This window comes from Paenibacillus qinlingensis (assembly GCF_013204845.1).
Lineage (GTDB): Bacteria > Bacillota > Bacilli > Paenibacillales > NBRC-103111 > Paenibacillus_E > Paenibacillus_E qinlingensis.
This window is the reverse complement of sequence record NZ_JABMKY010000030.1, coordinates 1-57,671: the sequence shown is the minus strand read 5'-3', so window position 1 is coordinate 57,671 and position 57,671 is coordinate 1. Positions and strand designations below refer to the sequence as shown.

The window sequence follows — 57,671 nt, the reverse complement described above, 5'->3', positions numbered from 1 at the left end:
ATATCGGTATGATAGGCTATAAATTTATGGGAAAAGCACATAGTCATGCCTATAAAGATTTACCTATGTTCTTTCCACAAACGGCGATTCCAAAGATGAAACTCATCTGTGGTCGCGACGAGAGCGGTGTTCGTCAGGCAACCGAGCAATTCGGCTGGGATGGGTATGTAACGGATTGGCGCGAGCTGGTTACGCATCCGGATATCGACGTCGTCGATATCAATGCGCCGAGTGATGCGCACAAGGAGATTGCATTGGCGGCGGCGAAGGCCGGCAAGCATCTGTTCTGCGAGAAGCCGCTCGCGCTAACCCTTGCGGATGCAAGGGAGATGCTGGAAGCGGCCGAGGAAGCTGGCGTGAAGCACATGGTGGGCTTCAACTATCGTTTTGCTCCGGCGGTACTGCTGGCGAAGAAGCTCGTGGAGAGCGGCCGCCTCGGCCAAATCTACCACTTCCGTGCTTGGTTCTTGCAAGATTGGATCGTCGATCCGACGTTCCCGTTGGTCTGGCGTTTGCAGAAGGAGATTGCGGGATCAGGATCGCATGGCGATCTGGGCGCGCATCTTATCGATCTAGCGCACTTCCTCGTTGGCGAGATGACCGAAGTGATCGGGATGAGTGAAACATTCGTGAAGGAGCGTCCGCTTCCGACATCGATGACGGGGCTTAGTGCCAAAGGCAGCAAAGATGCACCGCATGGTCCTGTTACGGTTGATGATGCGACATTATTCATGGCTCGCTTCGCGAATGGCGCTTTGGGCAGCTTCGAGGCAACGAGATTTGCTCCCGGGCACCGGTGTACGAACTCTTTTGAAATTAACGGCAGTAAAGGCAGCGTGAAATTCGATTTCGAGCGATTGAATGAGTTGCAGGTGTATTTTACAAGTGATGATGAGGATGTTCAGGGCTTCAGACGTGTGCTTGCAACAGATGCCTCACATGCCTATATGGATGCTTGGTGGCCAGCTGGACATACGATCGGGTATGAGCATACGTTCGTACATGAAGTTGTGGAGCTGATGACAGCGCTTTCTGAAGATCGGCAGCCAGTTCCGAATTTTGTGGATGGCGTGAAGTGTCAAGAGGTACTGGAAGCCGTAGATCAATCGATCGAACAGCGTCGCTGGGTTCGTATAAGTGAAGTATAGAAGGGTCATGGAGAGAGGAGTCGGAATGGCATGAGTCAGAAACAAGCATTGATTGTATGGGGTGGCTGGGATGGTCATCAACCCGAGGAGGTTGCGGGGATTTTTGCAGGATTACTGCGTGAAGAGGGCTATGGGGTAGAGGTTTCAGACACGTTGGAGAGCTTCAGGGATGAGGAACGTTTGGCGAGTATAGATCTGATCGTTCCCGTATGGACCATGGGGAAAATTGAAAAAGAGCAGCTGACACCTCTCATTCATGCGGTGAAAGTTGGCGGAACAGGGATTGCAGGCTGTCATGGCGGGATGGGGGACTCTTTCCGTAATGAAGTAGAGTATCAGTACATGGTAGGTGGCCAATGGGTGGCGCATCCAGGAAATGATGGTGTTACCTATACGGTTCGTATGAAAGACAGCGAGCAGCCACTGACCACGGGCATCGGTGACTTTGTCGTCGTTTCAGAAAAATACTATATGCATGTGGACCCTGCGATCAAGCTGCATGCAGTTACTGACTTCGATGATGTGGAGATGCCGGTCGTATGGACCAAAACTTATGGTGCAGGCAAAGTCTATTATAATTCGCTTGGCCATCAGGCTAACATTGTACGTATGCCAGAAACATTAGAATTAATGCGACGCGGATTGCTTTGGGCAACACGCTAACTATAGGGGGACATGAAGCGATGAGCAAGATGAAGGTTGGTATCATTGGGTGTGGAAATATAAGCGCGGCTTATATGAAAAATATTCCTAACTACGCTCACTTGGAATTGCTTGCCTGTGCGGACATTGATGTGAGTAAAGCTGAAGCACGTGCCGAAGAGTTCGGAATTACTCATGCGTACACAGTAGAACAATTATTAGCTGATCCACAAGTGGATATCGTGATTAATTTGACGATTCCGGCTGTACATGCGGCAGTCTGTATTCAAATTCTAGAAGCAGGTAAACATGCTTATGTCGAAAAGCCGCTCGCTGTAACGCGGGAGGAAGGGCTGCAAATTTTGGAGGTTGCTAAGCGTAAAGGACTTCTGATTGGCAGTGCACCAGATACATTCCTGGGAGGCGGTATCCAAACCTGTGTGAAATTGATTCAGGATGGATGGATTGGTACACCGATTGCCGCTACGGCTTTCATGATGGGCAAAGGCCATGAGCATTGGCACCCAGATCCTGAGTTTTACTATGCCAAAGGTGGCGGCCCTATGTTCGACATGGGTCCCTACTACTTAACAGCTCTCGTGGCATTGCTCGGGCCCATTCGTCGTGTAACGGGTTCAACGGGTGTGAGTTTCCCAGAGCGTACAATTTCGAGTGAGAAGAAACGCGGACAGAAAATACAAGTAGAAACGCCAACGCATGTGGCGGGGGTATTAGATTTTCACAGTGGAGCGATTGCAACACTTGTGACGAGTTTCGATATCATGGCGGGTACTGGGTTGCCTAATATTGAAATCTATGGAAGTCATGGTTCGTTGCGAGTCCCCGATCCGAATACGTTCGGTGGCCAGGTGCTTATTCGCAAAGGCGGTTCGGAGTATGAGCCCATCCCACTTTCGCATGGCTACAAGGATAATAATCGCGGATTGGGCGTTGCAGCAATGGCGCAATCACTATTAACGAGCGATAACTCAGCGCATCGTGCGAACGGCGAGCTTGCCTATCACGTACTGGAAGCGATGCATGGTTTCCATGATGCGTCTGACTCTGGTCAGCATTATGTAATGAAGAGTAGCTGCGAGAAGCCGGCTGCGATGAATCCGTTGACAGTACTATAAGTAAATGAAATCGTAGCAGCTTGGCAATATCCTCCTCGTTGGTCAGTGACTGATGAGGGGGATTTTTTTTTTGTTGGAGCTAAGGAATGCCGAAGCATCCCCCAGCAAGTTTTAATTATTTTAACAATGTGATGGTCCATGTAGGGAAGAATTTACTGAAGATGCGCCTTAAGGGTTTCGACGAGTGTTTCTTGCGTACTTGCTTCGGAATGCTGCCATATAATTTCAAAAAGAACACCTAGCCCAGGTAAAACCTTCTCTTCCCCGCCAATAGAGTCTTCAATAACTTCTTTGAGTTCTTCTGGTGATTTGTTATTAACCCGCTGGTTGATGGCTTGTCTAAGGGTAATATTCATTCAAGGACCTCGCTTCCATTTCATTCTCGCTATTACTATGTGCAGATTAAGAAGGCTTCATCCTTCCCACTCTTCGCCAATGCAGACAGTGGTTCCATTGTTGTGAAGTGGCTCAGTGGGCTGAGTATGGTATAATAAATGGGATATATTCTTGGAATATGGAGGAACGTGAGCGGTGAGAAAACAATTCGCGGTTATTGGGATGGGGAGATTTGGTTCAGCTGTCGCTAAGACGTTATCACAACTAGGATTCGAGGTTCTTGCCATTGATCAAGACGAAGAGACGGTTCAAGACGTTTCCGCTTATGTGACTCATGCGGTTCAAGCCGATTCTACGGATGAGGAAGCGATGCGGGCGCTAGGCATTCGTAATTTTGACGTTGTGGTTGTGGCCATTGGGGAAGATATTCAAGCAAGTATTCTAACGACACTAATTCTCAAAGAAATGGGTGTAGCTACGACGATCGTAAAAGCTGTGAATGATCTCCATGGTAAGGTTCTTAAAAAAATTGGCGCAGATAAAATCGTCTATCCAGAACGGGATATGGGGCAACGTGTAGCCCATCATATGATTTCATCGAACATTATCGATTACATAGAGCTTTCCGCCGATTACAGTATTGTAGAAATGAGAGCATCGAAAGAGATGATTGGCAAAAGTCTGCGCGAACTTGATGTGCGAGCCAAATATGGCTGCAATGTGATTGCGGTCAAACATAACGAACAGATGATCATTCCTCCGAGTGCGGAAGCGCCAATTAAGCAAGAAGATATTTTGGTCATAGTAGGTAAAAATTCGAGTCTTCAAAACTTTGAAGTCACTTTTGCGGAGTAGGTAAATTCATGACACATGCATACATAGAAATCATGTCTGTTCAAAATACGAGAGTCAAAGACTGGGCTCAGCTCTTGGAGCGGCGCGGCAGAGATAAGCAGGGCAAGTATATCATTGAGGGATACCATTTGATTGAGGAAGCTTTGAAGGCGGGGGCTGAGGTGGAGGCTATTCTTTTTCTAGCGGAAAAAGGGAGCCCTCAGGAGCTTGTCGCCCTCGCAGGTGATCGCGCCGTCGAGTGGGTCGGCGTGAGTGCAGCGGTGTTGGCCAAGTGTTCGGACGCCCAGACGCCGCAGGGTGTAGTGGCTATCGTGACGCGGCCACAGGTTGGCATGGACGAGCTGCTTGCCGGCGAGCACGATCTGGTCGTGGTCCTGGACGGGGTTCAGGACCCGGGCAATCTTGGCACGATCATCCGCAGTGCAGATGCGGTCGGTGCCAAAGCGGTCGTGCTCGGCCGCGGCACGGTCGATCTGTTCAATCCCAAGACGATCCGCTCGACGATGGGATCTATGTACCATCTGCCGATCGTGGAGGCAGATTTGGGTGCGTTGTTGCCGCGCGCGCGTGAGCGCGGCGTGCGGCTCGTGACGACGAGCCTGCAGGCGCAGGGCTCGTGTTACGACACGGACCTGCGGCAGCCGACGTGGCTGATTTTCGGCAACGAGGCCAAGGGCGTGTCGCCGGAAGTTGCTGCGCAGTCCGACGTGCAGGTCATTATTCCGATGCAAGGCAAGGCGGAATCGTTGAACGTCGCGATGGCTGCGACGGTTTTGCTGTTTGAGACGGCTAGGCAGCGGATGGTGTGAGTGAACCCATTTTTGGAACGTGATGTGAGTTGTAATTCACTTTGTCACCGTTTGGAACGTAGATTTGTCACTACTTAGACTAGTCCCGATGTGCACAAAGCCTTGATACATCGGGATTTTTTAATATCTTTATAAGTTGAAATTTTTAATGATCATGCAATAAGATTAAAAAAATCTTTGAAAAATCACCTCGAAATTCTCTGTAATGACTCTTGTCATAATTCGTATCCATTTGGAGGGATTTCTTTGAAAGTGATTGGGGAAAATGTAAGAAGACTCAGGAAAATACATGACCTAAATCAAATTGAATTTGCAAAGTTAATAGGGGTATCACAGGGCAGTTTGAGTGATATAGAATCAGGAAAATGTAATCCTTCTGTAGAAACTGTGGTTTCTATATATTCTACATTTGAGTGTTCACTTGATTGGTTATTAAACACAGAGAGTCAAAAAAAATCAGAAAATAAAATATCAAATTCCGAGCTTAGTTACTTAGAACAAGAGTTAATTAGTGCTTTTAGAGAGTTGGACAGCGAAAATCAAATAGAAGCTTTTGAAATAGTAAAACTTAAAAAGAAGCGCAACATAACCTAATATTATTGATAAGTAAGAAGTGATCCATAAATAATTTTCTAATAATTTACATCCTAATATATAAAATTGTTTATAAATATTAAATATTAGTTTGAATGTGTTGGTATATAACGTTTACCCAAAAGCACTGGTGAACAACAAGCCCGAGGGAATCCCTTGGGCTTGTTTTTGGTATATTTTCGGATAGTAGTTATTTGTATTTGTCTAGTGTAAATACGTGTTAGATAAAAAAATAGAGTATTTGACTGGCAGTGGCGTTAAGCTAACTGGCAGTTTAGTGGAATATAGGTACCGAAACAAGTGAAATTATTGCATAACAAAAGAGGAGTATGGTATGTCACATAATTTGGGACTCAAGATTGAATCTGAAAAGCGTTTTGAAAAATTTGTTGAGCGGGTAAAGAAAACTCAGCTTGTTTGGGGTTTAAAATCGGCAGAAGGATGGTCTGTATCACCTTCAAACGATTTTGAAGATGCAACTGTAATGCCTTTCTGGTCGGAAAGTGCCTATGCAAAACAATGTGCTCGTGAAGAGTGGGCACATTACGCTTCCGAATCGATACCACTTGATGAGTTTGTCAATGCTTGGATTCCTGGGCTTGATGATGATAATTTATTAATTGGCACAGACTGGAACGTTCATCTTTTAGGTAAAGAAATTGAACCGTTAGAATTGTTGGCAAAATTGCTTGAAAAGTAACGCATCGTTAAGCTAACTGGGAACGTTTGTTCAATAAACACACCAATGGGAGGCTGCCGGCATAATCGGCAGCCTCCATTACGTTAACGGGCAGGATAATGGAACAAATTGTTTGTATTACTGGGTCGAAGGCGGAAGAACCGGCTGAAGGGAGGATCTCGTCTACCGCCTCGTGTCCGAGACCCCGAAGGCGAAGATTATTTTAATCCTTTGAATACACCCAAGTCGGATTTTGTTTAGTGTTGTCTTTCCGTTTTGACGGAAAAATGGCTTACCTTGATTGGCATGACGAATTAATGACTAAGGCCCAAAACAGAAACAACTTCCTCGTCTTTCGAGGAAGTTGTTTCTGTTTCTATGCCTAATTATACAAATAGATTACCATCTATTTAGATTAAACTACGCATTTACTGTTTCAGGCCTTTTTATTTGTAGTGGAGGAGGAACAAGCCAACCTTTTTCTTTACTCATCTCCAGTATTTTAAGGCCTAATGCTGTTTTAGTTATATGGTATTTTGCAAATAAAGCGCCAATATCAACTCTAATGGATTGGCCCATAGCTTGACTGCAGGCAACCAATCCCAATGAAACGTCAGCAGCAATTTTGGCTGCAATCTCGGGATCAGCGAATCTTGCACCGACTGGGATATCCTCGAGTTTAACTGCCGGTCTTTCAGGCATTGTTGGAACTGTGGCAATTCCGTTATCAATAAGTATTTTATCTAATTCTTTTATTTCAAGATTTGCTTGATCAATGAGACCGTCGAGTATCTTTTTAAGATCTTTGTCTCCTGAGTGATTTAAATAGGCTTGATAACAGGATACAGCTCCTTTAGCCACTGTGGACGCTGTCCATACACTAAAGATTTCCCCGTAGTGTAGAGGTTCATCTTTTGGATTACCGCTTAAAATTCCCATATGAGTTTAGCTCCTTTGTTCTAGTTTAATGACTTGTATATCATACCCATTTATTCTTTTAAAATTCATGTACCGTCGATTTACATAATTGAAAAAAAATTACTGAATAGTGAATGTTTGATTATTTCCTTTGGATACAATACCAACAGAGGTGATTACATGCGATGTTTACTTTGCGAAAATGAACAAATGTTAAGAGGAAAAAAAACGAAATGTTTTATATGTACCATAATCAAGCGTCGAAATTTTCCTAAAATTTAATAGTAGCAAGTCATTAGTGATTTATAGATGTATAAGGATGGAAAAAAATGTAATAATATAGTTATAAAAGGAATTCTCGGGATTGAATCATACAATAACCTCCGTTAGAAACGGAGGTTATTAGTAGAAATGTCTATATTTTAGGTGTGTTCACGATTCCGCTTTTTTAACCCAGCTAAACCGACTAACCCTAGAAGGCCAAGCCAACCCCAATTGTTATCATTGTCATCAGTAGCAGCATTAGTTCTATAAGTAGCTGTTGAATTTGTCCCGTAACTATTAGTAGTAGTCGTACCGTTAACTGAACCATATCCGTTATATGCCGATCCAGTCATACCTGTACTACCTGCGGCACTCGATACTCCTGTACACAACAGAAACATGAAACACATACTTAAAAAAAACGTAAATGCTTTCTTTTTCATTTTGGTTTTCTCTCCTTAATATAATTATTTGTATTGACATGCTTGTTTTCTCCTATATGTAAATCATTTATACGAATGAGTGAGTGCCAAAGAAGTCCACTAAATGAATGGTGTATATTGTCCCTAAAAGCATATAATATTAATGTTCCAATTATTAAGATGGGTGGGCTAATATCAGGACAAACCAAAAAAAGAGTATAGAATCAGCAATGCAAAAAAACCAAAAACCAAATCAAAACAGTAGTAAAAAAAGTAGCAGCAATAATGGTATTGATGATGCAAATATAAATTCAGGTGGTTAATGAATTTGTTTAAACAACTTAATAACCTCTTCAAACAACCTCACTTCAATAGAAGTGAGGTTGTTGTCGTCCAAATGATTGTTTCTCAAGTGTGGTCCGTCCAAAGAACACAAATCACTAACCAGGTAATGTTGATTTATTCTATGCAGGTTCATGTGGTGATGACAGATGAGGTCATTACGCTAACGAGGAACGATAGCTGAATAAAGACACCTCGGCAGCCGGCCATGATGATCGGCTGCCTTTTCCACGCTAACGGGCAGCATTCGTAATTTTAAATAATAACTACCTTGTAAAAGGAGTTTATTATTACGTGGACGAATATGAAAAATAAATATATTGCAGGAGGAAAAAATGAAAAATTCTGTAAATGCATTGACCATTGTATTTTTAGGTGTTTGTTTAATAATTGGATGCTGGCTCATATCAAATTCATTTATCAAAAATAACGTTGAGGTTCCATCTTCTAATCTTCAGAATCAGCTTTTAACCCGTTCTGAATTAGCCCAATACCTAGGTATTAGTGAAACTGCGGTAGACAAACTGGGTCCACAATCCATGGGGGCTACAACTACAAGTCAAATCCCATATGTGAAAATTGGGAATACAATATATTTCCCATTGAAAGCTATTGACAGTTGGCTTACAAAAACTGAAGCTGTTATTGTCCAATAACAAAATGTATGACAAGTCCTATCTCTTGGACTTGCCGTATTGAACTAAAACCAGCTAATAGTTTGTCAACATTTTTCTCTTAAATTTATTTTGAGATGTGAGTATACTTCAAATTAGGTGCACCAAATAACCTTCCCTGAGCATTCTGGAAGGTTTTTCTTCTAAATAATAAATTTGGTAACTAAATTATTTCCACAAAGCTTTCTTTCTTCACTAACAGGGCATAAATCCAGTGAAGGAGCTTGTTAACACAGGCGATGAGGGCAACGCGATAAGGCTTTCCCTCTTCACGTTTCTTGTCGTAAAACTCACGTAATTTTTTAGATCCGGTCTTCTTCAGACCGCACAGTACGGCGAGATATAAGGCGTGACGTAGTTTCTTAGATCCACGTTTGGTAATGCGATTGGTTGTCGCTGTGAACTTACCTGAAGAATAAACACTAGGATCAATTCCAGCGATAGCAACCAACTTTTTTGCACGGTTAAACCGATAGATTTCCCCGATCTCAGACAGAATCGTTGCAGCGATTTTGCTACCTATACCGGGAATCGATTGGATAATCTCATATTCTTCAACTTCTTTAGCAAGGGCATCAATCTGGCTTTGCAGGTGGGAAAGATGCTCTTGGTACTGAAGGAGTAGATCAATGTATAACGCTAGGCTTATAAGATGGCTGGTATAGTTTACTTTCTGAAAAGGATTGTTTGTTGCAGCGGCTACGATACGGTTTGCTTTGTCAGTAGCCCAGCGTTTAGAACGACTTGGGCAGAGGCAAGCAATTACATATGCAATACTAGATTCACCGGCTGCTTGAAAAGCTTCAGGGGTTGTAAACTGTTTTAGAAGCCGTAATGAAACTCTCGAATAGAGATCACCGAAAATACCTCTGTAATCTGGGAAGACCTGATCTAAGACTGCTTGGAACTGCAGTTTAACCTGTACATACATTTGCGTTAGAGAGTCAAACTGACGTGTTAGGTGCCTAAGATTCAATAACTGAACTCCGCGTTGTTTATGGTCTTCAAATTCCTCTTTGAAGTACAGTTCACATAGCCGTAAGGCATCGACAGCATCTGTTTTCACTTTACGTAGACTTGATTTCTTGGCTTGATGCGAAATGAGTGGGTTTACAACTAAATGCAGGATACCGTGTTCCTCTAGGAACTGAATAACGGCCTGATGATAGTGCCCCGTCGATTCCAGGATGACAGCTGGAGTTTTCCCAGACTTATCTTGTACGTTTGAAATGATGCCTAGAAGCTGGCTAAAACCTTCTTGGTTATGCTGAAAACAAAACGGATTTCCGAAGGGTTTGCCCTTGTCTAAGAAGACTTGTCCATCACTTTTTCCTTTTGAAATATCCAGGCCAATGACTGGATTCATAACGCACTCTCCCTTTATTAAATTGCCGGTACCCCTAAGCACTGCTCGTAGTTCCACAACATCGCTTGTTATGCGAGATCTATTCGTCTCAACCAGCTTAAACATGGTTTCTACAAGTAGGGGGCGATCAGTTTTAGCGACGGGTTACAGACCCAGGGGAACGACCGATCTGCCCCGGCTACCGAGAAATACACCACTAAAATAATAAATGGTCAACCAGTAAAAACTGGCTGACCTCATAATACGACGGGTAACGATAGTTGAATCAACTGTCTGCTTTTATTTGTGTCAGAAGTACTTCATAAATTGTTTGGGTGGATGGATTGGTATTTTAGGGTATAAGTTTGTAGTGTTAATAGTACGAGATAAGAAAAAAGTAAGTACCGTGATCACAATAATATCTGCTATAGGATTACCTGTTATCTTCTACTTATTATTCATGGTGACATTGAGACTTTGAATTTGCCCTAAGAAGGAACGTAACTTAAGTAGGGATCGTCGACTGCCGCGCAGTCTGACGGTCCTTATTTGGCGAGGGTTAGGGTTTAACTTGCCGTTACAGATAGCACGGAAAATTGTACTATCTGTAACGGCAAGTTATTCGAGAATTTTCCCATGAAGCAGGCAACTTTATTGCCTACTTTTGTCTTATTCTTAATCTAACTATTGCCTGTACCTTTACCCGTACCGCCTGTACCTTTGCCCGTACCTTTGCCCGTACCTTTGCCCGTACCTTTACCCGTACCTTTACCCGTACCTTTGCCCGTACCTTTACCCGTACCTTTACCCGTACCTTTGCCCGTACCTTTACCCGTACCTTTGCCCGTACCACCCGTACCTTTACCCGTACCACCCGTACCTTTGCCCGTACCACCTGTACCTTTGCCCGTACCACCCGTACCTTTGCCCGTACCACCTGTACTTTTGCCCGTACCGCCCGTACCTTTATTGGACACGGGATTTCGAACTAAGAACTCATCTAACCCGACATCTTGAGCTTGTTTTATTAAATCTAATATTTGTGATTCTCCCATATTGACTTGACCACCTTTCGTTAAATATCCTTGTAAATCAAGGTGTTGTATCTTATGTAAATCGATTTTTATTTGTTCTAGTGATATGTCCAGATGTATTATCAAAGCCACTTACTTCCTCATAAGATATAAAAAAGCAAGGGAATGATTGAATGGAACATACTGCTATTCCTACTTATGGTATAACGATTGAGCCGAAGGTTCTTAAGGTGCTAAATAACGATGTATGGAGAGATGACCCTGTTTCATCCAAATTAATTGTAGACAACATTCCATATGAGATTGGGATATCATATCGGGGCGATCATACCCGTAAATTTCGAAAAAAATCCTATAGCATCGACTTTAGGTTATATAAAGAAGAATTTGCTGGACGTGAGATACACTTAAATGCTGAATACCGAGATCCATCATTAATGCGCAACAAGCTTTCTTTTGATTTTTTCCAGAGCATTGGGAGTTTTGCTCCAAATAGTAAGCATGTCTTTCTTGAATTGAATGGGGAGACAAAGGGGATTTATCTAGAACTTGAATCGGTGGACGAATATTTTTTACAAAAAAGAAAACTTCCTCAAGGTCCTATTTTTTACGCCACGATCTATCATGCGAATTTTTCATTATTAACACCAAAGGAAAAGCCAAAACCGTCCCTCTTGTCTGGATATGTACAAAAAATGGGTATTGACAAGGATAAACTAAATTTAGAAAGGTTTATTGTAAACATAAATACAGTTAACCGAGACCAATTTGGTGAAGCGATGAAAAAGGAGATGGATATCAATAATTATTTATTGTGGTTATGCGGGGCAGTGTGTACCCAAAACTACGATGGGTTTATTCACAACTATTCTATATTTCGAAATGAAGAGACGAGATTATATCAGATGATCCCATGGGATTATGACGCTACTTGGGGACGAAATTGGAATGGCGAAATAATGGAATATTATGCTGTTCCGATTCAAGGTTATAATACACTCACTGCACGCCTTTTGGATGTAAAGGAAATACGGCAGCAATACCGTCGTATTATGGAAGAAGTTTTAGAAACGAAATTTACGGTTAACGCGATAGAACCTATGGTGACAAATCTCCACAAGCAATTAACCCCCTATATTTCTTTAGATCCATTCAAAAAAGAATCCATTTCGCTATTTAATAGTGAGCCTGAATTTATCTTTCGCTTCATTGAAAAGCGCAACGGATATCTTCGAAAGCATCTAAAGGATCTTGTATAAAGGAGGGAGTACGCTGAAAAAAATACAAATGAAAAATACGGGAAAATCTGGCAGAGGAATTTTTGCAACCGAAAGCTTTCAAAAAGGTGACTTAATTGAGTCAGCCCCGATTATCGTTATCTCCAAAAACGAATGGGAAGAAATGAGGGAAAGCATACTCAAAAACTATATTTTCCGATGGGGCGAGGATAAAGCTATCGTTCTAGGATACGGTGCTTTATATAATCACTCTTTTTCTCCTAATGCGAGATATTTATCGAATAAAAATAATTTAACTATCGACTTCTTTGCCTATAAAGAAATTAAAGCGGGTGAAGAGATTTTGATTAATTACAATGGAGATCCTAAGGACCAATCATCATTGTGGTTTAAGGTTATCGACTAACAAAAACTGAAACAGGTAGTCTAATCTTACAAGAAATAGCCATCCCGCAAAGGATGGCTATACTGTTTCATAGATGACAGGAAAGGTCATTAAGCTAACGGGCAGCATTCCTATTAAGAGGAATAACGAGGTTTGAGAAATAAAAAGACTCCTTGGTATGATGTTTATGGATCCCAGTTGCTGGCCAGCGACAGATCCAATAACAATATCAAGGAGACTACAACATGCATTCTACTCAAAATGATCGAATTAATCAAATCACTTTTTCTACCTTAATTATCGGTGTCGACATCGCAAAATTTAGACATGTGGCGAGAGCCCAAGACTTCCGCGGGGTCGAGTTCGGGAAGCCACTTACGTTTGAAAACAATCGAGAAGGCTTTGAATTATTTATGAGCTAGTTCAGGAAGATTGCGACGGAGCAAGGGTTCAAGGATATCATAGTTGGTATGGAGCCAACGGGTCACTACTGGCTAAACCTAGCCCATTTTCTTAAAGAAGAGCAAGTAAAATGCGGCGTAGTGAACCCACTACACGTAAAGAAAAGTAAAGAATTAGATGACAATTCCCCAACAAAGAATGACATTAAGGACGCAAAAGTTATTGCTCAGTTGGTCAAAGACGGGAGATACGCTGTACCGAGCCTTCCTCAAGGTGTTTATGCCGAGCTGAGGGAAGCCATGAAAATTCGCGAGCACCTGACAACTGACCTTTGTGTTGTGCAATTACGTGTCCATAATTGGCTAGATCGGTATTTTCCAGAGTTTCTGACGGTATTTAAGGACTGGGAGTGCAAGTCTGCCATCCAAATTTTAAGCCTTCATTTACTGCGACATGAGCTTGTTTCTGTGCCAGACGAGACGTTGCTGCAGCATTTAAGAGAAGCTGCAAAGCGTGGGCTTGGTCTAAGGTCGAATACAGAATCTGAAGACAGCAGCCGGCTGTTCTGTTGGCATCAGGCAAGGTTCTGAGTTGGCTAAAATGGAGCTAAAGTTGTTGCTGACACAGTACGAATGGCTTAAGAACAAGCTTGAGGAATTGGAAGCAAAGCTAGATGATTTACTAGCGCAGATCCCTCATGTAAAGCAAGTATTGGCCATGAAAGGAATTGGTCGGGATACGATCGCTGGCTTTTTAGCAGAGGTAGGAGACATTAACCAGTACCGACATCCAAAACAGATCACAAAGCTTGCTGGACTGAATTTGAAAACAAATTCATCCGGCACACATATAGGGCAAACTAGGATCACAAAAAGAGGTAGAAAACGCCTTCGTGCTCTGCTCTTCAGAGTGATGATGCCGTTAGTCGCTAAAAATTCAGCCTTTCGAACCCTACACGAGTATTACACCAAACGGTCTGTGAATCCATTAAAAAAGATGCAGTCTCTCATCGCGTTATGTAACAAGCTCATACGTATCCTTTTCGGTATCTTGCAGAAGGGCCATGAGTTTAGTGAAGAAAAAATGATCCAGGATATCCCTCGATTTGCGGAGATACCACAAGCAGCTTAATGATCGCTTTTTTATGTCGATGACCAAAGCAGAGCAAGATAACAAGAAGCACGGATGAGTCGGAAAGGCACTATCCTTACGGACGAAGATCCTGTCGGGCAGCATATCTGACCTCCACCTCATGGATAGGTTGAATGAAGGAATGTGGGAGCGTAGACTCTGCGAGATGTGGGAGGGTTGACCGCCATGAGCACATGTGGAGATCCAAAGGTGCAACCATACATTACCATACCATCCGTTTTTTACATCAGGTGGTTTAGGTAGAGAGTTTTTTGCCCCTCGGGATATCCATAAATTTCTTCCTCTACAACTTCATACCATTGAAATGTTATCTGCTAATAAGTATTTGATGGTCAAAAACTGAGAAAACGAGAGTATTTAAGAGTAAAGCGTTTCTCCATAGAGGGAGGATTACGTGGTGACTGTCTTGAATAAATTAAGTATAAAAAAACTAAATATTTTCAATAGGTGTAAGATTATGAAGAAAAAGAATAGGCTGGGTGAAATCTAATGAAATTCACATTTGAAAATTTTTCTTGTGATGTGGATATATTTTATAAAGACCAAGATATTGTAGCAAGATTTTATGATTCATCAAAAGAACAAAATGAAGATGAAATTGTGAATCTTGTTATTGTAGATCCAGGCTATGGCTATCTTCATTTAAAGTTAAAAGGTGATGATTCAGCATTATTGAGCGGTTTTTTGGATGATAGAGTTTTTTTAACTGATGACATGGTTGAAGCTGCAATTAATTATATAGAAGGTCTATCACCGCATGCACAAAATAGATATATACCAAATCACGTTGCTCGCATCAAACAAACGAGCTATGTAGAATACAATGGTGAGTATTAAAATATAGATAGCCACACACAAATTGTGTTTCTGAGGAATGGGATTAAACTAACGGTGTACTATAGTTGAGGAGCATGCTTCGTGGCTGCTCCTTTTTCGTTTGCTGAACTAACGGGCAGAATAATCAAATTACAGCTTTACAAAAGTTCAATTACTTGGTAATAATTTCTATATAAAGGCAATGAAGAGGGCAGTAGATAATGAAATTCTTTCATAGAGAGCTCCGGTTGGTGAGAAGGAGTAAAGCGTTCTTTATTGAAAAAAGCCTCAGAGCTTCACATTCAACCTAGAGGCAACTAATAAATAAAAGTGTTGGTCATTGCGCTAATGCTGAAAGATAGTTGAGGGCCAGCTCATCTAAATGACTTGTGTTTCACCATGTGATCGTCAATAATTCGGCGGCCATTTTGTGATCCGTAGATGAGGCTATGCGTTGCTACTCTGTAATGGTGATGGCTCGAAATAAGTCTATTTTTGACACGAGGGATTTGTGTACAAAAATAGAATAAATTGTATAGTGAAGATTTGCGAAGGAGGGGGACGGTTTGGCAGGCTGCAGCATTCAACTATTAGGCGGTTTTAAAATCACCTTTGACAATGAAGATTTTACGACGACTACATCCGGTGCAAAGGCCCGGCTGCTGGCATACGTGGTTCTAGCTTTTGACATGCCGCAAACCAGGAAACAAATTGCCTTTGATTTCTGGCCGGACTCCACAGAGAAACAAGCCCTATCCAATTTACGGAAACTTCTTCACGATCTGCGGGAATGTCTTCCACAAACCGATCGTTATCTCAAAATTACTCCAGCATACATACAGTGGAATCTTGAATTACCCGTTTATTTGGATGTGCGTGAGTTTGAACAGGGGGCAGTAGGAAGAACCCTATACGAGCTTCGCAAGGCGGAAGAATTGTACAGAGGAGATCTTCTACCCGGGCTTCAAGAGGAATGGCTTGGTGCGAAGCGGGAGCAATTGGCGCAAACGTATTCGTCTGTACTCGACAAGCTCATTTCTATTATGGAAAATCAACGGGAGTACACGTCGGCCCTACTTTTCGCGAATAAGATGCTTGTACTAAATCAATTAAGGGAGGAAACTTACCGTACGCTGATGCGGCTTCATGCCTTGAATAATGACATGGCAGGCGTAGTTCGAATTTATCAGCAATTGTACAACATACTGCAAGACGAGCTAGGGATAGGTCCAGCGGAGGAAACCTTACAGCTTGTAGAAAGGCTCACGAAAATTGGCAACGAACAATTGATCTCTAAACAAAGCAAAACTCCGCTGGTCGGCAGAATCGGCGAATGGGAAAACATGGTTAGCAAATGGAAGCAGGCAACGATTGGGAGAAATTCCCTCCTGCTATTGAAGGGTGAGACGGGAATCGGCAAAACTAGATTGACCTTGGAATTTAAAGCATGGGTAGAGAGACAAGGGTATCAAACGGCCTTTGCCGGATGCTACCCGTCAGTAAGATCGTTGTCCTATACACCAATCACTGCTTGGCTCAGGAGTGTTCCTTTACCGCAGATCGGTCCAGTCTGGCTGTCGGAATTGACTCGTTTACTGCCAGAGTTATTTGAAAGATACCCGGAATTGCCGAAGCCGGATCCCATTCAGGACAACTGGCAATTGAACCAATGGTATGAAGCGATAGAGCGGATGCTGCTGGGTCAGCAACCGCTCCTCCTGCTCATTGACGATATTCAATGGAGCGATGGAGAGACGCTGCAATTTCTCTCTTATCTACTCCGCAAAGATACCAAGTTAAAGCTGTTAGTTGTCGCGACAATGAGGACGGAGGATTTGCCGGGCGATGCCGTCGGACATTTTGTCTTCGTGCTTCGAAACGAACGGAAGTTGACGGAAATCGAGCTTGCACCGTTCGGTGAGGACGAAACGAAACAGCTGATGGCCGCTACTGTTGGCGATGAGTTGGCAGACTGCCATTCGTCCAATTTATACGCGGAAATCGGCGGTAATCCATTGTATATAATGGAAACGTTGAAAGAATGGAAAACGGGTAGCGACAAAATGGAATTCCGATTTTCGCCTTTGGTGAAATCCATCATTTTAAATCGATTAAAGAAGCTTTCGCCGGATAATCGACATCTTGTATCCATCTTCGCCGCTGTCGGCAGACCTGTATCATTATCGCTTTTGGCGATGTTGACAGGCTCATGTGAGGAAGAGATTTCTGAAAAAATGGAGCACTTAGTACAATCGAAAGTCATGCAAGAGACAGAGGACGAGAAGTACGACTTTACTCATGATATCCTAAGGGAATCTGCGTATACACTGAAAAATGAGAGCTTGCGCCGCCAATACCATCGAAAAATCGCAATTGGATTGATTGCTTTTCATCAAGAGCGGCTTGAAGCCGTTGCTGCGGAAATCGCTTTTCATTACGAACTTGCGCTTATGAAAAAAGAGGCCATTCTCTATTACGAAATGGCTGCATCTGTTGCCGAGAAAATATATGCCAATGAAACCAGGATAAAGTGTTATCGGAAGCTCATTTCCTTGCTGCCTCCCGAACAGATACTGCCAATACTAATGAAACTCGGCGATGTTTTGATCATTACGGGAAATTGGAACGAAGCGGAGAAGACTTACAGACAATGGCTTGAACAAGAAGGGAATTCAACTGAGCTGCAGGAACGATCTTTCTGCGACGTTGCGCTGGGCAATTGCCTGCGATTGCAGGGAAAATATGAGGAAGCAAGCTTTCATTTGGAACGGGCTCGACGCCATTTTGAGCTGATTGACGACCATTCCGGTCTTGGCTTTGCCTATGGAACGCTTGGTATGTTGCATTACTACAGGGGAAATAACGACAAGGCACTTCACTATTTGACAGTAAGAATGGAATTGCCTCCTTCCGGAGATCGAACGAGGGAGGATTGCCGTTTCTACGGCGTTATGGGGGGGCTGTTCTATCATCAATGTGAATTCGACCAAGCGATTCATGCATACAAGATGCAGCTCAAGCTAGCAACGGAAAATCGTGATAAGAACGCTGTTGCGAAAGCCTTGGGCGGATTGGCGCTTGTCTATCTCGACACCGATCAAACGAATCTGGCTTTTGACTGTATCGTTGATAAGATTGAAATCAGCCAAGTGATCGGTGACCGGATGGGTCTGACTATTGCAATGGGGATGCTCGGCAAATATTATGGATTTCTGGGATCACACACGATAGCGGCTGGGTGCATTGCCTTTTGTCTCGAAGAAGCAATAGCTGTCAAGGATTGGCGCTTTACTGCCAACTTGCTCGGATGGGAAGCCCATAACTTATTGTTGCAGTTTCGAGTTGAGGAAGCGATTCCGTTCATTGATCGCTCGCTTCGACTGAGCCGACAGCTTCGCTCTCCTTTTTTTGAATGTAATGCGCTCTATCTCATGAGTGTGAAGAGTTATCACCAGAATCAATACGATTATGCAGTGGAAATTGCGGAAGAAGCACTGAAGATCGCTAATAAGCTTAATCGTCGAGATATGCAACTCAAGCTTTTATTGCATTTAAATGTGGGGTTAAGACGAACAAACCCGATTGAGGCCTTGGAGCAACTTCATAAATTGCTGAAGCAGTATGTCGATCAGCAGGAACAGGCAGCCATTTATTATGCGATGTGGAAGTTGAATTCCGAATCCTCAGAATATCGGATCAATGCGCTATCTTTGAATGAAGAGCTTTACCGAAAGTCAGGTAAAGAAGAATATCGTGTACGTTGCAGCGAAATGAATGGTTTATGCGATGTCGCCGCTGTGGTGCGTCCAATGCCGCAGTTTGCTGCCGAAGTCACACAACACAAAAGCATCACCGAAACCATTTTGAAGGAAATAGATTGTTATTTGAAGTTAAAGTCATAATCGCGAAAGTTAACCAAGAAGCGCTTTTGAAGCGCTTCTTTCTTTATGATGTAACTAGGATATCTTCTATCCCATCTGCCTTGGCAAATGCCGAGAGTCTATTTATTATGCAGGAGGAAAAATGATAAAAGCAGTTATCTATACCGTTAATTTATTACTAGTGGCACTTGTGGTCGGGACTATGTTCGGGGTTTGGTTTGGTATAAATCCTAAGCAAATGCCATATCCCGCTTATCTGGAACATCATCAGAAGTTAATTCGATCTTTAAATGTTAAATTGCCGTTATTGGCAGCAGTGGGTATTGTAATCACTGTCATTTCAGCTGTTCTTTCCCGAGATGATCGTTATAGGATGCTGATGATGATTGCTTCGGCGATTTTTCTAATCATTGCCGGCATCATTACACGTTTCCTGAATCAACCTATTAATGCAAAGATAATGTCTTGGTTGCTTGATAATCCTCCCGCAGATTGGATGAGATTGCGTGATGATTGGTGGAAGTGGCATATTGTACGGATGATTGCTGGACTGATCGGGCTAAGCCTACTTATTATTGCACTGTTAATTCATTGATCTTTCAAATTTTCCCTATAAAAAGAGGTGCAATTGTGAAACGGCAAACAGTTGCTTTAGGACTAATCATAATGACTTTAGGAACCCTGATCACAGGCTGTGGAGGCAATGATATCCAGTCTGTATCGGAAGCTGTGGCGAGCCAAGTGCCAAAAACCGCAAACATTAGTTCATCTCATTCAAGTGAGGCAGGTAGATTAGACGACGCGGTACTTGGCGCGAAATTGAGCTATTTCGATTCCAAGTTCGGCACTGTTGTCAAAAAAGAGAACGAATCGACCATCGGTTATATGGATGGCAAGCTTCGGGTTCTTGAGAATTTTGGAATCGCTTATACGATTTACAATGCATACGTGGATCGCAAAGAAAAGGTGAGCGTAGAAGATGCGCTCACGTTTATCAAGCAATTCCTGCCCAAAGATGCCAAATTCATCAAAGACGAAGAAGACGCTACAACAAAGATGCATAAATACACCTATAAAAGCGAAGCTCTGAAAGCCCAAACGCAGTTGTCCGGACAATTAATAATCAACATCATTAAGGATCCGAATGACGAAGCCAACTGCAAGCAAGCGCAGATCAGCATTGATATTACGGCTATGTGAAATCGGTTGAGGGAGGAGAAACAATGGGTTCAGTAAAAAAGTCTCTTGCACTGGCCTTAGTCTATATGATGTCTATGTGCACGATAGGACCGATTCCGCATACGTTTGCAACAGCGAATATTTACCAGCTTACTATCAATAACTCGAGCTCCTATTTAATCGCAGGCCAACCGCATTATGTTTCCTTCACTACCGATAGAGCTATTTCGACAGACATGGACGTTCAAACAGACTATTCCACCGATAACGGTTTTACATGGCATTTCCTAAAAAGCAGTAATTATAATTTATATGAAATTACTTTTCCAATCGATCCACAGTTGACTTCGGCCATTTTCCGCGTAGGTGCTTCCTTCTCGCCGGTTATCGGCTCCGACAGCTATTCTGAGGTGAAGATCGGCCCATATCAAATTTTGCAGCCTGGTTCAATCACGGATTTAACTTCAATGGCGAATACGGATGGTACAATCTTACTGGATTGGACCGATAATACGAATATGGAATCGTATTACCAGATTACAAGGGATGGGCCTGATGGTTCAAAAATATTTTACGTAAAAGATACGATGGATCATAGGGGGCCTCTCAGATTTGTCGACAAAGATACAAGTAAGTATACAAGTACAATCTACGCTTACTCAGTGCTACCGGTCATTGATCAATTCAATATACTGGACAGCAATAGACCGGGAGTTGTCAGTGTGCTAGCAAAAACGATTGCGCAAAAAAAGCCTCTGGATACAATCGACGCCATAACCAATTTCCCTAGAATTATTGAACCTGACAATAATAAAGTGAAAATCGAGCTTGATTTTACCAAAAAATGGCGTATGTATATCTTGGATATTGATAAAGTGGCCGTCAGTAGCATCACGTTAAATAAAAAAGCAATCCATCTGAATCAGGGGGAGAGTGAAGCGCTAATCGCGGCTATTATACCTTCGAATGCAGCCAATAAGAAGATGACGTGGAGCAGCGAAAATGAGGGAGTCGCTACTGTCGATAATGCTGGTAAAGTGACGGGCATATCACCCGGTTCGGCAAAAATTACAGTGAAGGCAGAAAGTGGGGAATTTACTGCTGTTTGCATCGTAACTGTAGCGGATATTCAGAAACCTACCACGGCTACACCTACGATCCAATTTAATGACATTGATAAACATTGGGCGAGTTCGGATATCATGATCGCAGTGAAGCTAGGAGCCGTGAGCGGTTATCCGGACGGTACTTTCCGGCCGGATGCGAGTGTGACACGTGCGGAGTTCACGAGTATGCTAATGAGAGGGCTAAAGCCAATGGGAGAAGGTACACGAATTTCCTTCAAGGATAATAGTGATATTGAAGCTTGGGCGGTTCCATCGGTGGAACTAGCAGTGAAACTCGGAATCATCAGCGGATATGCGGACGGTACATTCCAACCGAACGCGAATATTACCCATGCCGAAATGATTTTGATGGTCGTTCGCGCCTCAGGTCTCCCCACTGATAATGCACAGATAACCGGCTACGCTGACGATGCCATTATCCCGGAGTGGGCAAAAGCCTCCGTTTCCACGGCCGAGAAGAACGGCATCATTATCGTGAGTGGTATTACAGGCAATAAATTTGCGCCGCAAGTACTGTCCAACCGCGGGGAAGCCGCTTCGGCGATCGTTCGTATGCTAAAAGTTAAGAAGTAGAAGCGGTTGAGGAGTATGATCTTAAATTGATAACATGCAGAGGACGTAACCCAGCGTAGGCGAAGGAGCGTCCTCTTTTTGAACGAATGGGCAGGATACAACCTTTCAAGTTGTGGAAGCGTAAAATAGATAAGGGGAAAATTGAGCTAATGGTTGGTTGGTTGGTTGGTTGGTTGAGGAGAGATATTATGAGTGGATACCCAGATAACCTGGCTTCTTTGGATTTATAAAAGAAATGCCTCTATTCTCCGATACATCCACGAATTCCCTCCCTCCGCGCTGGGTGCTGCTTTCCGTAAACGGTCCATCATAGGTGGCTTCAGCATGAAACAGAAAGAGTTTCGTTTCATAATTATATGTTGAACAAAGAGAGACAATTAATCTGATGAATATTAATCAGTTTTATTGTGTCTCTTTTATTTTTTGAGGTAATTTTGTAAATATTTATTTTTGAACATCTTATATTTTTCTTTAAGAAGGATGCTTTCGGAAATCACGTGGTGTTACACCCGTAAGCTTTTTGAACATGCGATTGAAATGGCTAATATGATTGTAGCCCACTCGTGAAGCAATCTCGGTTACATTCAGATCAGAGTCTCTTAAGAGTTCCATAGCTACTTGCATACGGATAGCAGATAAGAGCTCAATATAGGACTTCCCTTTTACAAGCCGCAACATGCTGCTGAAATATGAGGGAGACATATAGGCGATATTTGCAACATCTTCAAGATTAAGGTCTTCATGATATTGCGATTCCATATAGGCAATCGCCTTATGAAAAGCCTCACGATGAAACAAAACCTCTCTCTGTTCTTGTTGACCCTGAGTTTCTGAATAACGAGCATATTGTCGTCCAGTAATCACAAGTAGCTTTAAAAGTTCAGCTTTGATGGCCAGTTGGTATCCGTCTTCCATTTCATCCCACTCGTTCCTCATTACTTGGAGAACATTCTCAACCGATGATTGAATGTTCGGGGGAAGAGCCATTTTAGGAATAAGATCTTCCTGTGAGATTAGCGGTCTGATATAGGCGAAATCTACGAAGGTTTGCATACGGGTGAGATCTCGCAGACCTTCATTAATAGCATGGGGCATAAAATCAATCTGAAATAAGACAAAATCCATCGATTCGCGTAGTTCCAGACGATGTTCCTGATAAGGAGGTATGGAAAATATATCGCCTTTAGTCAAGACATAGGACCGGCCATTCGTGACGTGTAAACAGCTGCCCGACATCATATAGCAAAGCTGCAAATGTTCATGAGCATGCTTAGTTTTATTCATATAAGCAGGTGTTCGTACTTCAACTTTGAACGGAAACTCTTCATCCAGCATTTCTTTGTACGCATAGACGGGGAAGTCTGACATTATATGCACCACACATTCATATTTCATCCTACTTGTCATGTTACATGGGGTCGTGGAAATGTGCAATAAATCCGTGGAAAAGGGAAAGTTTCTTCGCTAATGTGGGGCTACAATGGAAGTAATCAAAGTTGAAGGACACGAACAGGAGGAATGAAGCTTGAGAAACCTAGCTTATAGTACTCTGCCTTGTGAAGGTTGGAGCTTGGCAAAAATGATTGCTTTTGCAAAGGAATGCGGATTTTCAGCGATGGAATTACGGGAGGGTAAAGCGTGGATGGTATCCACCGAGATGACCTCAAATGAGCGCTTAGAGGCACTTCATTTATTTGAAGAAGCTGACATAAAGGTCACGGATATTGGTTCGAATGTTTGCTTCAATGGAACGGATCGTGATCAGGCTATGTCGGAACATTTTGAAAAGGTTGCACAACTGGCACATGACTTGAAAGCACAAGGTATTCGAGTTTTCTTAGGATACTTCAACGGTCGCAGAGACAAGGAAGTACCTGTTATCCCATATGAAAATGTTGTCGCTCGTGTGAGGCAAGCCTGTGATTATGCCGCATCCTTGCAAGTGCAGGTATGGCTCGAAACGCATAATGAATTTTCGACGGGTAAAGTGCTTCGTAAGCTGCTGGATGATGTTGATCGGACGAATTGTGCTGTAATCTATGATATTATTCATCCGCTTGAAGAAGGTGAATCTCCAGCTGATACCATTGCACTTTTGGGAGCACAATGCGCTCATGTCCATATGAAAGACGGTTTGCCCTTTGAAGATGAAATGGAAATAAATTGGAAGTATACGAAGCTTGGTGAAGGTATCATTCCTATTACCGAGATTGTCAGCTTGCTGAAACAAGCAGGTTACCAGGGTTACTATTCCTTAGAATGGGAAACGAAATGGCGCAAGGAGCTGCAGATACCCGGTATGGAACCGGAACTGATTTTTCCCGCTTATGTAAGCTATATGAATCATTTGACTCAAACCATTAACGAAATGAGGACAATCTAGTGAAAACATTAGTTACGATTAGGAATCCTGAACTTCGAGAGTTACTTTGGCAGGAAGCGACACTTCACAAGCTTTTAAGCTTTACCGATGTTGATTTTATTGCATTTAATGAGAAATTTACAAGTGAGGACTTGGCTGAAAAAATCAGTGAGTATGATGCATGCATCACATCCTGGGGATCGCCAGTGTTTACCCCAGAGGTGCTGGCTCGAGCGACTAAATTGAAGTTTATTGGTCATGGTGCTGGGAGTGTTGCAGCTATTGTGAATGAAGATGTGTTCGAAACGAATATTGCCGTTGTTACCGCAAATAAAGTGCTGGCGCACTCGACTGCCGAATGTGCGTTCTCTATGATTTTCGCGGGTGCCTGGAATTTCTCCTCACTTAGTGCTGGCCTAAAACAAGGTAAATGGAGCAACAACAACCGTGATACAGTTCTCGGCGTAACCAGAAGAGTCATTGGTTTGGTGGGATATGGAGAAATATCCAAGCAAGTGATACGGATGCTGAAACCATTTCATGTAAAAATCTTGTTGTGTTCCAGTTATTGCTCGCAAGAGGAAGCGAACGCTCAAGGCGTCCAGCTTTGTGAACTGAACGACCTTTTCGAACAGAGCGATATTGTATCGGTTCACAATACACTGACGGACCAGACGCGTGGAATGATTGGGAGCGAACAGCTGAAAAGATTACGTGATGGAGCATTATTTGTGAATACGGCACGAGGACCTATCGTACAGGAGCAAGCGCTGCTTGAAGAGTTACGTACCGATCGTATAAAAGTAATGCTGGATGTATACGATTATGAGCCGCTTCCCATTGACCATGAACTCCTGAAACTGCCAAACGTCGTCTGTCTGCCGCATATTGGCGGATTCCAAGGAATTCTCAAGCGGGAGCTTTGCGATTTTATTGTCGATGAATTAAAGCGTTTCTCTGAAGGAGAAGCTCTTCAAGGAAAAGTAACGATTGATCAATACCGCAGATTAACGCGTAAATAAACATGATTAAAGGGAGTACAACATGAACAATTTATCAACTATCGTTTCATTTATTACTGACAAAACGAGACGTAACGCTGCGAAATACGGAGATCTTCTACCTACGCATACGAAAGATGGGGTATATGAGTTTTCTGAAAATGGGTTTTGGACAGGGTTGAATTGGTTGTCTTATGAATTGACTGGGGATGAAGGTTTTATTCGCACTGCTCGCGACTCGTATCCACGTCTCTTGAAACGCTTATATGATACACCAGAAACATTGGATCACGATATTGGTTTTCTTTATTCGCTGTCTTTCGTGGCAGATTACAAAATTACAGGGAATCCTGAAGCGCTCAAGGTGGCATTGGATGCAGCAGATCGTTTGGCTGAACGATTTAACGAAAAAGGTCAATTTCAGAGGCGCATGCGAATACGTGCATGAATACGATTATTAGATCAGATTTTACTGCGTACCATACATTTGTAATTGATCCTGTTACAGGTGAGCCAATGTTCGGTCAAACGCACCAAGGATATGCGGATGAATCCGTCTGGTCTCGCGGACAAACGTGGGCAATCGCTGGCTATACGCACGCTTATCGCTACACAGGCAATGAAGAGTATCTGAATGTTGCTCGTAATTGCGCGAAAGTATTTCTCGACTCTGTTGAAGCTGATCTGATTCCGATATGGGACTTCTCTGTTCCTGACCCAGAGACGGCTAAGCGTGATAGCTCTGCAGCTGCCATTGCTGCTGCAAGCTTATTGGAACTCGCTAAGTTTGTGGATGGCTCGGAACGAGCTGCTTACGAAACGTATGCCAATCAGGTTGTCCAGAATCTCTTTGAGATATATTCGACAAATCATGATGAAACACATGAGGGGTTGCTTATTCATGGCTGTGGGCATCATCCCGCAGGCAAGAACATAGATTGCTCACTCATTTACGGAGATTATTATTTTGTGGAAGCTGTAGCCAGGTTACTTGGCAAGACGAAAGTATACTGGTAAGCATTAATAGGATAACTCAACAAATAGAACCTGGCCGTCGGCTGGGTTCTATTTGTTTGATATCAGACAACTCGCATCTAAAAGTAAAGAATTTTACACAATTTTGAAGATTATCGAGCTAGTTTCATCTATCCTTGTCAACTACAATTCAAGTAAACAAGAAAAGGAGGGCAGTTATGATCTATAATTTATTTATTGAAAGCGCTTAAATGATTTCTATTTCTTTGCATAACACATTTGACGTGTATGTTTGTTAGAAAAATCTCCACCCATCTAAGGAGGATTGATTATTTTGAAGAAAGCTGGGTTTTTAGGTTTATTATTCCTATTTATTGCATGTTTGGCCGGACAGGGTAGAGCTGAAGCTGTCGTAACCACTGTTTCGTCAATTAGCGCATTACAGACGGCAGTGACGAATGCCTCGGCTGGCGAAGAGATCGTTCTGGCTAACGGAATCTATGATAATGATGGAAGCAACGCCATGATCATACTAAGCAATAACCAAGGAACTTCCACCCAACCTATCATTATTCGGGCCGCTACGCCGGGACAAAGTGTATTTACCGGCACAACTGCCATTAGATTGTCAGGTGCCTGGATGGAATTTAGAGATTTTAAATTTGATGTACAGTATGTGGCAGGCAATAGCAATCGGAATGTTATTTCGCTGATTGGAGCGAAAAATATGAAGGTGAAAAACAATTATTTTCTTAACAGTGGTGATACAACCGCTCCAGCCACCCATATTATTAAATTGTTAAACAGCTCCCACGACAATGTGATTGAGTCAAATACATTCGATGGCAACCGCTCAAGTGGTGTCGGTATCCAAATTGGAACGTCCACGCAAACGAATCACGATAATATAATCAGCACGAATTACTTCAGAAATATTCGTTATGTCGGGGATTTGTTTCCCGGCCAAACCAATGGTATGGAGCCTATCCAAATCGGGCAAGCCACCAATAATGATATAACTGGAACGATCGTTGAGCATAACCTGATGGAAAACGTGACTGCTGATGGAGGCGAGATCATCAGTGTCAAATCGAGCGGGAATACCGTCCGCTACAACACATTTCGCGATTCGCCATCTGGGGTCACCCTTCGGTTTGGCAACAGCAATACAGTGAATGGCAACTTTTTTATCCGCACCAAAGAAGGTATACGTGTTTATGGAAGCTCGCATTCCATATTCAATAATTACTTTAAAGATATTACCAATAACGCAATCAATCTGGATGGCGGCGATAATATAGCGAACGGGCATTATGCAGCCGACCAGGTGACAGTGAGTAACAATACGATCGTTAATGCAGGAACTGGAATCAATATTAACAATAGCATGTATCCGATCACGCCAACGGGGATTACCATCCAGAACAATCTGATTCAAACGGATAGAGGCAAAGCTTTTAATGAATATGGTTCTAAGTTAAATAATATTGCTATTCCGACGTATGCAAAAAATCTTTTTTTCTTAAGCGGGAGCGCTCTCCAAGGTGTTGGAAGAACAGGCATTAACTCTGCTAATCCGAGCCTTACTGGCACGGGTGAAGTGCGCCGGCCGCAATCCTATAGTGTTATAAGCAACTATGGGAATACAGTTACCGGACTGAGCACGGACATGGACGGGCAAACACGCAGCGGTAACCCGGATACAGGAGCAGATGAAATTTCGGGTAGCTCGGTTATATATGGGCCAAGAACCGCAGCAAATACGGGGGCATTATGGGCTAATGGGACGGATCTTCTGGCACCTACGGCTCCAGTAAATGTTACTACGTCCAGTGTGAGTGACACTAGTGCAGTCTTATCATGGACTGCTTCAACAGATAATACGAGTGTAACCGGCTATGATATCTACGTGAGTTCTGTACTCAAGGCAACATCAACAAGCCCCACATACACGATGACTGGTCTTGTGGCCAACAAAACCTACCAAATTACTGTGAAAGCTAAGGATGCTGCAGGCAACCGTTCCCCTGCATCCAATGTAGCGACGGTTGTCACTGCCGCATCGTCCATTGTGGACACGGTTGCTCCAAGTGCGCCTACCAATTTTAAAGCCTTTATGAGAGAGCCTGCCTATATCAGCTTTACATGGTCATCCTCGACTGACAATGTAGGGGTGAGCAGCTATGAAATGTACGATAACGGGGTGTTCGTCTCTTCAAGTGGCTCCTCCGCTAGTTCTATGCAATTAAGAAATGTGGATCCCGATACACACTACTATTCGATTAAAGCCAAGGATGCGGCAGGCAATTTGTCTGCAGAGAGCAACGTAGTATGGGTAACTTCATCCGGGCGTACCATCGCTCTGAATGGAAGCGCCGATCGCTATTTAGAGTCAGAATGGAATAGCTTTAAGACAGGTAACATTTCTTTAGTCAGCGATTCCGCTACTTCCAGCGGGAGCTACATGAAGATCAATAACGGAAACGGGGATGAGAATACAAACGTTCGGATGGAATATAGCCTCAATGTCAGCAATGGGGGCACTTTTTATTTATGGCTGTTGGGCAAAGGTGTCGACGCTAGCAGCAATAAGGTTTATGTCCAGGTTGATGGAGATACGAGAATTGAACATACACTAACGACCGCAGCATGGGGATGGACAAAGTCAGCCTCACCAATTACATTACCAGATGGTTGGCACTCGTTGAAAATCATTAATAAATTGGACGGCACTCAGATTGATAAGCTGATGCTGACCAAAAGCAGTGTGACTGTACCTAGCGGAATAGCGGATACGCCACTGGCTGTCGTTAATGATGGCGTCGCACCAACGGCACCTGCCAGCTTGGCTGCCACCTCGATTACAAGCAACTCGGCCCAGCTGAATTGGACCAGCTCTACAGACAATGTAGCCGTAAAACGTTATCTTATCTCTAACAATGGAACAGAACTATTGGCCTCTACGACAGTGAATTCCTTGGCTCTGACCGGGCTGACTGCCAATACAACTTACAGTCTGACTGTATTGGCGAATGATGCTGCGGGCTTCATCTCACCCAATAGCAATACCTTGACGTTTACTACGGCTGCAGATACAACGGCACCGACCGTTCCAACTAATTTGGTGTCGGATTCCCAAACCTCTACGAGTGTACACATTCATTGGACGTCATCCATCGATGATACGGGCGTCAAAGAATACGACATATACCGTAACGGAGTTAAGGTGAGCACGACCTCAACACCATTGGTTTACAGTTCTACGTTCTCTGGACTGACACCGAACACCAGCTATACCTTCAAGGTAGTCGCCAGAGATTTTGCCGGGAACGTGTCCGCTGCTAGCACGACCATGACTGTTTCAACGTTGCCTTGATCTAAGATTATTACACATTTTTGAAGAATGCATGGCTAGTTCCTCCTGTAGTCCCATCTTATAATTGAGATAGAAGATGACAAACAGGAGGGACGAAATGCTTAGTGAACGCACAAGTACGATGAAAATATCGAGTGTCACCAAAATAAAAAGAACCTACTCTCGAAGCTTTATACAGAACAAATGGCTATACCTGATGATGGTTCCTGGCGTTGCATTTTACATTATCTACAAGTACATCCCGATGATGGGATTATTGATTGCCTTCCAGGATTACAACATTATGAAGGGCATTATGGGCAGCCCTTGGGTAGGCTTTAAGCATTTTGAGACGATTTTTAACAGCCCGGATTTCTATGTTCTGCTTCGCAATACCATGGTGATCAGTCTTTATAAAATTGTGTTTGGCATGCTGCCAGATATTGCTATGGCACTTGCCTTGAACGAGATTCGCTCCCCTTGGTTCAAAAGAACGATTCAGACCATCACTTATGCACCGCATTTCTTATCCTGGGTAATTATATACGGCTTGGTGATGGCGTTTCTAGCTACAGATTCTGGTTTGGTCAATCAATGGATTCGCGGTTCTGGTGGGGAGTCCATCAATTTCTTGACCTCCAACAGCTGGTTCCGCCCCTTGCTGGTTTTAACGGAAATATGGAAGGATACTGGCTTTGGGGCTATCATCTATCTGGCTGCCTTGACGGGCATCGACCCGCAATTGTATGAAGCAGCGATTGTAGATGGAGCTGGGCGCTGGAAACAAATCTGGCATATTACGCTGCCGGGCATTCGCAATGTGATTGTCTTGCTGCTGCTGTTGAAAATCGGGCATATCCTCGATGCCGGCTTCGGCCAAATCTATATTTTCTTAAACACTCGAGTCTATGAGACAGGAGATATTATCGACACCTGGGTATTCCGCCGGGGACTGGAAAGTATGGAATTCAGCTTTGCCTCTGCAGTCGGTTTTTTCAAATCCTTCGTTGGTTTGGTGCTTGTACTTGGGGCTAATAAGCTAGCCAAAAAATATAGCGATTCGGGAATCTGGTAGGAGGAGTACGTATGTCATTAGTTGTCATTAAAACAAAAACGGATCGTGCTCTGGACATCCTGCTGTATACTGTCCTTACTTTAGCTAGTCTGGTAACGCTGTTTCCCTTTTATTATGTCATCATTATGTCCGTGACCCCGATTATTGAAGTGTTAAAAAATGGTGGTTTCGTGCTAATGCCTACAACGTTTACGCTGGTTGCTTACAAGGCCATATTTCAAAGTGCACTGGTTCCGCGAGCTTTACAAATAACGGCTATCATCACCATAGTCGGTACGGCCTGCAATTTGCTGGTGACCACACTGCTTGCGTATCCCTTGTCAAAGAAGTGGCTGCCGGGAAGAAATATCGTGCTAATGATGATTGTATTTACCCTAATATTCACCGGTGGCATGATTCCTACTTACCTGGTTGTCAAGCAAACGGGCTTGCTCAACAGCATTTGGGCCTTAATCATCCCATCGGTCGTTTCTACCTTCAACCTGTTGATCATGAAGTCTTTCTTCGAAAGTTTATCTGAAGAAATTCAGGATGCAGCCAAAATTGATGGCTGTAACGATATGCAAGCGCTCTATCACATCGTGCTGCCACTGTGCAAGCCGATCCTGGCGACCTTAATGTTATTTTATGGTGTAACGCACTGGAATGAATTTTTTAATGGCATCATGTACATGAGTGATCCGAAGAACTATCCGCTTCAGGTGGTGCTGCGCAATATGTTACAGCAGCCGCAAATCAGTCAGGAATTGCTTGCCTTAAATCCGGAGGCACGGGTGGAATTGCCACCGGAGACGCTAAGAATGGCTTTGGTGGTCGTCTCGACATTGCCTATGCTGGTGATCTACCCCTTTATTCAAAAGCATTTTACAAAAGGTATGATGCTGGGTGCGATTAAAGGGTGACAACATATAATGATGGGGGTTATAAGATGAATCGTAAGTGGAAAACAGGTATGGTTTCATTACTGATGCCGCTAGTTGTGATTGCAGGCTGCTCGACGAAGGAGGGAACAACAGAACCCACTGGAACTGGGGCCGGAGCAACAGCAAAAGCCTCCAAAAAATATACGATTGAGGTGTTTCAGCAGAATGCCGGCTCGGTAACCCTTCCCCCGGTCGATCAGGATTTTGTCAAAAAGGCGATTGATGAGAAGCTGAACATTGATTTGAAAATCACATTTATGCCCGCTGGCCCTGACTATACGAACAAACTGAATGTGCGGTTCGCTTCAGGTGACGTACCGGATCTATTTACCATCGGTGGTCGGGAAATACAGACTTATGCTAACAACGGGTCTTTGACTCGCTTATCGGATTATTTAAATGAGAAATATTTGCCGAATTATTTGAAATGGGCAGATGCCCCTTTACTGAAGGCGGAGCGGGACAAGAACAACCCAATGGGCTTTTGGGCAATGAGGCCGTATGCGAAGACCGAATATTCAACTTGGTATATCCGTAAGGATTGGCTAGATAAGCTTGGATTGAAGGTTCCTAGCAACAACGATGAGCTGTTGAATGTCATGCGGGCCTTTACGTTTAAGGATCCGGATGGTAACGGCAAGCAGGATACGTACGGATTCACTGCTACTGGTAATGGTGAACAGGTCGGGCAGGAATGGCCGATGTGGGCCAAATACGGAATGATGGGTACGTTTACGAATGATGGCAAGCATGTTAAGGATAATCTGGTTTCACCTGAAACAGGAAAAGTATTAGCCGAGATTAAGGCTGTTATCGATGAGAAAATCGTCGATCCGGATTGGTTCTTGAACAAAGGCGAAGCTGTTTTTGAGAAATTTGCGCAAGGCAAGGTAGGGATCGTCAACTCGCGGGGCATTAACAATTTTCTGGAGGGAAATCCGAACAGCTTCTTAAACAAAGGTAAAAAAATTAATCCCAAATTTGATATCGTGGCTTTTAATCCATACCCCGACCAAGCGACATGGGTAGAAGCGACTGGCAACACAGGATGGGCGATTCCGAAGGCGGTTGCTGACAAGGATCCGGACAAAGTACTGCGTATTCTTCAGCTAGTTGATTATTTGTGCAGTGAAGAAGGGTATCTGCTTACGCATTATGGCAAGCAGGATGTGCATTATAAGCGCGATGGCAACAAAATCTTACCTAATATGGTGGAGCTTGATAAAATAGCGAAGGAGCAAGGCGATTTCTTAAAAATTTACGGAGCATTTTCCCCTACAGATAGCGAAGCCAGACAAATCGGGCTTGACATTGTTAATCCCAATTTGACTGATCGTGACCGGGAACTTTACAAGCAGCTGGCCACTTATAAGAGGGCTCCGTATTCCAATGGTATTCAAGTGACACCTCCAGACGGCATCAATATTGCGGATTTCCGTAAGCAACAGAATGTGTTTCACACCAAGATTGTGTTTGGTGAAATCCCGATCGAGAAATGGCCGCAATTGAGCGATGAGCTGATGAACAAATATCGTGGCAAAGAAATTTTCGCTAACTACGAGAAGCAAATGCGTGAGGCAGGCGTTTTAGAATAAGTTTGCCATAACAATATGGGGAGAGGGCTATTCATGCCTCTCCTTTTTCGAATAGGAGGAACCCACAAACCAATTAGAAATGCATAGGTCTTATCCAATTTCTATGATACAATGTAAGGGTTTTCAGACTTGTCTACGGATGGCAGGCTACAGGAGGTAAAAGGATGCCAACAAGAGCAAATCGGCTTCATTTTTTATTTACGAGCATCGGAACGAAGCTCTTTTTGATAACTTTCTTTTCTTTTCTGCTGGGGCTTTTATTGGTAGGAGGCATCGCATTTTACAATAATTCGGCTATTATTAAGCAAAATCAGGAAGAGTCATTACAGCTATTGATGGGTCAGGTCGAGGGGTATCTGCAAATACATATGACGGCGATCCAGGAAAATTTATTATTTCTGACAGACAAAGAAATTTACGATTCGCTCGCGCTAACCGATTACCAAGTGCTGATGGAAAATATGGTCAAACTGCATCCGGATACGATCAAAAGTATTTATTTAATTGTTGATGGCGAATATTCGATTAGTGCCCCACAGTCAATGAAATATTTCGTGAACAAGGAGCAAATGGTAGAGGTATATAATCAAGCGAGGTTATGGGGCTTCTGGTGGAGCCAGCCTTATATTTCGTCCTTTTCCAAAAAGACGATTACTGCTGCTAAAACAATTGAGTCCTCGACGGTTAAGGGAGTGATCGCCATTGACTTGAACGTAGACAATTTGGCCAGCTCTTTAACCGTTCCCACGCTCAAGAAAAGAATGGATTTGTATCTGCTGTCACGAACCGGAGAACTGATCTCCACGAATACTCCGATGACCTTTGAGGAGAAAACAAACGGAGACCATCCAATGGTTCATATGCTCAAGGATAAGGTCAAAAGCAATGATTTGGAATTCGACCATGTAGACCTGCCTGACGGACGTTATAAGATACTAAAAAGCAACCGTAACCGCTGGGATTGGGTTGTATTTGCTGCGATTAATGAGATGGAAGTTTATGAGATCCTACAGGTAGTTAAGAAGCAATACGTGTTGATGCTGTCGCTCTGGATTTTAGTTTCCTTGGCAATTTCCTATTGGCTTGGCCGCTACTTCCGCGCCCCGATCAAAGAGATCTCCAGGCAAATGAACTATGGAGCCTTAGGGAATTTGGAGCACCGCATCGATATGAAACGGATGGATGAATTCAGTTATGTAGTTAGCGGCTACAACAAGTTGATGGATCGAATTGGTACCTTATTTAAAGATCTACAGCTTATGGAGGATCAAAAAAGGTACCATGAGTTAAAAGTGTTGCAATCGCAGATTAATCCTCACTTTTTATATAATGCACTGAATACGATTTATTGCTTGGTTGAAACCGAAAGAGTCAAGGAAATCGGATCTGTTATCCAATCATTGGTCGGCATTTTGCGGTTCTCTATTGATAAGATCGATGAGGTTGTACTTTTGAAATTTGAAGTGGAATGTGTATGGAAATACGTGGACCTGATGAAGCTGCGCTTCGGAGATATTTTTGATATGGACATCATCATTCCAGAGCCATTCGAGCAGGCGTATATTCCGAAGCTTACGCTGCTTACTTTAATTGAAAATTCGATATTCTATGGCTTGAACAAGCCCGGTGAACGCAATCATATTATTATAATGGCTTACGAGGAGCAGCCTGGAATCATTTGCTTTGAGGTGTCGGATACGGGCCCTGGCATTGATGAGGAAATGATTCGGAGATTGATTGTTAAGGAAGTTTCCAATGAATTCTTAAAGGATTCCTCACTGGTGGATCGTCCGGACAAGGAACGAAAGGGTTTAAATAATTTAGGCATACGCAACATTCATGAACGGATTCAGCTGCATTTTGGCAAGCAGTTTGGCCTGGATATTGAAAGCAGCCTGGGTGAAGGGACGAGGGTGATGGTGCGTCTGCCCTTCAAATCTGCAGAGCGGAACAGCAGGCAAATAGAAATGGGGCAGAGACGTGATGCTAATTAAAGTACTCATTGTAGATGACGAACTGCCAGTTCGTGAACGCTTTACCCAGCATATTCCTTGGGAGGAACACGGCTTTGTATGCATCGGAGCAGCCGGGCATGGACAAGAAGCGTTAACGATGATGGAGAAGGAGCTTCCGCATCTGTTACTGGTCGATATCACCATGCCTATAATGGACGGATTGGAGCTTGCGGAGCTAGTACGAAAACGTTGGCCGGAGATATCGATTATTTTTTTGACGGCTCATTCCGAATTTCACTACGCACGCCAAGCACTTCTTCTAGGAGCCAAGAACTATTTGCTGAAAATCGCCTTATCGAAAGAACAAATTATTGCGGCCTGTCAGGCAGCTGTGGAAGATTTAAAGTTCATATTGAAGGAAAAGGCAAGCAAGACGGTGACCATGGATAGGGCGGAGGAGTCGGAACAAAAGTCCGTATATCATTCATGGAAGAGACGTGAATCGCTATTTGATCATTGGTGGGAGAGCAATGCGCATCAGAGAAAAGATATTTGGAGTGAGATCAGTAAAGAACTATCCACGGAGCTAAAGCGCCATGTGGCTGTGCTATGGGTAGGTATGGATGTATTCGAGGAGCTTTGGAATCAATCAACTTTTGACGAGACCACCCATAAACAGCAAGAGCTGGCTGTGAGGATCGAAGCTCTAGCTACAGCTGACCAGCAAATAATTGCATTTCCACTCGGGAAGACGAAGTTGCTTTGTGTTATAACCAGCGATGCGGATGCAAGCTCCAACAACTTTGAAGCTGCCCTCTACCAAACAGCACAGGTACTGTTGGCGAGGGAAGGCAACATTAAGCTATATATACGGAATAGCGGCAGCTTGGTGGGTGAGACTGATGAAATGAGTGCACAAATTTCGGAGGGTCTAGAGAAGCTAAGCCGTTACTTTTATGAAAGGCAAGATTATACCTCAGTGCATTCCCCGCTACCTGATGTGAATTTCAAGGAAATCAGTGTGATGGAGCAGGTGGAGTTACTGTCGAAGGCGACAAAGGCTTTTTATGGTGGTGGTGCGGTTATGTTACAGGAGGTTGTCCAACAGTTGACTACGCTTCCGCTGGGGACATCGCCGTATTCACCTGCCCAGCTTATTCGATTATCTGGGGAAATCATGCTGAAATGCCCGTGGCTGGAACAGGATTCGAGCCTCACTCATTTTCACCAAATGCTGCTGTTTATCGAGCGCTGGGACGACTTTGTCCGTTGGTGGAACCGCGTGTTTGATTTGTTGACGGATCCAGAGCTTCATCCCGAAATGAATGTGACGCGTTGGGAGGTCCAGCAAGTTTGCCAGTACATTCATGAAAATTATATGAAGGAGATCAGACTGCCTGATTTATCCGAGCGGGTTGGCCTCAACACCATTTATTTGGGACAATTGTTCAAACAAGTGACGGGTGAATATTTTAATGACTACCTGCACCGCACTAGGATGCAGAAAGCCCAGCAGTTGCTGCGACAAAGTGGCATGAAGGTATATGAGGTTGCAGCAGAGGTTGGCGTTTCGGACTACCGTTATTTTTGCAAACTATTTAAAAAACATATAGGGATTTCCCCCTCTGAATATAAACATAAAAATGTTGGCGGCATCCGCTAGCTGGAATATGGGGAAAATGCATGAGCTAGCCCAAAGCAAAATAAAAAAGGGATAACGGTTTACGTTATTCCTTTTTGGTTTCTCTTTAATTCATAGTGTGGTCGTGCACGAGCATTCGACGAAACTCCCTAGGCGAAAAGCCGGTAGCGTTCTTGAACATGGTTGAAAAATTATGTTGTTCAATGCCGACGGCTTGGGCAATGCTGCCGATGGATTGATCAGACGCCAGCATGGTACGTGCCTTCTCCATTCGCAAGCGATTAATGTATTGAATGGGTGAGCAGCCAAGCACGGAATGAAAGCTGCGAATAAAGTAATTGGGATGGTAATGAACCAAGTCGGCAAGCTGTTCAACAGTGATCCTATCTTGCAGGTGCTCTTCAATGTATTGAAGAACACGTCCCATTTTCTGGGTAGAGGCTGAAGGGGAGGCTGTCTCCTCAAAGTGTTGGTCGACAACAATTCCCAAAAGATGTAGTAAAGAGGCTTTTATATCTAGAATCGTACCTAGTCCCGAACTGCTTATGCCACTTACTATTCGCTCGAACCAAACTTCGACCTCAGATGAGGAAGGGACGTCAATACAAACCGGGAACCGATACATCTCAAATAGATCACGATTTCCAACACGAGCTGTAAAGTGGCACCAATACTTATTAAAGGTATTGTCGTTAACTGTGGAATAGGACTGTATAGTATGACAAGGCATTAGTACAAGTTGACCTGGCTTAGGATGATAAACAGCGCCATCTACTTCAATGCGTCCTTCACCACTCCGAATATAATATAAGCGGTTAAAGCTGTGAACAAAATTACGGCGCTGCCAGTCAGGGCCGACAGTTTGCAGGTTAGCGATGATGACGTCCACCTGGATGTTGGTCAACACATTACGAAGTGAATGATAGGTTGGAAGTTCTGACAAGTTCAGCACTCATTTCTTGAAAATGAAGTTAGAATTCACTACATATAGGTTAGCAAATTGGAAGATTGCTGTATATAGAAAAGGTATGATAGAAGCGAAGTCAGCAGTTATAACAACTAACAGGGGGTTCAATATGTTACCAAGATTTCATGATGCGCGAGACCGTTTTTTCGATCTAAGATTCGGTATGTTTGTCCATTGGGGCTTGTATGCTATCCCTGCATGGCACGAACAACTTCCATGGAGAGGCAACATTACCAGACGCAAATATGAACAATTCATTCATGAATTCAATCCGCAGGATTTTGACCCGAACGCGTGGATTGATCTAGCTGAAGAGGCTGGCATGCAGTATTTATGTTTTACAACGAAGCATCATGACGGTTTCTGCATGTGGGACACTGAGCATTCGGAATATAAGGTGACGAATACACCCTACGGTAAAGATGTGTTAGCGATGCTAGCGGAGGCATGCCAGAAGCGGAACTTCCCGCTAAGCCTTTATTACTCTTGTCCAGATTGGCATCACCCGAATTATCCTAATCTTGGTCGACACCATGAAATGTTCGGGCCTCGTGCTGGAGATGAACCGGATATTGAACTTTATTACGAGTATGTGAAGAAACAGGTGCAGGAACTTCTCACACAGTATGGTCCGATATATCAGTTTTTCTGGGATGTTAATGTAGCTGAGTACCACAATCCAGCGATCAATGAGTTGGTACGGTCGTTACAGCCGGACATTCTTATCAATAACCGTGGACCAGATAAAGGTGATTACAGCACACCCGAGAGGCATGTGCCTGATGGCGGATATTTCCGGACGCCGACAGAAGCTTGTCAATCTTTAGGACGAGAAAGCTGGGGGTACCGCAAGGATGAAGATTACTATTCATCCAAGTTCCTTATGCAGAGTATGGATAAAATCATGGCTATGGGCGGAAATTATTTGCTGAATGTGGGTCCTACCGCGAATGGTGAGATCGTGCAGGATAATGTGGATACACTGAGACGTATTGGTCGTTGGTATAAGAAGGTGAAGGAAGCGTTAGTTGATGTAACTCCTGCTTCTTACTTAGGCGGGAAAGACGAGTTCATCGACGGGAATGAAGTAGCTAACCGTGTTCTCCGTGAAGAGGTGCTGCTGACTCGCAGAGGTAACACCATCTATGCTCACGCCTATCGTGAATTGCAAAGCTCAACCATCATCTTGAAGCCACTGAATATGCTACCCAAGCGTGCTGTCTTGCTAAATGATGGACGGGAGTTGGAGACAGCCGTAGAGCAACTGCCTTGGTATTGGCGGGAGAGGCCTTACCTAAGGATTCGCAATCTGCCAGTTAATGAGATCACGGATGAGGTGCTTGTGGTAAAGCTGGAGTTCGATGACGATGTAGCTGAATAGGAGGAGGATCACGATGCAGTTTGAATCTATTGAACTTCATAATGTTGCAGAGGCGGAGGAAAACAAGCTTATACATGGCTTGACACTACAACGTTATCCGAAGGCAGTTCGTGAAGCGATGAGCGAACGTGGAGGCTTCGTTTCACAACAGGCCAGTGGATGTGAAATGAGGTTTGTTACGGATTCCCAGAATGTTCGGATATCTTTAACAGCTGTTGAAGGTGATGGAGAGGTTATCGTCTATCAGGGTGACTTTTACCATTCTCAATATACGCTGAGAAGCGGTGTACAACACACCTTGCATCTCGTACAGCGGCTAGACACTAGCAAAGTAAATCTTGATGCCATCACAAAGAAGCGCTTTGCACCACAAGTATGGCGCGTCATCACGGGACGCTATGCAGTGAGGTTTCACGGAATTGAGGTATTCAACGATTCCGTTCGTCCGCCGTTGCCAGGTGAGGTGCCCGCTGTTCGCTGGCTCGCTTATGGTTCTTCGATAACTCACGGAAGTTCCGCCGTGCATAATTACAATGCTTATGTGCATAAGGCTGCACAACGATTAGGCATTGATGTTTTGAACATGGGGCTAAGTGGTGCCTGCATGTGCGAGCAGCAGGTAGCCGACTACTTAGCTTCGCGAACCGACTGGGATATTGCTACGCTGGAGATTGGTGTGAATATGAGGAACTCTTATTCGCCAGAGCAATTTCGGGAACGTGCGGAATATTTGATTCAAGCCATGTGTTCGAAGCATCCGAATAAGCCTGTTGTGGTCATAACTGTATTCCTAAACGCGTCTACATATGACACCAAAGGAACTACAGTTGGCCAGAATCAGGCAGCATTCAACGCCATTCTTCGTGAGATTGTCGCTAGTAGCAAGTACCCCAAACTTTATCTGCTGGAAGGCAATGAAATTTTGACCGACTTCGCGGGACTCACTTGTGATCTCATTCATCCCTCAGATTATGGGCATGAACTTATGGGGGAAAATTTAAGTAGGATGCTTGGCCTTATATTAGAAAAATAAAGATTACGACTTACAACATGAAGCATAATAATATGTCAAATAGCTTGCCGACGATTCGGCAAGCTATTTCCTATGTGCGACTAGTGTTAGCGAGTACTTTAGTTACATCACTTCGCCTAAATCAGCAATAAATACTCGTCGTGCTCCGTTAACATAGCCATTAAACACAATATGGCGATGATCAGGAGCCCAAGCGGGATGAGCATCTACGCGAAGTGAGCCGTTGAGGTTCGAAGCGGCATGGGCGACATTTATCCGTACAAGTGTTTGCTCGGAGTTTGTCTGAAGATCAATCCTACGCAGCGGTATGGTGCCGTCTCCAAATGAAGTTGACTCTCCGGCATACGTATCTGTTAGTATGTGACGGCCGTTCGGATGGACGGTCGGATGACCGGAGCCAGGCATATCATCGGTGATTGTACACAAATTTGTTCCATCATATCGGACACGGACAAGCTTCATCTGTTTGTCTCCATGAATGGCTAAGTTCATGGAGAGATGCTCGCCATCTGGAAACCAGTTAATATGATGGCCACCTTTTTCCCATTGCTCAGGGCCTACCGCAACACATACATCGGTTCCATCTGGCTTCATTGTCAGCACCCAAAAGTCAAGATGCTGCTTGATCTGATTCCAGGGCTGAGTTTCTTGGGAATGGAACCAACGCATGGTAAAGATCAGCCGGTCCCCCTGAGGATTAAATTTACAATGGAACCCATAACATTCGCCATGCTCGTACTTTCCTTTGTCTATTTGAGGAACAGCACGTTCAAAAATCTCCCGGATTGAGATGACTAGTGATCGCTTACCTGTCTTTGTATCGGTCATAAACAAACCATCGTCAGCACGAAATCCGAAATTTCGCGCGACTCGTTCGTCAGGAATGACGACCCCGTATCCGTTTTGAGTCCGTCGCATGGTCACTGTATTGGCACAAATGATTTGATTTCCGTCTGGAGATATGCGGTAAATAGAGCCCTCCAATTTACGCGTCACACCAGTAAGTGGGTCCATACAGACAATATAGGGTTCCCAGTTCGATGTGTCTACGTTGTTAAAATAGAGGGAATGATCATCTGCGCCCCAATTAATATTAGCCCCTAATTGATACTCCCAACCAAAAGTCTGTGCAATAACCTTCTCTTCAGCGGTATGCAAATCAACAAGAACAACATCGGCGGCTTCGCCGGGCATATTGACACGGTCATTATCGGGCATACGGAGTACGGCTAGATACTGGCCAGATGGACTGACCGGAGAGGTGTCAAAGAAACGATGCAATCCGCCTCCTTCTCCAGGTGTTACGCACCAGACAGGCACGCTTGGATTGTACTCGGTGTATCGTGGGAATTTCTCGCTAATCCGCATATGGCTTGTTCTCCTTTTCGTAAATACGAAGTCAACTTTCCTTCCTAAAGTATATAAAATACGGCAGTGTTCATCTTTGTCTGAGATTATGACATTTTTACCTCAGATTACGATATAATACCGATTACAGAGACATAAGAAGGGGGAAGGCATGAGTAACTTTGGGATTCATCTATTGTGGACGGCGCGTTATGATTACGAAAAAGGCGAAAATAGGAATCTGCATCAGCATGCCTTTCATCAAATTTTTTGGATTGCTAGCGGCAGCGGAGTATTTCAATGTGAAGACGTCATATTCGAGCTGGAGCCTGACACTATTTTCTTTATAAAACCGAATCAATTGCATGGATTGACAGCCGTTGATCATGTAAAAACCTTGGACATCAAATTTCAGATTGTATCGGAAGAACTTGAAAGCGCTACAGGGCAAATACCTGCGCAGATGCGCATTCGCAATAAAGAGGTAGCGCGGCTTCTTGAACTTGTACGCAGCGAGGGGCTGCAACGACAAAGTTATTTTCGAGAGTTGGCAGCTCTTCATCTGGCTGAGCTACTCTATGTATTGACACGGGCTGCTGAGCACTTGGAAAATGAAGCACAATCAAACATTTTGGAGGCTCGTTCATTGGCACCTCGAGTTTCCAATGCCAATGCCACAGCAGCGGAAAAAGCAGAGCAATGGATCTTGGCGCATGCGGATCAGGATTGGACGATTACGGAAATGTCCAAGAAGCTTGGATATAGCCCAAGTTATATGTGCCAGCTTTTCAAAGATTACAAAGGTCTTACAATCGCAGCTTTTCTGAAGGAAGTCCGGATTCAGCGGGCCAAGGAATGGATGGCATATTCAGACTGCAGTATCAAGCATATTGCGCAAACGGTAGGGTTCAAAACGGTGCATCATTTCACACGCGTATTTAAGGAAGTAGAAGGAATTACACCCGGGCAGTGGATTGCTCGGGAGATTTCAGGCATTCGGAATGGGATTTTTTTTGACGATACTAATAATTATCTTTAAGTGACTTCTAAAGGCAGGTTATATCTGAATTAAATGTTGTAGTTTCATCATACAAGTTTCTGAGTATTGACACTGATTTGTATGCTTGACAAACGTTGCCGCGAGAAATTGTTGCTAAAAGGATCCGACTATTTTTATTTAGACAAATGATGGGAAATCGATTGAAGCGGGGATTACGGATTAAGTTTAATTTGTTATTCGTATTTTAAAACTAATTTGTAATTCAGACAATTTGCTCCAAAATCCATTACAAAACTTTATTTGTCATAATAATTTTACGGAAAATCCAGCAAATCCGTGTGTTTGCTGGATTTCTTCATCTCAAAACCAATTTGTCATCCAACAAGAGAGTAGATAGGCTTATCTTATTGTCAAATACGGATAGATATCAGGTAACAAATAAGTTTTGAAGTAACAAATAAAGTTCTAAAGTAATAAATAAGGTTTAGAAGTAGTGAATAAAAATTTGGTTAGTTCTTCTTAGCGTTCACTCACTTGGGTGGACGCTTTTTTTAAAATGAGATGACGAATACGAAGGGCAGAATAACTCAACTTCAGTCGGATAAACTATCCAGTAATAATGAGCTTTCCTTCTATTGTATTGATATTTGATATTTCATATTTCATATTTCATTGTGATCTCCTGACGCATAACCTTTTTATCATCGTCGAGAAAAACGCTCTCATCCGAAAATAGAAGTAAATATGTTGACATGGAGTAAACTCCATATCTTAAGATACGGATACGGTTGAAAAAGAACAGCTTAACGGGGATTAGAGAGGAGGCAGAAGTTGGAGCTTACATTTTCAATCGCAGAGATTTCGGAAAAGTCAGGACTCAGTTACGACACGATACGGTATTATGTAAAGATTGGCCTACTACCGCCGACGAAGCGAAAGGAAAACGGACAGAGGGAATATGGCACAATTCATCTCGAACGTCTAGTTTTTATTTCACATCTCAAACGAACCGGCATGCCGTTAAGCGAAATTAAACATTACATGTCCTTGGCAACTGTTCAAAATTATGAGAAATGCTATGACGTACTTTATAAGCATAAACTCGAAATTGAATCGCAAATGGTTTTGGAATTAATGAATTATAAGCTTGATCATTTTAAGGACCTAATGAAGAAATCCAGACTAGGAGGAGAATGAACATGAAAGAAGATAACAACTATCAAATTACACCTCAAGAACCAATCCATTCGGGCTTTGGTTCCCAAACAACAGCACGGAAAGTACTTGAAGGCTATGATTTGAATGGGAAAATCGTCATCGTAACTGGCGGGTACTCAGGCGTTGGACTTGAAACAACCCGCGCCCTAGCTGAGGCTGGTGCAACAGTCATTGTACCCGCACGTACACCAGAGAAAGCTCTGACATCGGTTGCAGGCATCCCAAGAGTTGAGGTAGAAGAGTTGGATCTGATCGATCCAGCTTCAATCGAGGCATTTGCGCAGAAGTTTCTGGACTCTGGACGGCCGCTGGATATCCTGATTAATAATGCCGGTATCATGGCACCTCCCTTAGAACGTGACGCACGCGGTTACGAATCCCAATTTGCAACCAATCATTTGGGTCACTTTCAGTTAACGTTACTACTATGGCCGGCCTTGAAAAAGGCAAAAAACGCGCGGGTAGTTTCTGTTTCGTCAACAGGTATCCGCTTCGGTGGCGTTGATTTTGAGGATCCAAATTTTGAACACAGGGAATACGATAAATGGAAGGCCTATGGCCAGTCCAAATCTGCTAACGCTCTTTTTGCCGTTGCACTGGACAAGCGCGGTCAAGCGCACGGTATCCGCGCGTTTTCTGTACATCCTGGACGAATTATGACCGATTTAGTGCGTTTTATGTCAGAAGAGGAAAGGGCTGCAGCAACTGGAGAACTAAAGACAACTGAGCAGGGTGCTGCTACTAGCGTGTGGTGCGCGACCAGTCCTCAACTTGAGGGCAAAGGAGGCGTTTTCTGCTTAGATGTTGATATTGCCGAAGTCATTACGGCAGAAGCTCCACAAGGATTGAGTCAAAAGTTAACAGGTGTATTTCCTTGGGCGATTGATCCGGAATTTGCGGAACGGCTTTGGCAAATTAGAGAGAAGTTGACCCGCATAAAATTTACGGATTAAGAAGTTATGTTTGAAGATTGAAAAATGTCCGAGATTTAATCAAACTAACGCCGTAACTTGTCAGAAATGTTATTTCGCTAACGAATAACGTTTGTTAAGTAAGCTGATAGTGGCAGCTCTTTTTGATTTTTAAAAAAACGGGCAAACAGTTCAACTAGAACGGGTTTACTTTTGGAGTGGAAGATCAAAAAACAGTACAAATAACATGAAAAGCTTGCGGATAGCTTTCCAGCACTAGAGAAACGAAGTCACTATGAAAGATTTGATTATTAGAGGAAATCTAATACAAAATACAGAACATATGCTACACTTAGGTTATCCAAGTTCAAGATATTTTCTTGCTTCTTATTTTAATGAAATAACGTATGTGAAAATTTTAAACAGGGGGAGATAATGTGTTGCTTTTAATAGCAGCCATCGTATCTATTGTTACATGGATTGCGGTATCCCGAGAACTTGTAAAATCTTCAGAAGAGAAAAACAAAGGAAAAATAATAACTTTAATGTCCGCATGTACCTTATCAACGATAGTTCTGACCATTTCATTTTTTTAAAATATCCAGTATTAAAAATCACCTATAGATAGTTAGATGTATTACTAAAGGATAGGTTAATATAATAAGCAAAAAAACAAAAATAGAACTTCCAATTTTATGGAAGTTCTATTTTTAACTAGTTCATAGACAGAAATTATAAGAAATTTGTGGAAAGTGATGGTCATTTGTTTAAAGGTATTCAAGATACTCAATTTCCGTCGGATCTTGAAGAATTAGGTCGCTGAAAGACACCACTTCAAAATATAAATTGCAAATCAATTTTATAAGAAAAGCCAGCAAACCCTTGAGCCCTTGAGTTTGCTGGCTTCTTGCGCTTCAAAACTATTTGTCATCGAACACAACCACCCATCATCATCCCGTGAACGCCTATTTATTTTCTTGTATGTATGGAGGAAGTCATTAGTCATAACACCACCTATTATATCGTTTAGGGAGTTCTAGTTAAAAACAGTGATCCATGGTAATATCTTTTTTGAACGGAGGAGACTCATGAATCTAAACTCATCAGCAGCTCGCTTCAAACAGGTCACTTTTAAGAAAAGAATTATTTCTATTTTTCTCCTCAGCATTCTAATTCCTTTTATATGTCTTGGAGTTGTATCTCTCTACACGATTAATTCGATCATTACCAATAAAGTTGAAAGCTCCATCCAGAGCAGCTTGAAGCAGGAATTGTTGGCAATGGAAAACACATTGAATAACTTAAACCATGTTTCACAACAGATCGCTTTTGGCGGTGGGACCAATAGGCTGTCTGAACAGCTGCAGCACGAGACCGACCCCTATGAGCTGATAAGACTTCGTAATGAGATTAAGAGTGAACTGAACGTGATTACCTTCTCCAATCCGAATGTAGGTTTAACGATGTATTACTACCCGGATAATGATTCATACGATTTCGAGAATTTTGTAGTCAGGGATCAATTTAATCCGGAACAGCTTCCAATTATGTCTAAATATCCGGAAATTACTTACTATGGTCCTCACAAAAGCTACAACAGGTCCATTAATCAGTTGGTATTTAGCACAATGAGGAAAGTAAATTTACCGGAACAAAACGTTTATTTATACATTGAGACAGGTTTTAACGCCACCAAAAATTTATTTGCTTCTGAAAGCCAGCAAAATAAATCGCGACGGCTAGTTATTCTGGATAATGACGGAAGAATTGCTTTTAGTCAAGATAACCAAAATTTCCATGAAAATAGTTTGTTTCCCGATTATAGCCCAGAGGACGAATCAGGTACTTATGGTCAATACGTTTGGTATAAAGAAACAAGTAATCAAGGTTGGAGCATCGTTTCGATTCTCCCCAAGAATATATTGAATCAGGAGAAGAACCAATGGTTATTCCAAATGACCGGTTTCTTCTTGATATTCGTTTTAGCAGCGGTACTGATGGCATGGTTATTGTGGAAAATGTTATATAAGCCTTTGGACAAGTTCAATACGGAAATTAAGTCCTTTATTCAGTCTAATTCCGAGGAACGCACAGATTTAACGTTTATACCGGAATTTGATTATTTGCTCTATCAAATACGTAACATGAAAAGGAAAATATGGGAATTATATGGGGAGATTGAACGGAAAGAAAAGCGGAGAGCGGATCTGGAGGTTGAGAAGCTACTGTATCAAATTAATCCGCATTTCCTTATGAATACGTTGGATACCGTCCATTGGCTGGCTATGATGAATGGGCAGGAAGAAATCGATAAACTAGTTCTATCCTTAAATAAATTGTTGAATTATAATCTTGGTAAAATGGGTGAAGCAACTACCATTGGCGGTGAGATTCAAGCCTTAAAGGAGTATCTGCAACTGCAAAAAATCCGATATGATTTCCAATTCGATGTCGACATTGATGTAGATGACGATGCGATGGCGTTTTCGATCCCCCGTTTTATTCTTCAGCCTTTGGTAGAGAATGCCCTTTATCATGGTGTTAGCGATGATGGATATATTCATGTAGCTATCCAGTTAAACGATGAGCTTGAGATTACCATCCAAGATAATGGCGCGGGGATGTCGCAAGAAAGGATCGATCAGTTGCTGCAAGATGATACGATGGAAAGTCAGAAAGTAGGAATGGGAATCGGCATGAAGTATGTGAAGCGTATCCTAGAAGCAAACTACGGGGAAAAGTCAAGATTTGAAATTAAAAGCGAGATTGGAAAAGGGACTGTCGTTTCTCTGCGCGTTCCTGTTTCAGGAGGTAATTAAATACTATGATTCGCGTGCTGATCGTAGACGATGAGAAGATCGTTCGTAAGGGACTGGTCTCCTTCATGCCCTGGCAGGATTTCGGAATGGTTGTTGCGGGTGAGGCCAATAATGGGGAGAACGCTCTGCAATTCATGGAGTCCAACAGGGTTGATTTATTACTTACAGACTTGTCTATGCCTGTTATGTCAGGAATCGAATTAATGAGAGAAGTGCGGCAAAGACATCCACATATTCAGATTGTGGTTTTGACGCTGCATCAGGATTTTGAATATGTGCAGGAGGCACTTCGACTAGGAGCCATTGATTATATTGCGAAGACTCAGCTGGAGAAAGAACAGTTTGAAGATGTATTGAGTAGAATTGCTTCACTCATGGTTATGAAGGATTCGTTAAATGGCCCTCCTATCCAACAGTATGAAATCGGCCGCGTGGATGAGTTGTTTGTATTATACGCATTACATCAACAAAGTGATGATTTGAAGTCGGCTATTTCCCTGCCTAAAGAAGCGGTTGAGGCCGATGTTGGCGTATGGTATTGGACGGACATGATGTCGAATGCTGTCGCGCCAAATCCGAATTATGCTCTTATTTGCTTTAAGGATCTGAAAGATATGGACCGGAAATCGCTTCTACGGCTTCTTCGGGTCTATCGAAAGAACGACTTGTTTTATGATTATGATCCATCCCTGCCCATTCAGTTCGTTAACAGCAGAATCATACTGAGTAGGGGAAATGATGAAATGGGTTATGAAATGAATACGGTGAAACAAAGATGGTTATCCTCAGAATGGATATTGGACGATCAAATTTTTGAACATATGATTCAAGAGCTAAGATTAATGAAGCTACAACCTATTAGATTGACTAGAATTTTCTTTAGCTTAACGGATGAATGGAACCGACTTTATTATCAAATTCTTTCTAACCCCATAGTAGTGGAAGATTTCTTCTCCAGTTGGGTTCAATTTGAAGCATGGTTAAGAGCTTCAAGGGAAACGATACGACAAGCAAATTCAAAGCCTCAATATTCCATTGAGATTCAGAACAGCATTACGAAGGCGATGAATTTGGCACAACAAATGATGGATCAGCCTGTCAGCGCTGGAGAAATGGCGAAGATGGTCAATATGAGCAGCAGCTATTTTAGCCAGTGTTTCAAACAGATCGCAGGACAAAACTACACCGATTATATTCGGTATATACGCATGGAGAGAGCAAAGGAATATTTGAAAAATACAACAAAAACCATACAATGGATTGCGGAACAGGTCGGTTACAATGATGAAAAATATTTCAGCCGTTTATTTCGAGATCAGGTTGGTGTGCTGCCAAGCGATTATAGACAAAAAAAATAATAATAGGGTAGACATTCGTCCGAAAAAGAGGTAGAAACCTTTCGGGCGTTTTTTCTATTTTTGTGTATTTGTCAACCTGATTAGATATGGTCATCTAACTTGAGACTATGTGTTCAATGATAAAATGAGATTGTAAAGACGAATCGTTAGAGGGGGAAGGGCAATGAAAAAGATTTTGATGACGATAATAGCTGGGCTGCTTGTAACCACAAGTTTAATTGCATGTGCCGATAAAAACGAAGGTACTAGCCCAAGTAGCAGTCCAACAAGTAAAGATGCCGAGGTGAAAGTGGATCTCATGGCGAAATTCCCAGAGCCTGTACAGGTTGCAATAGGTAGAGGAATTGACCCAAATTATAAGTATGGAGGCAGCGATACTGCTGAAAGCAACATTTACACGCGATGGATGAAAGATACGTATAACATTGCTGTCACACATGCGTGGGAAGCATCAAATACAGATTACAGTCAAAAAGTAAGCTTGGCTATCGCCAGCAATGATCTGCCGGATGCGATGTTGGTTAACGAATCCCAATTAAGGCAAATGGTGAAGGCAGGACAATTGGCCGATTTATCAGAAGTTTACAAAAAGTATGGAACCGACAGATTGAAAAAAATCTATGATTCAAATCCAGGACTGTTGGATGGAGTGACCTTTGACGGCAAATTGTATGCACTTCCTGAAACTACTTTGCCTTCAGCGCCGATGACCTGGATCCGGAAAGACTGGCTCGACAAGCTAGGGCTGCAGCCGCCTAAAACACTGATAGATCTTGAGATCATTGCGAAAGCATTTATAGACAACAAAATGGGTGGAGAGAACACGCTTGGCATCGTTGGTACACAACAGGGAGGAGCTCTGTATTCCAACTTCCTTACTTCTGGAGACCATTATTTAAATTTCTCGCCGATGTTCTTTGCTAATAACGCTTACCCAGGTATCTGGGTCAAAGATAAGGACGGTAGTGCTGTATACGGATCCACCCTGCCTGAGACTAAACAATCGTTAGCCACAATGCGTGATTGGTATGCCAAAGGAATCCTGGATAAGGAAATGGGTCTCCGGAAAAGCACGCAAGAGGTCATCTCAAGCGGGAAAACGGGAATATTTTTCGGACCATGGTGGTCTCCTTACAATTTGACGGATTCAATCAAGAACGATCCGAAAGCTAACTGGCGGCCATATGCGGCACCATTGGACGCATCAGGGAAATTTAACTCCAATCAAGCAACGGGTAGTTCGTTTATTGTTGTGAAGAAGGGATATAAACATCCAGAAGCCGTTATGAAAATGCTCAATATCCATGTAAACGAAAAAGATCCTAGTTATAAAACAGCTGTCGGCAAAGAAATGACTTCTCAGGAAATTCCTTTGTTCCTCATCATGGGTCATGGTGATCAATTGCAATATGCGGTCAAATCCAGCCAGAAGGTTCTGAAGGGCGAGATGAAGCTCGAGGAAGTTGATAAACTGAACTACGGGTTTGCTTTTGAACTTGCTTCTCATGTCAAAGCTGTTAAGAAAGAGCCTTTTGACAACTATGACATTCCAAATTGGAACCAAAATGATGAGTTCTTCACTCACCTGTATGCGCATTTGAACGGTGGATCTGCATTCGTTGATGCTCTTCCCAAAATCAATTGGGTGAAAAGCCTTGTAACTGCCCAAACGAAAACGATGCAATCCAGATGGGCAAACTTGAAGAAGATCGAAGACGAGACTTTCCTGAAAATCATTATGGGAAGCGCTCCAATCGATGAGTTTGATTCTTTCGTGAAAAAATGGAATGAACAAGGCGGCGATCAGATCACTAAGGAAGTAAATGAGTTGAAATAAAAATAGAATGAACAAGACGGGTGCCTTGCTCACTCGTCTTGTTCGATTTATTAAGGGGAGATTGACATGCTAAAACGAGGAGTCTACAAGCATTACTACCTCATGCTTCTGCCTGGATTGTTATGGCTTTTCTTTTGTAATCTGCTCCCAATGTATGGAATACTGATTGCATTTAAAGATTTTAACCCAGGCATTGGCTTATGGAAGTCATCTTGGATCGGATTGGAAAATTTCCGTTATATGTTCGAACTTGATGATAGTAAACAAATATTTCAGAATACGATTGTTATTGCTTTAATGAAAATGATTGGTAACTTGATCGTTCCCTTAGTATTTGCTCTTATGTTAAATGAAGTGAAAAACAGGTTGTTCAGCCGTTCGGTTCAAACAATTGTGTATTTGCCTCACTTTTTATCGTGGGTCATAATTGCTGGCATCATGCTGGATATTTTCTCTCTGACGGGTCCAATCAACCAGATGTTGTCTGGTTTCGGTGTTGACCCCATTCTGTTCTTTGCAAATGCTAATATTTTCCCTGGTCTCGTAGTCGCAAGTGATATTTGGAAGGAATTTGGTTTTGCCGCAATTATTTTTTTCGCGGCACTGACGTCCATTAACCCTGAAATGTACGAAGCCGCAGCCATAGATGGGGCTTCCCAGTTTAAACGGCTGATTAGCATTACGCTTCCGAGTATATTACCGGTTGCTGTTCTGCTTGGCACATTAAGCTTGGGAAACATTCTAAATGCCGGGTTCGATCAAATATTCAATCTATATAATCCGACCGTATATTCGACAGGTGATATTATTGATACCTGGGTCTATCGGGCAGGCTTACTTGATATGCAGTATGGATTGGCTACAGCGGTTGGACTTCTTAAATCGGTTGTCGGTCTAGTCTTGATATCCATCTCGTACGGATTAGCATACCGCTTTGCGAATTATCGAATTTTCTAATAGAAAGGTTTGATGATGATGATTGAAGAACGCTCATTTCTTTCTAGGATAGGAAATGGTGTTAATGTACTGCTTCTTATATTGATTACGCTCCTTTGTGTTTTACCCGTTTGGTACACATTAGTGGTCTCTCTGAGCGATAAAGCGGCAGTAGCTGCAGGGCACGTGTTTCTTTGGCCTCAAGGTTTTACATTTGGCTCGTACCTAACAATTATTAGTGACGAGCAATTTTTTAGATCGTTCTATATTTCCGTACAGCGTGTACTCTATGCAACCGTCATTACATTTTTCGTCGTGTTATTAATGGCATATCCGCTGGCCAAAACATCGAAAGATTTTAAACCGAGAAATGTCATCATGTGGCTTCTAATTTTTTGTATGCTATTTAACGGCGGGTTGATTCCGTGGTATATGACAATGAAAAGCCTCGGTATGATTAATAGTATTTGGGGTCTTGTGCTCGGAGGCGGCTTACCTGTTTTTAATGTCATACTGGTCATGAATTACTTCCGGAACTTGCCGAAGGAAATGGAAGAATCCGCTCTGATGGATGGCGCGGGACCGTGGCGTATTCTGTTCGGCATATTTTTACCTTTATCAACACCTGTGCTGGCAACGATTCTGGTGTTTACCATTGTAGGTCATTGGAATGAATTTTTTCAAGCCCTCGTATTAATGACGAAGAATGAGAATTACCCTCTGCAGTCTTATATTCGGCAAGTAGCTCTCGTTATTGACCCGTCCAAAATGGACGCGGAATCCGCCAAGAGAATGACAACCTTATCCAACCAGACGTTGAATGCGGCGAAAATTTTCATTTCCATGCTTCCTCTATTGATGATTTATCCGTTTTTCCAAAAATACTTTGTTAAAGGAATAACGCTTGGTTCCGTCAAAGGCTAAAATGTTTAGATTGGAGTTCATACCTATGCAAACTAGTGAAACGATTCATCCGGATAAAGGTAGTCTAAAATCGGTACAAACCAATGATTGGGGAATCGGTGAACGATAGCTAAACATCTGAAGGGCTGCCGACGTGGTAGCCCTTCACTCCGAACGGGCAGATTAGCGTGGTGAAACATTAAGTAGTTGGCAACGTATAGAGTTATACCTACATCTTTTGGAAAGTCGTTGTATGAGGCGAAACTGACACAGCAGTAAAGCTTTGGAATGAAATTAAGAAGCGGAGTGATTATTTGAAAATGAAAGATGACGGAAATGGTTCTTTCATCGGCGTTGGAATTGCTTTAGGTGCCGCTTTTGGTTCCGCTTTTGGTGTCGCATTTGGAGCAGTATTCGGTAATGTAAGCGATGGACTTGTATTTGGAACTTCATTTGGAATTGTAGTAGGATTAGCTGTCGGTATTTATAGAAATAACAAAAACAAGTGAAAACGCTCGATTACGTTAACGAGAAACGATAGCACAATAAATTGCCAAAACAGGCTACCGCAGATTTATTCTCGGTAGCCTGTTCCGCTAACGGGGAGGATAATGGGAATGTCTGGAGAAGAGATTGTGGTATGTAGAAGTGAAAAATTGACGTATTTAGCCGGCAGATCAATGTGACTCGAGAGGGTATTCATGTATCAGTCCACACATAGAGAATTTACAATAAATGGGAGATAATTCAATGAGCGAACGTGTGCCCTGCCAAAACTCCGGTTGTTCTGCAACCATTCTTCCTACAACTGCTCTAAAGACAGGCGGGACTTGTATGCCATGCCATCAGAAAAAGCTAGCCTTGGAGAAGGAGGCATATATCTTACAAAATCGGAAAGATGTTGATCGGTATAAAGGTATAATTGATCCAGTTGAGATTCTAAAAATCATGCATACACCTCGGAAATACAACCCGCTTGAGAGAGACCTTCCATACCATAAAAGCGCGCAGGAACTATATCATCAACTGACTAAAGGCGATCGCGAGCGATTGGAAACATACGCGATTTCGTTGATTGATCAAGGAGACTTTGACCAAGCCGAAACCATCCTGCTGTCACTGGTGTGTTTTACAGATGCCCAAATCGAAAGCGGATTAAATGCCCTCTTCCACAAAGGCAAGTATTATCCTGGCATCCTCTATAAGGAAGCGAGGCCAGCTATCCGCGATGAACTAATCCATCTGGTGGAGCGAGATCCAGCTAACCGTAATCATCTGTTGCTGGCCCTGGCTTGGATTGGTGATGAAGTGGTTGTACGGTTGTTCGCGAAATGGAAGAAAAATCCGCCTGTTTGGGCATCAAATCTTTATGTCCCTCCAGAGAATTATGCTCATGAAGCTGGTTGGGAACTGGACCAGGATGGTCAGAAACGGCATCTTTTCCACCTCGATAGCTTTATTTTTGAAGTGTATGGGGAAAAGATCGGTGGATCAGAGTCTGTAAAGGCAGCGGTAGTAGCCCTGCAATCGGATGACCAATGTTGTCCATGGTGTCATGGTAAACTAATGGTGTTGATTGATTGTGATTTACAGGATCCATTAGTTCAATTTTTAAAGCTTTCCGGCCAGCGGTTAAGGATTGCGGCCTGTATGCATTGTAACTGCTATGGTACAGTGTTTACGAATGTGGAGTTGGATGGTAGCTATTCGTGGAGTAAATTTAATACCGTTCCTGAATTTTTGCCAGAAACAGAGCCGGATGAAGAACTGACATGTAGTACCATGCGACTATCGGATCGACCGATGGGAACCTACGAAGGGGCCTATTGGACGCTTGAGGCACCCACATCTCAGATCGGAGGTCATCCAGCCTGGATTCAGGATGCGGAGTATCCCACATGTCCCTGCTGCTTAGAGACTATGGTATTTATTGGACAAATGGATATGGAACAAGCAGCTGACAGTGAGGGGATTTTCTATACTTTTCTATGTAGGGCTTGTCTGATTGCGGCCGTAAATTATCAGCAGACATGATGTTTTTGCGTGTTTATTAGTCGGACAAGTTAGGACTTGTAGGCAGGTATCTTTGGCAAGAAAGCATAAGATACCGTGAAGGGCTATCCGCAAAGGATGGCCTTAAAACTTGCCGTTACAGACAGCGCGGTGAACCGTAATATCGATGACAGGTCATGTCATTACGCTAACGCAGAACGATAGGTTAAATATAACAAAAAGAAAAGGCATCTGGCCTAGTGATCGGGATGGATGAGCAATATGGGGCGAAAACATTCGATACTAGGAGGAGTTTGAATGGAAATTCACTGGAGATTTAAAGTAAGTGACGTATCATCAGATGAAATTAAGAAACTTGAAGAGTTTCTAGGGGTTACATTTCCTGATGATTATTTAGAATGTATTAGAGAAAACAATGGTGCAATGCCGGTACCTAACTTTTTCGAAGTTAACGGTAGGGAAATGTCATTTGGAGCTCTTTTAAGTATTAATGAAAAGGACGTTGAAAATATCCGGATGGTATTTGAAGCTTTAGAAGAAAGGTTGCCATCCGAGATAATCCCCTTCTCAATTGACGCTGGTGGCAACTTCATTTGTTTTGATTATAAAAATGGTACCCAGTCTGTACCAAGTATAGTCTTTTTTGACCATGAGCAGGGTTATGCGATTAATGATCTTGATGAAGATCAACTAGCAAGGAAGCCTTTAGAATTATGGCTTAGGGAAGCCTTAGAGCCTGTGTGTAATACTTTTTCTGAATTACTGAGTATGCTTTGTGATTAAGCAGAAGTGTGTCTTTTTGTTAGAAAGATTTTGATCAGACTTTTATTTTTGAGTTTGCTATTCCGATAGAACGCATTAAGGAAGTCTGACAGAAATTGTTTAAAAGAAATATAGAAGTAGAACGTTACGCTAACAAGGAACTATGGTTCAATTAAGACAGGACGGCAGCCGGCACCGATAGGCTGCCGTTGTCTGTTGAAGTAACGGGCAGAATACTATGGTAATATTAGGTATTAAGTGATTTTTGGGGGAAGCTGAATGACGAATGTCGTGAACGCATCAAATGAAGACATAAAGGGATGGTTGAAACTAGCCGCTGAGGTAGAATACCTTTTTGGTCCAATGGTGGATGACCCAAGTTTTATTAAAGCATTAGAGAAAAATGTTAATCGAGGTACTGCGTTTTGTATACGAGAGAATAATGGTTCACCAGGGTCGAACTTACTTGGTGGATTATTGTTTTCTTCAACAAATGCATCAAGCTACAAAATTGGGTGGCTATCTGTTTCAACCCAATCGAGGGGAAAGGGAGTAGCAACGGAATTGCTTAATCATATCTTAGGTCTAGTTCATTCCCATTCTGAAATATCTGTTATTACGTTTGGTGACGACATTCCTGACGGTCAAGCTGCAAGAAGGCTTTATGAAAAGTTTAGTTTTTTTCCTTCAAACGAGTTGGTTCCGTATGGTCCCGAAGGGGGATCTCGCCAAAAATTCATTCTAACAATACCAGCGGCGGACTAAGCTAACGTAGGAACATTAGTTAAATAACATTATGAGAAGGCTGTAGGGCAGATTAGTCAACTCGTTCTACTAACATTCGTCGATTTATGTTACCATAAGTTGGGACCTAACATGGGAATTAAAGGTAGTAGACAATGAGGAGTGGGCTTTGGTGTCATCAAAATTTATCGCATACTCTGGTTACGAGTATGATGTAACTGGTGAGTTATGGTCAAATGCCATAATTTCATTGGATACTAATACATTACTAAATACGTATAAAATGACCCCTGATGCTAGGAGTCAGTTTTTACGTGTCCTTCAAACCTTTAAGAATCGTCTCTGGATGCCGTATCAAGTAGGTAAGGAATTCTACTTCAACCGGCAATTCGTTATTGAAACTGAGCTAAAGTCATTGCAAAATTCGAAGCAATATTTCAAAAATGGCTTAGATGCGTTAGTAACTGGGGTAGAAAAATCAGCAATTAGATTTCGTTCTCAACTTGCAGCTGATTTGCAAAATGAGCTAAATGAATTAAAAGAGAAACTATCTATAATGATTGACAAGTGCCCTGATAAAATGGACAGAAAAGAGTACTTCGACGGTCCCTTATTAAAAGCTGAAGATCCAATTTCAAAAGGGATATTTGAAATCTTTGGTGATAATGTGGGAGACGGATTTCATCCAGTAGAACTTTTGAAGATCTATGAGGAAGGAAATAAGCGCTACGCTCTTAGTATTCCACCTGGCTTCAAAGATGCTGTTAATAAAGAAGATTACAGGAAATACGGTGATTTGGTTATTTGGAAAGAACTGATGGAAAAGGCAACAGAAGAATCTAAACCTATCATTTTTATTACGGATGATGTAAAGCCCGATTGGTGGGTTAGATATAACGAATTGAAGCGACCTCATCCTGAGTTATTAAACGAATTTTATAGAATTTCGGGCCAATACGTTCAGATTTATACATACAATGAATTCATCGATCAAGCAACGAAATTAATAATAGATTTTCCAGAGTCGGCGAAAGCTGTTGAGGAAATTAATTCCATTAACGAGGTGGAACGGGAAGAACAAGTACAATCAGAAATGTTCACCCCTAAACCAGGTGATATTTATAATATTGTAGATAAGTTTGATAACTTTGATCATAGGATTAGACAGGCACTTCTCTTTGATACATTGGAAAATGGATCGTACTACGCTTTTCCAATTACCACAAGACGCGACTTATTCACCTTAAAATTTCCAACTATAAATTGTGCAGGGAAACTCGCGGCTGTTCTCGTAGATCGTAAGATTTTGGTGCGTTCGGAGGATCTAAGGGCTTATTACGATCGTATAGATCAGCAACAATTATTAAAAGTGTTAACTAACACGAAAATGTAACCTCTGTTAAAGCGAATTCTATAGGTAGCTAACTGGGAACATTTGTTCAATACACAGCAATGGGAGGCTGCCGGCACGCTCGGCAGCCTTTCGCTCAACTCCCTCGGTATGATTTAATTTCCTCACGCAAGCTCGTCTATTCGCAGGATTTCATCCTTTAGATTTCAATGTTGATTGAAAGAAAGCAAGATATATTTGGTTGTGTCGTTAAAAAG

49 protein-coding genes and 1 pseudogene (1 of these 50 running past the window's edge) are annotated in these 57,671 nt (G+C 42.7%); 42 read left to right on the top strand and 8 right to left on the bottom strand.

The genetic code is table 11. The annotated features are described in order from the left end of the window. The 3 genes in view from HQN88_RS32865 to HQN88_RS32855 are tightly spaced (at most 30 nt apart) and all read left to right on the top strand, a layout consistent with a single transcriptional unit that may run on beyond the window. Positions 1 to 1,148, top strand: the 3' portion of a protein-coding gene (locus tag HQN88_RS32865) for a Gfo/Idh/MocA family protein (RefSeq protein WP_173120257.1). The gene continues 16 nt to the left of window position 1, outside the view; only the last 1,148 of its 1,164 coding nucleotides appear in the window; its start codon lies beyond the left edge, outside the window; its stop codon occupies positions 1,146 to 1,148. 30 nt (positions 1,149 to 1,178) lie between these two features. Further along, the gene (locus HQN88_RS32860) at positions 1,179 to 1,811 is read left to right on the top strand and encodes a ThuA domain-containing protein (protein WP_173120255.1); all 633 of its coding nucleotides are present in this window, start codon (positions 1,179 to 1,181) and stop codon (positions 1,809 to 1,811) included. A 20-nt stretch (positions 1,812 to 1,831) separates the two neighbouring features. Next, the gene (locus HQN88_RS32855) at positions 1,832 to 2,926 is read left to right on the top strand and encodes a Gfo/Idh/MocA family protein (protein WP_173120254.1); all 1,095 of its coding nucleotides are present in this window, start codon (positions 1,832 to 1,834) and stop codon (positions 2,924 to 2,926) included. Between the two features lie 152 nt (positions 2,927 to 3,078). Here the strand turns inward: HQN88_RS32855 and sspI are convergent, their stop codons facing one another. Then, complete coding sequence (sspI, locus tag HQN88_RS32850; RefSeq protein ID WP_173120252.1) at positions 3,079 to 3,282, bottom strand: small acid-soluble spore protein SspI; 204 nt, start codon at positions 3,280 to 3,282, stop codon at positions 3,079 to 3,081. Positions 3,283 to 3,457: 175 nt separating this feature from the next. Here sspI and HQN88_RS32845 point away from each other — a divergent pair, with 175 nt between their 5' ends. From HQN88_RS32845 to HQN88_RS32830, 4 genes are all read left to right on the top strand, one after another. Continuing rightward, a complete protein-coding gene (locus HQN88_RS32845) occupies positions 3,458 to 4,117 on the top strand; it encodes a potassium channel family protein (RefSeq protein ID WP_173120250.1) in 660 nt (219 codons plus the stop codon). An 8-nt stretch (positions 4,118 to 4,125) separates the two neighbouring features. Then, positions 4,126 to 4,926 (top strand): TrmH family RNA methyltransferase, encoded by an 801-nt coding sequence (locus HQN88_RS32840; protein ID WP_173120248.1) that lies wholly within the window; start codon positions 4,126 to 4,128, stop codon positions 4,924 to 4,926. Positions 4,927 to 5,178: 252 nt separating this feature from the next. Continuing rightward, positions 5,179 to 5,520: a helix-turn-helix domain-containing protein gene (locus HQN88_RS32835; RefSeq protein WP_274318817.1), complete on the top strand. Its 342-nt coding sequence runs from the start codon at positions 5,179 to 5,181 to the stop codon at positions 5,518 to 5,520. A gap of 334 nt (positions 5,521 to 5,854) precedes the next feature. Next, complete coding sequence (locus HQN88_RS32830; RefSeq protein ID WP_173120244.1) at positions 5,855 to 6,220, top strand: DUF2750 domain-containing protein; 366 nt, start codon at positions 5,855 to 5,857, stop codon at positions 6,218 to 6,220. 399 nt (positions 6,221 to 6,619) lie between these two features. Here the strand turns inward: HQN88_RS32830 and HQN88_RS32825 are convergent, their stop codons facing one another. Both HQN88_RS32825 and HQN88_RS32820 read right to left on the bottom strand, forming a co-directional pair. Further along, positions 6,620 to 7,138 (bottom strand): DUF3231 family protein, encoded by a 519-nt coding sequence (locus HQN88_RS32825; protein WP_173120242.1) that lies wholly within the window; start codon positions 7,136 to 7,138, stop codon positions 6,620 to 6,622. 401 nt (positions 7,139 to 7,539) lie between these two features. Then, entirely contained in the window at positions 7,540 to 7,824 is a 285-nt protein-coding gene (locus tag HQN88_RS32820; protein WP_246320593.1) for a WGxxGxxG family protein, read from the bottom strand. A 307-nt stretch (positions 7,825 to 8,131) separates the two neighbouring features. Here HQN88_RS32820 and HQN88_RS32815 point away from each other — a divergent pair, with 307 nt between their 5' ends. After that, positions 8,132 to 8,329, top strand: a complete 198-nt coding sequence (locus HQN88_RS32815; protein WP_173120240.1) for a hypothetical protein — start codon at positions 8,132 to 8,134, stop codon at positions 8,327 to 8,329. A gap of 151 nt (positions 8,330 to 8,480) precedes the next feature. Beyond that, positions 8,481 to 8,801 (top strand): helix-turn-helix domain-containing protein, encoded by a 321-nt coding sequence (locus HQN88_RS32810; protein ID WP_173120238.1) that lies wholly within the window; start codon positions 8,481 to 8,483, stop codon positions 8,799 to 8,801. 181 nt (positions 8,802 to 8,982) lie between these two features. Here HQN88_RS32810 and HQN88_RS32805 read toward each other — a convergent pair whose 3' ends face one another. Further along, a complete protein-coding gene (locus HQN88_RS32805) occupies positions 8,983 to 10,185 on the bottom strand; it encodes an IS110 family RNA-guided transposase (RefSeq protein WP_173120236.1) in 1,203 nt (400 codons plus the stop codon). 659 nt (positions 10,186 to 10,844) lie between these two features. Further along, a complete protein-coding gene (locus tag HQN88_RS32800; protein WP_216855907.1) occupies positions 10,845 to 11,219 on the bottom strand; it encodes a hypothetical protein in 375 nt (124 codons plus the stop codon). A gap of 152 nt (positions 11,220 to 11,371) precedes the next feature. Between HQN88_RS32800 and HQN88_RS32795 the strand changes: the two genes are divergently transcribed. The 8 genes and pseudogenes from HQN88_RS32795 to HQN88_RS32760 all read left to right on the top strand — a co-directional run bounded on the left by HQN88_RS32795 (position 11,372) and on the right by HQN88_RS32760 (position 21,951). After that, a complete protein-coding gene (locus tag HQN88_RS32795) occupies positions 11,372 to 12,457 on the top strand; it encodes a CotH kinase family protein (RefSeq protein WP_173120234.1) in 1,086 nt (361 codons plus the stop codon). Between the two features lie 28 nt (positions 12,458 to 12,485). Next, positions 12,486 to 12,842, top strand: coding sequence for an SET domain-containing protein (locus tag HQN88_RS32790; protein WP_173120232.1), 357 nt, complete (start codon positions 12,486 to 12,488; stop codon positions 12,840 to 12,842). 224 nt (positions 12,843 to 13,066) lie between these two features. Next, positions 13,067 to 14,354 (top strand): annotated as a pseudogene (locus HQN88_RS32785) (IS110 family RNA-guided transposase). A 510-nt stretch (positions 14,355 to 14,864) separates the two neighbouring features. Beyond that, positions 14,865 to 15,212, top strand: a complete 348-nt coding sequence (locus tag HQN88_RS32780) for a hypothetical protein (RefSeq protein WP_173120230.1) — start codon at positions 14,865 to 14,867, stop codon at positions 15,210 to 15,212. A gap of 545 nt (positions 15,213 to 15,757) precedes the next feature. Further along, the gene (locus tag HQN88_RS32775) at positions 15,758 to 19,093 is read left to right on the top strand and encodes an ATP-binding protein (protein WP_173120228.1); all 3,336 of its coding nucleotides are present in this window, start codon (positions 15,758 to 15,760) and stop codon (positions 19,091 to 19,093) included. Between the two features lie 121 nt (positions 19,094 to 19,214). Next, a complete protein-coding gene (locus HQN88_RS32770) occupies positions 19,215 to 19,667 on the top strand; it encodes an anthrone oxygenase family protein (protein WP_173120226.1) in 453 nt (150 codons plus the stop codon). A 35-nt stretch (positions 19,668 to 19,702) separates the two neighbouring features. Beyond that, positions 19,703 to 20,272 (top strand): hypothetical protein, encoded by a 570-nt coding sequence (locus HQN88_RS32765; protein WP_173120223.1) that lies wholly within the window; start codon positions 19,703 to 19,705, stop codon positions 20,270 to 20,272. Positions 20,273 to 20,295: 23 nt separating this feature from the next. Continuing rightward, positions 20,296 to 21,951, top strand: a complete 1,656-nt coding sequence (locus HQN88_RS32760; RefSeq protein WP_173120222.1) for an S-layer homology domain-containing protein — start codon at positions 20,296 to 20,298, stop codon at positions 21,949 to 21,951. Between the two features lie 471 nt (positions 21,952 to 22,422). On the opposite strand, the gene HQN88_RS32755 is transcribed toward HQN88_RS32760, so the two are convergent. Further along, complete coding sequence (locus HQN88_RS32755; protein ID WP_173120220.1) at positions 22,423 to 23,331, bottom strand: helix-turn-helix domain-containing protein; 909 nt, start codon at positions 23,329 to 23,331, stop codon at positions 22,423 to 22,425. Between the two features lie 145 nt (positions 23,332 to 23,476). Between HQN88_RS32755 and HQN88_RS32750 the strand changes: the two genes are divergently transcribed. From HQN88_RS32750 to HQN88_RS32705, 10 genes are all read left to right on the top strand, one after another. Next, a complete protein-coding gene (locus HQN88_RS32750; RefSeq protein ID WP_173120218.1) occupies positions 23,477 to 24,334 on the top strand; it encodes a sugar phosphate isomerase/epimerase family protein in 858 nt (285 codons plus the stop codon). Beyond that, positions 24,334 to 25,335, top strand: coding sequence for a hydroxyacid dehydrogenase (locus HQN88_RS32745; RefSeq protein WP_173120216.1), 1,002 nt, complete (start codon positions 24,334 to 24,336; stop codon positions 25,333 to 25,335). Before HQN88_RS32750 ends, HQN88_RS32745 begins: the two co-directional genes overlap by 1 nt. Positions 25,336 to 25,357: 22 nt before the next feature. Further along, positions 25,358 to 25,762, top strand: a complete 405-nt coding sequence (locus tag HQN88_RS32740) for a glycoside hydrolase family 88 protein (protein ID WP_173120214.1) — start codon at positions 25,358 to 25,360, stop codon at positions 25,760 to 25,762. Continuing rightward, on the top strand, positions 25,759 to 26,331 hold the full coding sequence (locus HQN88_RS32735; protein ID WP_173120212.1) for a glycoside hydrolase family 88 protein: 573 nt from the start codon (positions 25,759 to 25,761) through the stop codon (positions 26,329 to 26,331). Before HQN88_RS32740 ends, HQN88_RS32735 begins: the two co-directional genes overlap by 4 nt. 292 nt (positions 26,332 to 26,623) lie before the next feature. Further along, positions 26,624 to 29,665, top strand: a complete 3,042-nt coding sequence (locus tag HQN88_RS32730) for a fibronectin type III domain-containing protein (protein ID WP_173120210.1) — start codon at positions 26,624 to 26,626, stop codon at positions 29,663 to 29,665. A gap of 97 nt (positions 29,666 to 29,762) precedes the next feature. Continuing rightward, the gene (locus tag HQN88_RS32725) at positions 29,763 to 30,719 is read left to right on the top strand and encodes an ABC transporter permease (RefSeq protein ID WP_173120208.1); all 957 of its coding nucleotides are present in this window, start codon (positions 29,763 to 29,765) and stop codon (positions 30,717 to 30,719) included. Between the two features lie 11 nt (positions 30,720 to 30,730). After that, complete coding sequence (locus HQN88_RS32720; RefSeq protein ID WP_173120206.1) at positions 30,731 to 31,621, top strand: carbohydrate ABC transporter permease; 891 nt, start codon at positions 30,731 to 30,733, stop codon at positions 31,619 to 31,621. 26 nt (positions 31,622 to 31,647) lie between these two features. Beyond that, the gene (locus tag HQN88_RS32715; protein ID WP_173120204.1) at positions 31,648 to 33,237 is read left to right on the top strand and encodes an extracellular solute-binding protein; all 1,590 of its coding nucleotides are present in this window, start codon (positions 31,648 to 31,650) and stop codon (positions 33,235 to 33,237) included. Positions 33,238 to 33,401: 164 nt separating this feature from the next. Continuing rightward, positions 33,402 to 35,231, top strand: a complete 1,830-nt coding sequence (locus HQN88_RS32710; protein WP_173120202.1) for a cache domain-containing sensor histidine kinase — start codon at positions 33,402 to 33,404, stop codon at positions 35,229 to 35,231. Then, positions 35,221 to 36,855 carry a response regulator gene (locus HQN88_RS32705; protein ID WP_246320597.1) on the top strand — a complete coding sequence of 545 codons (1,635 nt, stop codon included), beginning with the start codon at positions 35,221 to 35,223 and terminating at the stop codon, positions 36,853 to 36,855. The genes HQN88_RS32710 and HQN88_RS32705 overlap by 11 nt, the downstream gene beginning before the upstream one ends. 85 nt (positions 36,856 to 36,940) lie before the next feature. Here the strand turns inward: HQN88_RS32705 and HQN88_RS32700 are convergent, their stop codons facing one another. Continuing rightward, entirely contained in the window at positions 36,941 to 37,777 is an 837-nt protein-coding gene (locus tag HQN88_RS32700) for a helix-turn-helix transcriptional regulator (RefSeq protein ID WP_173120198.1), read from the bottom strand. 133 nt (positions 37,778 to 37,910) lie between these two features. Between HQN88_RS32700 and HQN88_RS32695 the strand changes: the two genes are divergently transcribed. Next, complete coding sequence (locus tag HQN88_RS32695; RefSeq protein WP_173120196.1) at positions 37,911 to 39,182, top strand: alpha-L-fucosidase; 1,272 nt, start codon at positions 37,911 to 37,913, stop codon at positions 39,180 to 39,182. 13 nt (positions 39,183 to 39,195) lie between these two features. Beyond that, the gene (locus HQN88_RS32690) at positions 39,196 to 40,215 is read left to right on the top strand and encodes an SGNH/GDSL hydrolase family protein (RefSeq protein WP_173120194.1); all 1,020 of its coding nucleotides are present in this window, start codon (positions 39,196 to 39,198) and stop codon (positions 40,213 to 40,215) included. A 102-nt stretch (positions 40,216 to 40,317) separates the two neighbouring features. On the opposite strand, the gene HQN88_RS32685 is transcribed toward HQN88_RS32690, so the two are convergent. Next, the gene (locus tag HQN88_RS32685) at positions 40,318 to 41,583 is read right to left on the bottom strand and encodes a TolB-like translocation protein (protein ID WP_173120192.1); all 1,266 of its coding nucleotides are present in this window, start codon (positions 41,581 to 41,583) and stop codon (positions 40,318 to 40,320) included. 151 nt (positions 41,584 to 41,734) lie between these two features. Between HQN88_RS32685 and HQN88_RS32680 the strand changes: the two genes are divergently transcribed. The 13 genes from HQN88_RS32680 to HQN88_RS32620 all read left to right on the top strand — a co-directional run bounded on the left by HQN88_RS32680 (position 41,735) and on the right by HQN88_RS32620 (position 57,456). Further along, complete coding sequence (locus HQN88_RS32680; RefSeq protein WP_173120190.1) at positions 41,735 to 42,601, top strand: helix-turn-helix transcriptional regulator; 867 nt, start codon at positions 41,735 to 41,737, stop codon at positions 42,599 to 42,601. 792 nt (positions 42,602 to 43,393) lie between these two features. Further along, the gene (locus HQN88_RS32675; RefSeq protein ID WP_173120188.1) at positions 43,394 to 43,759 is read left to right on the top strand and encodes a MerR family transcriptional regulator; all 366 of its coding nucleotides are present in this window, start codon (positions 43,394 to 43,396) and stop codon (positions 43,757 to 43,759) included. A 2-nt stretch (positions 43,760 to 43,761) separates the two neighbouring features. Continuing rightward, a complete protein-coding gene (locus HQN88_RS32670; RefSeq protein WP_173120186.1) occupies positions 43,762 to 44,733 on the top strand; it encodes an oxidoreductase in 972 nt (323 codons plus the stop codon). Positions 44,734 to 45,779: 1,046 nt separating this feature from the next. Further along, positions 45,780 to 47,510: a sensor histidine kinase gene (locus HQN88_RS32665; RefSeq protein WP_173120184.1), complete on the top strand. Its 1,731-nt coding sequence runs from the start codon at positions 45,780 to 45,782 to the stop codon at positions 47,508 to 47,510. Positions 47,511 to 47,515: 5 nt separating this feature from the next. Further along, positions 47,516 to 48,868 carry a response regulator gene (locus HQN88_RS32660; protein ID WP_173120182.1) on the top strand — a complete coding sequence of 451 codons (1,353 nt, stop codon included), beginning with the start codon at positions 47,516 to 47,518 and terminating at the stop codon, positions 48,866 to 48,868. Positions 48,869 to 49,031: 163 nt separating this feature from the next. Further along, positions 49,032 to 50,705: an extracellular solute-binding protein gene (locus HQN88_RS32655; protein WP_173120180.1), complete on the top strand. Its 1,674-nt coding sequence runs from the start codon at positions 49,032 to 49,034 to the stop codon at positions 50,703 to 50,705. A 66-nt stretch (positions 50,706 to 50,771) separates the two neighbouring features. Then, the gene (locus HQN88_RS32650) at positions 50,772 to 51,662 is read left to right on the top strand and encodes an ABC transporter permease (protein WP_173120178.1); all 891 of its coding nucleotides are present in this window, start codon (positions 50,772 to 50,774) and stop codon (positions 51,660 to 51,662) included. 18 nt (positions 51,663 to 51,680) lie between these two features. Continuing rightward, positions 51,681 to 52,565, top strand: a complete 885-nt coding sequence (locus HQN88_RS32645) for a carbohydrate ABC transporter permease (protein ID WP_173120307.1) — start codon at positions 51,681 to 51,683, stop codon at positions 52,563 to 52,565. A 293-nt stretch (positions 52,566 to 52,858) separates the two neighbouring features. Next, entirely contained in the window at positions 52,859 to 53,053 is a 195-nt protein-coding gene (locus HQN88_RS32640; RefSeq protein ID WP_173120176.1) for a hypothetical protein, read from the top strand. 241 nt (positions 53,054 to 53,294) lie between these two features. After that, positions 53,295 to 54,578 carry a DUF1963 domain-containing protein gene (locus HQN88_RS32635; RefSeq protein WP_173120174.1) on the top strand — a complete coding sequence of 428 codons (1,284 nt, stop codon included), beginning with the start codon at positions 53,295 to 53,297 and terminating at the stop codon, positions 54,576 to 54,578. A 276-nt stretch (positions 54,579 to 54,854) separates the two neighbouring features. Further along, positions 54,855 to 55,340, top strand: a complete 486-nt coding sequence (locus tag HQN88_RS32630; RefSeq protein WP_173120172.1) for an SMI1/KNR4 family protein — start codon at positions 54,855 to 54,857, stop codon at positions 55,338 to 55,340. 258 nt (positions 55,341 to 55,598) lie between these two features. Beyond that, positions 55,599 to 56,084 carry a GNAT family N-acetyltransferase gene (locus tag HQN88_RS32625; protein ID WP_173120170.1) on the top strand — a complete coding sequence of 162 codons (486 nt, stop codon included), beginning with the start codon at positions 55,599 to 55,601 and terminating at the stop codon, positions 56,082 to 56,084. A 151-nt stretch (positions 56,085 to 56,235) separates the two neighbouring features. After that, entirely contained in the window at positions 56,236 to 57,456 is a 1,221-nt protein-coding gene (locus tag HQN88_RS32620) for a PIN-like domain-containing protein (protein WP_173120168.1), read from the top strand. Positions 57,457 to 57,671 lie beyond the last annotated feature (215 nt).

Coding starts and splice junctions, on each gene's coding strand:
- HQN88_RS32860 (WP_173120255.1), top strand. CDS start 1,179: ATGAGTCAGAAACAAGCATTGATTGTATGGGGTGGCTGGGATGGTCAT.
- HQN88_RS32855 (WP_173120254.1), top strand. CDS start 1,832: ATGAGCAAGATGAAGGTTGGTATCATTGGGTGTGGAAATATAAGCGCG.
- sspI (WP_173120252.1), bottom strand. CDS start 3,282: ATGAATATTACCCTTAGACAAGCCATCAACCAGCGGGTTAATAACAAA.
- HQN88_RS32840 (WP_173120248.1), top strand. CDS start 4,126: ATGACACATGCATACATAGAAATCATGTCTGTTCAAAATACGAGAGTC.
- HQN88_RS32830 (WP_173120244.1), top strand. CDS start 5,855: ATGTCACATAATTTGGGACTCAAGATTGAATCTGAAAAGCGTTTTGAA.
- HQN88_RS32825 (WP_173120242.1), bottom strand. CDS start 7,138: ATGGGAATTTTAAGCGGTAATCCAAAAGATGAACCTCTACACTACGGG.
- HQN88_RS32820 (WP_246320593.1), bottom strand. CDS start 7,824: ATGAAAAAGAAAGCATTTACGTTTTTTTTAAGTATGTGTTTCATGTTT.
- HQN88_RS32810 (WP_173120238.1), top strand. CDS start 8,481: ATGAAAAATTCTGTAAATGCATTGACCATTGTATTTTTAGGTGTTTGT.
- HQN88_RS32805 (WP_173120236.1), bottom strand. CDS start 10,185: ATGAATCCAGTCATTGGCCTGGATATTTCAAAAGGAAAAAGTGATGGA.
- HQN88_RS32800 (WP_216855907.1), bottom strand. CDS start 11,219: ATGGGAGAATCACAAATATTAGATTTAATAAAACAAGCTCAAGATGTC.
- HQN88_RS32795 (WP_173120234.1), top strand. CDS start 11,372: ATGGAACATACTGCTATTCCTACTTATGGTATAACGATTGAGCCGAAG.
- HQN88_RS32790 (WP_173120232.1), top strand. CDS start 12,486: ATGAAAAATACGGGAAAATCTGGCAGAGGAATTTTTGCAACCGAAAGC.
- HQN88_RS32780 (WP_173120230.1), top strand. CDS start 14,865: ATGAAATTCACATTTGAAAATTTTTCTTGTGATGTGGATATATTTTAT.
- HQN88_RS32770 (WP_173120226.1), top strand. CDS start 19,215: ATGATAAAAGCAGTTATCTATACCGTTAATTTATTACTAGTGGCACTT.
- HQN88_RS32760 (WP_173120222.1), top strand. CDS start 20,296: ATGGGTTCAGTAAAAAAGTCTCTTGCACTGGCCTTAGTCTATATGATG.
- HQN88_RS32740 (WP_173120214.1), top strand. CDS start 25,358: ATGAACAATTTATCAACTATCGTTTCATTTATTACTGACAAAACGAGA.
- HQN88_RS32735 (WP_173120212.1), top strand. CDS start 25,759: ATGAATACGATTATTAGATCAGATTTTACTGCGTACCATACATTTGTA.
- HQN88_RS32725 (WP_173120208.1), top strand. CDS start 29,763: ATGCTTAGTGAACGCACAAGTACGATGAAAATATCGAGTGTCACCAAA.
- HQN88_RS32720 (WP_173120206.1), top strand. CDS start 30,731: ATGTCATTAGTTGTCATTAAAACAAAAACGGATCGTGCTCTGGACATC.
- HQN88_RS32715 (WP_173120204.1), top strand. CDS start 31,648: ATGAATCGTAAGTGGAAAACAGGTATGGTTTCATTACTGATGCCGCTA.
- HQN88_RS32710 (WP_173120202.1), top strand. CDS start 33,402: ATGCCAACAAGAGCAAATCGGCTTCATTTTTTATTTACGAGCATCGGA.
- HQN88_RS32705 (WP_246320597.1), top strand. CDS start 35,221: ATGCTAATTAAAGTACTCATTGTAGATGACGAACTGCCAGTTCGTGAA.
- HQN88_RS32695 (WP_173120196.1), top strand. CDS start 37,911: ATGTTACCAAGATTTCATGATGCGCGAGACCGTTTTTTCGATCTAAGA.
- HQN88_RS32690 (WP_173120194.1), top strand. CDS start 39,196: ATGCAGTTTGAATCTATTGAACTTCATAATGTTGCAGAGGCGGAGGAA.
- HQN88_RS32685 (WP_173120192.1), bottom strand. CDS start 41,583: ATGCGGATTAGCGAGAAATTCCCACGATACACCGAGTACAATCCAAGC.
- HQN88_RS32680 (WP_173120190.1), top strand. CDS start 41,735: ATGAGTAACTTTGGGATTCATCTATTGTGGACGGCGCGTTATGATTAC.
- HQN88_RS32670 (WP_173120186.1), top strand. CDS start 43,762: ATGAAAGAAGATAACAACTATCAAATTACACCTCAAGAACCAATCCAT.
- HQN88_RS32665 (WP_173120184.1), top strand. CDS start 45,780: ATGAATCTAAACTCATCAGCAGCTCGCTTCAAACAGGTCACTTTTAAG.
- HQN88_RS32660 (WP_173120182.1), top strand. CDS start 47,516: ATGATTCGCGTGCTGATCGTAGACGATGAGAAGATCGTTCGTAAGGGA.
- HQN88_RS32655 (WP_173120180.1), top strand. CDS start 49,032: ATGAAAAAGATTTTGATGACGATAATAGCTGGGCTGCTTGTAACCACA.
- HQN88_RS32650 (WP_173120178.1), top strand. CDS start 50,772: ATGCTAAAACGAGGAGTCTACAAGCATTACTACCTCATGCTTCTGCCT.
- HQN88_RS32645 (WP_173120307.1), top strand. CDS start 51,681: ATGATTGAAGAACGCTCATTTCTTTCTAGGATAGGAAATGGTGTTAAT.
- HQN88_RS32635 (WP_173120174.1), top strand. CDS start 53,295: ATGAGCGAACGTGTGCCCTGCCAAAACTCCGGTTGTTCTGCAACCATT.
- HQN88_RS32630 (WP_173120172.1), top strand. CDS start 54,855: ATGGAAATTCACTGGAGATTTAAAGTAAGTGACGTATCATCAGATGAA.
- HQN88_RS32625 (WP_173120170.1), top strand. CDS start 55,599: ATGACGAATGTCGTGAACGCATCAAATGAAGACATAAAGGGATGGTTG.